Source organism: Streptomyces chattanoogensis (genome assembly GCF_001294335.1).
GTDB lineage: Bacteria > Actinomycetota > Actinomycetes > Streptomycetales > Streptomycetaceae > Streptomyces > Streptomyces chattanoogensis.
Genome location: NZ_LGKG01000163.1, coordinates 1 through 57,671, shown reverse-complemented (window position 1 = coordinate 57,671; position 57,671 = coordinate 1). Strand labels below are relative to the sequence as shown.

At 69.8% G+C, this 57,671-nt stretch carries 49 protein-coding genes and 1 pseudogene (1 of these 50 running past the window's edge); 17 read left to right on the top strand and 33 right to left on the bottom strand.

Features of this window, described 5'->3' with window-relative positions; genetic code table 11:
- From ADL29_RS29950 to ADL29_RS46730, 10 genes are all read right to left on the bottom strand, one after another.
- Positions 1-945 carry the start of a putative baseplate assembly protein gene (locus ADL29_RS29950; RefSeq protein ID WP_053926684.1) on the bottom strand. 1,047 nt of this gene lie to the left of the window's left edge, so only the first 945 of its 1,992 coding nucleotides appear in the window; the start codon lies at positions 943-945; its stop codon lies beyond the left edge, outside the window.
- Positions 945-1,361, bottom strand: a complete 417-nt coding sequence (locus ADL29_RS29945; protein WP_053926683.1) for a GPW/gp25 family protein — start codon at positions 1,359-1,361, stop codon at positions 945-947. The genes ADL29_RS29950 and ADL29_RS29945 overlap by 1 nt, the downstream gene beginning before the upstream one ends.
- 46 nt (positions 1,362-1,407) lie before the next feature.
- The gene (locus ADL29_RS29940) at positions 1,408-3,327 is read right to left on the bottom strand and encodes a VgrG-related protein (protein WP_053926682.1); all 1,920 of its coding nucleotides are present in this window, start codon (positions 3,325-3,327) and stop codon (positions 1,408-1,410) included.
- A 16-nt stretch (positions 3,328-3,343) separates the two neighbouring features.
- Positions 3,344-4,126 (bottom strand): CIS tube protein, encoded by a 783-nt coding sequence (locus ADL29_RS29935; protein ID WP_053926681.1) that lies wholly within the window; start codon positions 4,124-4,126, stop codon positions 3,344-3,346.
- A gap of 1 nt (position 4,127) precedes the next feature.
- Entirely contained in the window at positions 4,128-4,565 is a 438-nt protein-coding gene (locus ADL29_RS29930) for a phage tail protein (RefSeq protein ID WP_053926680.1), read from the bottom strand.
- A gap of 3,108 nt (positions 4,566-7,673) precedes the next feature.
- A complete protein-coding gene (locus ADL29_RS44255; RefSeq protein ID WP_085927347.1) occupies positions 7,674-7,832 on the bottom strand; it encodes a DUF6760 family protein in 159 nt (52 codons plus the stop codon).
- Positions 7,829-8,242: a hypothetical protein gene (locus tag ADL29_RS29925; protein ID WP_053926679.1), complete on the bottom strand. Its 414-nt coding sequence runs from the start codon at positions 8,240-8,242 to the stop codon at positions 7,829-7,831. Before ADL29_RS29925 ends, ADL29_RS44255 begins: the two co-directional genes overlap by 4 nt.
- Positions 8,242-8,685 carry a phage tail protein gene (locus ADL29_RS29920; RefSeq protein WP_018087540.1) on the bottom strand — a complete coding sequence of 148 codons (444 nt, stop codon included), beginning with the start codon at positions 8,683-8,685 and terminating at the stop codon, positions 8,242-8,244. Before ADL29_RS29920 ends, ADL29_RS29925 begins: the two co-directional genes overlap by 1 nt.
- Positions 8,686-8,768: 83 nt before the next feature.
- Complete coding sequence (locus ADL29_RS29915) at positions 8,769-10,346, bottom strand: phage tail sheath family protein (protein WP_053926816.1); 1,578 nt, start codon at positions 10,344-10,346, stop codon at positions 8,769-8,771.
- Positions 10,347-10,422: 76 nt separating this feature from the next.
- Positions 10,423-12,378: an eCIS core domain-containing protein gene (locus ADL29_RS46730; RefSeq protein ID WP_053926678.1), complete on the bottom strand. Its 1,956-nt coding sequence runs from the start codon at positions 12,376-12,378 to the stop codon at positions 10,423-10,425.
- Between the two features lie 615 nt (positions 12,379-12,993).
- Between ADL29_RS46730 and ADL29_RS29905 the strand changes: the two genes are divergently transcribed.
- Both ADL29_RS29905 and ADL29_RS29900 read left to right on the top strand, forming a co-directional pair.
- On the top strand, positions 12,994-15,726 hold the full coding sequence (locus tag ADL29_RS29905; RefSeq protein WP_157878609.1) for an AfsR/SARP family transcriptional regulator: 2,733 nt from the start codon (positions 12,994-12,996) through the stop codon (positions 15,724-15,726).
- 145 nt (positions 15,727-15,871) lie between these two features.
- Complete coding sequence (locus ADL29_RS29900) at positions 15,872-17,233, top strand: RICIN domain-containing protein (RefSeq protein WP_157878608.1); 1,362 nt, start codon at positions 15,872-15,874, stop codon at positions 17,231-17,233.
- Positions 17,234-17,288: 55 nt separating this feature from the next.
- Here ADL29_RS29900 and ADL29_RS29895 read toward each other — a convergent pair whose 3' ends face one another.
- From ADL29_RS29895 to ADL29_RS29885, 3 genes are all read right to left on the bottom strand, one after another.
- Complete coding sequence (locus ADL29_RS29895) at positions 17,289-19,367, bottom strand: ATP-binding protein (RefSeq protein WP_053926675.1); 2,079 nt, start codon at positions 19,365-19,367, stop codon at positions 17,289-17,291.
- A complete protein-coding gene (locus ADL29_RS29890; RefSeq protein ID WP_053926674.1) occupies positions 19,364-20,023 on the bottom strand; it encodes a Pvc16 family protein in 660 nt (219 codons plus the stop codon). Before ADL29_RS29890 ends, ADL29_RS29895 begins: the two co-directional genes overlap by 4 nt.
- Before the next feature lie 178 nt (positions 20,024-20,201).
- Complete coding sequence (locus tag ADL29_RS29885; RefSeq protein WP_211274416.1) at positions 20,202-20,882, bottom strand: helix-turn-helix transcriptional regulator; 681 nt, start codon at positions 20,880-20,882, stop codon at positions 20,202-20,204.
- 489 nt (positions 20,883-21,371) lie between these two features.
- On the opposite strand from ADL29_RS29885, the gene ADL29_RS29880 reads away from it, so the two are divergent.
- On the top strand, positions 21,372-22,898 hold the full coding sequence (locus ADL29_RS29880; protein WP_053926673.1) for an SDR family oxidoreductase: 1,527 nt from the start codon (positions 21,372-21,374) through the stop codon (positions 22,896-22,898).
- A 76-nt stretch (positions 22,899-22,974) separates the two neighbouring features.
- The gene (locus ADL29_RS29875; protein WP_053926672.1) at positions 22,975-24,348 is read left to right on the top strand and encodes a cryptochrome/photolyase family protein; all 1,374 of its coding nucleotides are present in this window, start codon (positions 22,975-22,977) and stop codon (positions 24,346-24,348) included.
- Positions 24,349-24,440: 92 nt separating this feature from the next.
- Here the strand turns inward: ADL29_RS29875 and ADL29_RS29870 are convergent, their stop codons facing one another.
- The 4 genes from ADL29_RS29870 to ADL29_RS41860 all read right to left on the bottom strand — a co-directional run bounded on the left by ADL29_RS29870 (position 24,441) and on the right by ADL29_RS41860 (position 28,202).
- On the bottom strand, positions 24,441-24,761 hold the full coding sequence (locus ADL29_RS29870; RefSeq protein WP_053926671.1) for a DUF4387 domain-containing protein: 321 nt from the start codon (positions 24,759-24,761) through the stop codon (positions 24,441-24,443).
- Positions 24,758-25,981, bottom strand: a complete 1,224-nt coding sequence (locus ADL29_RS29865) for an acyclic terpene utilization AtuA family protein (RefSeq protein WP_281181982.1) — start codon at positions 25,979-25,981, stop codon at positions 24,758-24,760. Before ADL29_RS29865 ends, ADL29_RS29870 begins: the two co-directional genes overlap by 4 nt.
- 651 nt (positions 25,982-26,632) lie before the next feature.
- A complete protein-coding gene (locus tag ADL29_RS29860; protein ID WP_245689692.1) occupies positions 26,633-27,787 on the bottom strand; it encodes an MFS transporter in 1,155 nt (384 codons plus the stop codon).
- 64 nt (positions 27,788-27,851) lie between these two features.
- Positions 27,852-28,202, bottom strand: a complete 351-nt coding sequence (locus ADL29_RS41860) for an Lrp/AsnC ligand binding domain-containing protein (RefSeq protein WP_107095119.1) — start codon at positions 28,200-28,202, stop codon at positions 27,852-27,854.
- A gap of 341 nt (positions 28,203-28,543) precedes the next feature.
- On the opposite strand from ADL29_RS41860, the gene ADL29_RS29850 reads away from it, so the two are divergent.
- Positions 28,544-29,071: a GNAT family N-acetyltransferase gene (locus ADL29_RS29850; protein WP_053926814.1), complete on the top strand. Its 528-nt coding sequence runs from the start codon at positions 28,544-28,546 to the stop codon at positions 29,069-29,071.
- A 231-nt stretch (positions 29,072-29,302) separates the two neighbouring features.
- On the opposite strand, the gene ADL29_RS41855 is transcribed toward ADL29_RS29850, so the two are convergent.
- Positions 29,303-29,611 (bottom strand): LysR family transcriptional regulator, encoded by a 309-nt coding sequence (locus ADL29_RS41855; protein ID WP_245689700.1) that lies wholly within the window; start codon positions 29,609-29,611, stop codon positions 29,303-29,305.
- Between the two features lie 369 nt (positions 29,612-29,980).
- On the opposite strand from ADL29_RS41855, the gene ADL29_RS29845 reads away from it, so the two are divergent.
- Positions 29,981-30,430, top strand: coding sequence for a nuclear transport factor 2 family protein (locus ADL29_RS29845; RefSeq protein WP_053926668.1), 450 nt, complete (start codon positions 29,981-29,983; stop codon positions 30,428-30,430).
- Between the two features lie 289 nt (positions 30,431-30,719).
- Here ADL29_RS29845 and ADL29_RS29840 read toward each other — a convergent pair whose 3' ends face one another.
- Complete coding sequence (locus tag ADL29_RS29840; RefSeq protein WP_053926667.1) at positions 30,720-31,172, bottom strand: winged helix-turn-helix transcriptional regulator; 453 nt, start codon at positions 31,170-31,172, stop codon at positions 30,720-30,722.
- Between the two features lie 104 nt (positions 31,173-31,276).
- On the opposite strand from ADL29_RS29840, the gene ADL29_RS29835 reads away from it, so the two are divergent.
- Positions 31,277-32,557, top strand: a complete 1,281-nt coding sequence (locus ADL29_RS29835) for an MFS transporter (protein WP_211274415.1) — start codon at positions 31,277-31,279, stop codon at positions 32,555-32,557.
- A gap of 439 nt (positions 32,558-32,996) precedes the next feature.
- On the opposite strand, the gene ADL29_RS29830 is transcribed toward ADL29_RS29835, so the two are convergent.
- The 5 genes from ADL29_RS29830 to ADL29_RS29810 all read right to left on the bottom strand — a co-directional run bounded on the left by ADL29_RS29830 (position 32,997) and on the right by ADL29_RS29810 (position 39,371).
- Positions 32,997-34,001, bottom strand: a complete 1,005-nt coding sequence (locus ADL29_RS29830; RefSeq protein WP_245689691.1) for a RimK family alpha-L-glutamate ligase — start codon at positions 33,999-34,001, stop codon at positions 32,997-32,999.
- Between the two features lie 168 nt (positions 34,002-34,169).
- The gene (locus ADL29_RS29825) at positions 34,170-34,586 is read right to left on the bottom strand and encodes a hypothetical protein (protein ID WP_245689690.1); all 417 of its coding nucleotides are present in this window, start codon (positions 34,584-34,586) and stop codon (positions 34,170-34,172) included.
- A gap of 248 nt (positions 34,587-34,834) precedes the next feature.
- A complete protein-coding gene (locus ADL29_RS29820) occupies positions 34,835-35,209 on the bottom strand; it encodes a VOC family protein (RefSeq protein ID WP_053926665.1) in 375 nt (124 codons plus the stop codon).
- A 473-nt stretch (positions 35,210-35,682) separates the two neighbouring features.
- Complete coding sequence (locus ADL29_RS29815; RefSeq protein ID WP_342671183.1) at positions 35,683-37,611, bottom strand: hypothetical protein; 1,929 nt, start codon at positions 37,609-37,611, stop codon at positions 35,683-35,685.
- A 170-nt stretch (positions 37,612-37,781) separates the two neighbouring features.
- Positions 37,782-39,371: a S1 RNA-binding domain-containing protein gene (locus tag ADL29_RS29810; protein WP_053926664.1), complete on the bottom strand. Its 1,590-nt coding sequence runs from the start codon at positions 39,369-39,371 to the stop codon at positions 37,782-37,784.
- 364 nt (positions 39,372-39,735) lie between these two features.
- Here ADL29_RS29810 and ADL29_RS29805 point away from each other — a divergent pair, with 364 nt between their 5' ends.
- Positions 39,736-40,830: a M20 family metallopeptidase gene (locus ADL29_RS29805; RefSeq protein WP_053926812.1), complete on the top strand. Its 1,095-nt coding sequence runs from the start codon at positions 39,736-39,738 to the stop codon at positions 40,828-40,830.
- A 743-nt stretch (positions 40,831-41,573) separates the two neighbouring features.
- On the opposite strand, the gene ADL29_RS29800 is transcribed toward ADL29_RS29805, so the two are convergent.
- On the bottom strand, positions 41,574-42,539 hold the full coding sequence (locus tag ADL29_RS29800) for a GNAT family N-acetyltransferase (RefSeq protein ID WP_053926663.1): 966 nt from the start codon (positions 42,537-42,539) through the stop codon (positions 41,574-41,576).
- Positions 42,540-42,666: 127 nt separating this feature from the next.
- A pseudogene (locus tag ADL29_RS45585) lies at positions 42,667-42,827 on the bottom strand (IS5/IS1182 family transposase); the annotation flags it as partial.
- A 107-nt stretch (positions 42,828-42,934) separates the two neighbouring features.
- On the opposite strand from ADL29_RS45585, the gene ADL29_RS29795 reads away from it, so the two are divergent.
- Together ADL29_RS29795 and ADL29_RS43750 are read left to right on the top strand one after the other, a co-directional pair.
- Entirely contained in the window at positions 42,935-43,633 is a 699-nt protein-coding gene (locus ADL29_RS29795) for an alpha/beta fold hydrolase (protein WP_053926662.1), read from the top strand.
- Positions 43,634-43,901: 268 nt separating this feature from the next.
- Positions 43,902-44,075: a hypothetical protein gene (locus ADL29_RS43750; protein WP_157878607.1), complete on the top strand. Its 174-nt coding sequence runs from the start codon at positions 43,902-43,904 to the stop codon at positions 44,073-44,075.
- On the opposite strand, the gene ADL29_RS29790 is transcribed toward ADL29_RS43750, so the two are convergent.
- Positions 44,063-44,467 (bottom strand): DUF5997 family protein, encoded by a 405-nt coding sequence (locus tag ADL29_RS29790; RefSeq protein WP_053926811.1) that lies wholly within the window; start codon positions 44,465-44,467, stop codon positions 44,063-44,065. The two genes, ADL29_RS43750 and ADL29_RS29790, sit on opposite strands and share 13 nt — an antisense overlap.
- A 58-nt stretch (positions 44,468-44,525) precedes the next feature.
- Between ADL29_RS29790 and ADL29_RS29785 the strand changes: the two genes are divergently transcribed.
- Entirely contained in the window at positions 44,526-45,329 is an 804-nt protein-coding gene (locus ADL29_RS29785) for a LysR family substrate-binding domain-containing protein (RefSeq protein ID WP_078971388.1), read from the top strand.
- Between the two features lie 185 nt (positions 45,330-45,514).
- Here the strand turns inward: ADL29_RS29785 and ADL29_RS29780 are convergent, their stop codons facing one another.
- Positions 45,515-46,405, bottom strand: a complete 891-nt coding sequence (locus tag ADL29_RS29780) for a DUF2268 domain-containing putative Zn-dependent protease (RefSeq protein ID WP_053926660.1) — start codon at positions 46,403-46,405, stop codon at positions 45,515-45,517.
- A gap of 397 nt (positions 46,406-46,802) precedes the next feature.
- On the opposite strand from ADL29_RS29780, the gene ADL29_RS29775 reads away from it, so the two are divergent.
- Both ADL29_RS29775 and ADL29_RS29770 read left to right on the top strand, forming a co-directional pair.
- Positions 46,803-47,477, top strand: a complete 675-nt coding sequence (locus ADL29_RS29775; protein ID WP_053926659.1) for a TetR/AcrR family transcriptional regulator — start codon at positions 46,803-46,805, stop codon at positions 47,475-47,477.
- A 145-nt stretch (positions 47,478-47,622) separates the two neighbouring features.
- Positions 47,623-48,828, top strand: a complete 1,206-nt coding sequence (locus tag ADL29_RS29770; protein ID WP_053926658.1) for an acyltransferase family protein — start codon at positions 47,623-47,625, stop codon at positions 48,826-48,828.
- A gap of 563 nt (positions 48,829-49,391) precedes the next feature.
- Here ADL29_RS29770 and ADL29_RS46725 read toward each other — a convergent pair.
- From ADL29_RS46725 to ADL29_RS29755, 3 genes are all read right to left on the bottom strand, one after another.
- Entirely contained in the window at positions 49,392-49,718 is a 327-nt protein-coding gene (locus ADL29_RS46725) for a transposase (RefSeq protein WP_053926657.1), read from the bottom strand.
- Between the two features lie 58 nt (positions 49,719-49,776).
- A complete protein-coding gene (locus ADL29_RS29760) occupies positions 49,777-50,274 on the bottom strand; it encodes a GNAT family N-acetyltransferase (protein ID WP_053926656.1) in 498 nt (165 codons plus the stop codon).
- A 475-nt stretch (positions 50,275-50,749) separates the two neighbouring features.
- A complete protein-coding gene (locus ADL29_RS29755) occupies positions 50,750-51,481 on the bottom strand; it encodes a dienelactone hydrolase family protein (protein WP_053926655.1) in 732 nt (243 codons plus the stop codon).
- A 460-nt stretch (positions 51,482-51,941) separates the two neighbouring features.
- Here ADL29_RS29755 and ADL29_RS29750 point away from each other — a divergent pair, with 460 nt between their 5' ends.
- Positions 51,942-52,559 carry a lipoprotein gene (locus ADL29_RS29750; protein WP_053926654.1) on the top strand — a complete coding sequence of 206 codons (618 nt, stop codon included), beginning with the start codon at positions 51,942-51,944 and terminating at the stop codon, positions 52,557-52,559.
- 240 nt (positions 52,560-52,799) lie between these two features.
- Complete coding sequence (locus ADL29_RS29745; protein ID WP_053926653.1) at positions 52,800-53,627, top strand: alpha/beta fold hydrolase; 828 nt, start codon at positions 52,800-52,802, stop codon at positions 53,625-53,627.
- A 57-nt stretch (positions 53,628-53,684) separates the two neighbouring features.
- Here ADL29_RS29745 and ADL29_RS29740 read toward each other — a convergent pair whose 3' ends face one another.
- Positions 53,685-54,494, bottom strand: coding sequence for a maleylpyruvate isomerase family mycothiol-dependent enzyme (locus ADL29_RS29740; RefSeq protein ID WP_053926652.1), 810 nt, complete (start codon positions 54,492-54,494; stop codon positions 53,685-53,687).
- Positions 54,495-54,560: 66 nt separating this feature from the next.
- Positions 54,561-56,558 carry an aldehyde dehydrogenase family protein gene (locus tag ADL29_RS29735; protein ID WP_078971386.1) on the bottom strand — a complete coding sequence of 666 codons (1,998 nt, stop codon included), beginning with the start codon at positions 56,556-56,558 and terminating at the stop codon, positions 54,561-54,563.
- Between the two features lie 274 nt (positions 56,559-56,832).
- Between ADL29_RS29735 and ADL29_RS29730 the strand changes: the two genes are divergently transcribed.
- Together ADL29_RS29730 and ADL29_RS29725 are read left to right on the top strand one after the other, a co-directional pair.
- Positions 56,833-57,300, top strand: a complete 468-nt coding sequence (locus tag ADL29_RS29730; RefSeq protein ID WP_245689689.1) for a MarR family winged helix-turn-helix transcriptional regulator — start codon at positions 56,833-56,835, stop codon at positions 57,298-57,300.
- A gap of 132 nt (positions 57,301-57,432) precedes the next feature.
- Positions 57,433-57,671: oxidoreductase (locus ADL29_RS29725; RefSeq protein ID WP_483855169.1), on the top strand; the 239-nt coding region annotated here is incomplete at its 3' end.

Below are 57,671 nucleotides of genomic sequence, written 5' to 3'. Positions count from 1 at the left end.
TGCGTGCGCCAGGCGCAGCCGCTGGCCGGGCACTCCCGCGGACTCGCCGAGCGGCTCGTCCCGCACCACCTCGGCGTGCGCCACCGTCGTCGTGCCCCCGATGGTGAACGCGGAAGCGGACCGTACGGTCGGTGAGGCGCTGTAGAACGGCTGGCCGGGCGCGGCCTCGACGACCCGGCAGCGCAGCCACGCCGCATCCGTCCTGCCGACGCGGGAGACGATGTGCCCGGCCGGGATGTGCAGCACGACCTCGCCGGGCCGGTTGAGGCCGCCGGTGGAGTCCTCCTCGACCTCGCACTCCGTCCAGCCGTCGGAGGTCCACGCCTCCCAGCGCAGCGGCGGCTGGCGCGGGTCGACGCCGACCCCGTCCACCCGGCTGTCCAGCCGCAACACGGCCGCGCAGCGCGGCACCGCCGCCGACAGGCCGAACAGAAGGGTGTCGCCCGGCTGCGGTGCGGCCGCGAAGACGGCCACATCGCGGCCGCCGAAGACATCCTGGCCGCAGTCCTCGGGGGTGGTCCCCGCCTCCTGCCGCAGTACGGCGGCCAGTTCGCAGGGCACGACGGTCAGATCGTCCTCGGTGGCGAAGGCGACCGCCTCCTCGGTCTCGGTCCGGCCGGTGGCCACCTCCGTCCCGGCGGGCAGCACGACCGGCTCGGCCTGCGGGGCGGAGAGCCAGAAGGTGACGTCGGCACGGGCGGCGGAGGGCGGGAAGAGGGTGACCCCGAGCAGGTCGAGGAAGGCCAGATGGTTCTTCTCCGGCACCCGGTTGAGCCGGTAGACGATCTGGTCGGCCATGTGCGCGACGGCCTCGATGAGGGTCACTCCCGGGTCCGAGACATTGTGGTCGGTCCACTCGGGGCAGCGCTGCTGGATATAGCGCTTGGCGTCGTCGACGAACTGCTGAAAGCGACGGTCGTCGAGATGGGGTGCGGGCAGGGCCATCAGGTTTCGCTCTCCGGGCTCTCCGTGGACGGGATGACGTAGAAGGGGAAGACCAGGCTGCGCGGGTTGTTGGTGCCGCGGACGCTGTAGCGCACGTCGATGAACAGCACGGATGGATCGTCGGGCGCCGGGGTGACCTCGACGTCCTGGACCTCGATACGCGGCTCCCAACGGTCCAGCGAGGTCCGCACCTCGTAGCGGATGCGGCCGGCCGTCGCCTCGTTGACCGGAGCGAAGACCATGTCGTGGACGGCACAGCCGAACTCCGGCCGCATCGGGCGCTCCCCGGGCGCGGTGGCCAGGACGAGCCGGATCGACTCCTCGACCTCGCGCTCGCGGCGGGCCAGCGCGATACCGCCGCCCGCGTCCGTGCGCAGCGGGAAGGTCCAGCCCGCGCCGACGAACTGTTCACTCATGTCCGGTGACCCCCTTGAGATGCATGTCCCTCACCTTCCTCAGCCCCTAGAAGGGGATGCCGTTGCGCAGGACGGCCGGTGCGTTCAGGGTGACCGTGGCCGGCGAGTTGATGGCCGCCGCGGCGCCCGCGTTGACGGCTACCGCGCCGACCGCGCTGACGGAGACCGCGCCGACCGAGTTGACGGCGACCGCACCGGCCGACTTGAGGCTGATGGCGCCGGTCGCGTTGATATCCGCCACGGCACCCGCCGCGACGCCGAACTTCGCGCCTGCCTTGATGTCGACCGCCCCGCCGGCGCTCATCGTCAGCGAACCCCCCGCGGTGAGCGACAGATTGCCGCCCGCCTTGATGCTTACGTTCCGGGTGCCTGTGATGGAGACGGAGCCGTCGCTGCGGATGGTGACCTGGGTGCGTGTCTCGTCCATGTGGACGGTGAGCTTGCCGTTGCCGGTCTGCAGCCTGATGCCGCTCTTCATCCGGGACTTGGCGTCGACGAGCTCGACGGTGTGACCGCTGCGCGAGGCGAGGGAGCGCCAGTTGACCCGGCCGCTGGTCGGGTCCACCGGCTGCAGCCCCTCCGTGCTGGGCGTCGGCTTGTCGATGCCGTTGTACAGCCCGGCGAGTACGTACGGATGCTCCAGCGAGCCCCGGTCGAAGGCGCACAGCACCTCGTCGCCGACCTCGGGCAGGATCAGCCCGCCGCCCCGCACCCCGCCCAGTTGCGCGACCCGGCACCAGTCGCTTTCGTACGTGTCCGACAGCCAGGGGAAGCGCAGCCTGACCCGGCCCAGCTTCAGCGGGTCCTTGGCATTGCTGACCAGCGCCATGACCACGCCCGGCATCGGCGGCGCCGGGTCCGCGCCGCCGGACGCGAGCCCGTACAGCGACCGGAACTGCCGTCCCGAGACGGTCAGCCAGGTGGTGAACTGCCGCCCGGACTCGAAGACATGGCGGACGCCCGTCGCGGTGTACTTCCCCTCGAAGGGGAATCCGGCGCCCTTGAGCGCGACGGGTTGGCCCGGCTTCAGCTGCGGATTGCCGGTGACCGCCACCTCGAGCTCCGCGAAGGAGCCCGCCACGTCGTCGGCGAGTGCGCGAGCGGCATGAGTGACCTGGGCCTGGGTGGTGAACGGGGTGTCCGTAGCGGACAGTTCGGCCCTCCCGAAGGGCTTGCTGAGCGCCGCGGGCGAAAGGTCGGCGACGATGTCCTTGCTCGTCGTGGCAGGGGACTGCGCGGACAGCGCACGCTTGGCCCGCATGTCCCAGCCGCGCGCGCCCGCCTTGTCGACCTGCCCGGCGGCGGTGACCGCGATCCGGCTGTGCAGCGCGTTGTGGCCGAACTCCAGGACGTACGGGCTCTGCGCGGACGGTGTGGTGTCGGCGGGCGCGGACGCGGCCGGGGCGAGCCTGCCGAACTGCAGCTTGCCCTGCGGGTCGAAGGAGAGGTGGACGTCGTTCTCCTGGGCGAGGCGGGTCAGGAAGTCCCAGTCGGTGATGTTGGGCTGGGTGGCCAGCTCGTAGACGGTGCGGGTGGCCTCCACCTTGCCGAGGGAGAGCTTGTTGAGACCGGCGAGACGGCGCACGATGTCGCTCGCGGTCATGTGGGGGTAGCCCGCGACGCGGCGGTTGCGCAGCAGCCGGTGCCCCGAGTCGTATCCCCGGACGACCAGCGATTTGCCGCTCGCGTCCGCGTCCACTTCGAGAGCGGTGACCTCGCCGGTCAGCATGGGCGTGCCGCGCTGCCCGTCCGTGAAGGGCGACAGCACCGCCTTCGCGCCGACCTTGATCTGCGGGAAGGTCCTGACGATGTCCGAACCCGTGTCGCTGAAGGTGAGCTGGAAGGCGGACGGCACATTGACGCTCGCGTCCACCCAGCCTTCGACGAGGAGGGCGGCGAGCTTGTCGGGCAGCGGCGCACCGCCGATCTCGGCGTGCAGGACGCTGGTGTACGTCTTGTCACTCATCGGATGTTCTCGCTGGTCATCGGGCGGCCTCGGGGGTTGTGGGACGGTGCGGGGGAAGGCTCGGGGGATGGCCTTCGGGAGGGTCTTCGTCTGCGGCGGGCAGCAGCAGCTCCGTGCCGGGCCGAAGCCGCATCGGATCGTCGATCTCGTTCGCCTCGGCGATCAGACGCCAGCGGGTCGCGTCCCCGTACTCCCGCCAGGCCAGCGAGGCGAGCGAATCACCCGCGACCGTGCGGTGGATACGGCGCGCGGAGAGCGCGCCGGAGGTGGGGTTCTGCCCCTTGGTGGGCATGGCCACCTCGGTGAGGGACAGCGTGCAGGTGGCGCGGATCGGCTCGCCGGTGGGGTTGAAGAGGGTGTATGTGGCGCTGACGCTCGTCACGTACGCCACGAACTGCACCGTGTTGAACGACCCCCAGGAAAACCGCACCCAAGGCGGCGACGGACGCTTGGAATGGGCGCTCTGTGCCGTCACCTCGCAGCAGGACAGCAGCAGTTCGATCTGCTTCTGCACCTTGCCGGAATTCGGGGTGCCGGAGGCGTCCAGGAACACCTCCAGCTGGAGCGTGGCGGGCCGGGTGCCGGTGAACTTGGGCGGTGCGCCCCGCATATAGGCGACCGCGGCCTGGGTGTGCCACTCCGCCTCCCGCCCGAGTTGCAATTGGGTCGGGTTGAACTGGAACTCCACCTCGCCGATGCGGCCACCGATGGAGCCGCCGAGATCGGTGGGCGGCTGGTGGATCGCGAGCGCGGCCCGTACGAGGCTCGCGCCCGCCTTCCCGCCGGTCGGCGCGGCCACCTCAGGCACCTCCCGCGTCGGTGAACCCGTGGTGCGCGATCTCCAGCGTCTCGGTCGCCACGCCTGGACTGGACGGGTCCAGACTGGGCCCCTGCCAGCGCACGGGCAGCACCTCCACCAGCCCCCACTGCGCGACGACCGAGCCGTCGGCACGGAGAGCGGCGATCTGGGCGGTGGGCCTGCTGATGCCGGTGGCCAGGGACGAGATCCAGGCGGCCACGCGGGCGGTGTCGGTGGTGAGCGGGCGGGTGAGACGGATCGTGGAGAACGTCACGCGGGTGGGCAACTGCCAGACAAAGCCGTTGTTGCCGCCCTCGTGCCGCTGTTCCACCTCCACCTCGGAGGCCAGGCCGTCGCAGCCGTTGAACAGGCCGAGGTCCTGGCCGTCGATGGTCAGCTTGAAGAAGACGGTGGAGCCGGGGTCCTGGGCCTGGGGCATGGTGGCTGGTCTTTCGGGTGCGGTGGTGGTCGGGCGGGTGCGGAGGGTGTGGGCCGGGGCGGGTGCGGGTCAGCGGCCGTGATCGCGTAGTCGGCCGATGCGCTCGCGGTCGCCCCGCAGCTCGGCACGGAGCAGCCGGGACAGGGGGGCTACCAGCCGACGGGCGAGGGCGTCCAGGGCGGCGGGGTCGGTGGGGTCAGTGGTGTTGGTGGGATCGGTGCGGTCGGTGGGGGTGGCTGGGGTGGTCGGGGTGGCCTTTGCGGGGGTTGGTGGTGTGGTGGCGGCTGTGGAGGGGCTGGGGGTGCGCTGGATCGGCCGGGGCGTTCCTGCCCGAGGGGGGCCGGGTGGTGTGGCCGACGGTGACGGTCCGGGAAGGGCGGTTGGCGCGAGGCGCTGAGAGGTCGGAGCCGGGGGCGGGGGAGGGGCCAGGGCTGGAGTCCTGGGAGTGGTGGGTGCACGCTGCACCATGGGCATGCTGCGGACGGCCGGTGCGGTCCGGACCGTACGAGACGGGGTGAGCGAGTGGCTCGGTGTCCGTGCCGGTGCCGGTTTCTGCAGGGGTACGGCTGGGACACCCCCTGGTTGGGGTGCCGGTCCCGATGTGCGAGCCGTGCCCACCACGGAGCGCAGGGGGACGGCGCGTGCGGTCTGGCCGTTCGATCGCTGCACCGCTTCGGGGCCGACGGACTCCGCCGCCCGCTGCCCGGTGGGCCGTCGCCGGGCAGCGGGGTCCAGCGCCCGCGCCGACGCGAGCGGCGTTCGGCGGGCGGCGGGCGGAGCGGGGGTGCTGGTCGTCAGCATTCGGCTGGACGGCGCATGGGCTTCCCGTGGGTGGGCTTCCCGGGGGTGGGATTCCGGTGTAACGGGTTCCGGGGCAGGGGGCTCCGGTGTACGGGGTTCCGGCGTATGGCTCTCTGATGTAGGGCTCGCCGATGGGCGTGTTGTCGTCGACGGCCCTATGGAGGCGGGGCGTTTGGTCGGCATCGCGGAACGCTGCACCGGGGCCGGCGTCGGGGCCGAGTCTGGGACTGGAGCCGTGGGCTCGGCCGGGGCCGCGGTTGGCGCCAGGGGCGAGGTCGGGATCGGGGTCGGGGCCGGTGATGGGGCCGGTGTAGGTGTAGGTGTAGGTGTAGGCGCCGGGGCAGCGGGCTGGCGACGGATCGCGGTGGGCTCGACGGGGGCGCCGATCAGTGGTTTCCGCTGGACCGCGGGGTGCGAGGGCTCTCCACGGCCCGGCGTACGGCCGTCGTCGGCCGGAGGCCGGACCGGCGGAACGTCGGCCGCAACGTCCTTGACCCGTTCACCGGTCTCCGCACTCGGGAGCAGCGGAGCGCCAAGTCCCAGGCGCTGGCCTCTTGTTCCTGCGGCCCGCCGTGCGGGCCGACGGGCGGCTTGTTGTCCCACTGCTCGCTGGACCGGCGGGCGCGTCCGGTCGCCGTTGCTCACGACCGGGCTCGGGGCCGCGTGATCGCCGGCGTCGGCTTCGGCGTCCGCGTGTGGGGGCGTGCTCTCGCGCGAGGACGTCTGCGAGACCGGTCGTGGGTTCGGGGCAGGGCCTGCGCTTGGCGCTGTGCCTGGAGTCGGCGGGGGCGAGTGGGGCGAGTCACTGCTCGGCGCCGGGCCGACACCGTGTGCCGCGTCCGCGCTCAGGGCGGCTTCCGGCGCGTTGCTCCGGTGCGGAGGGAGGGGCTGGTGTGGGTCAACGGCCCGCCGCTGTAGGGGATGTTGGGTAATGCCTGGTCGTACGGCGGCGTGGTCCGGTGCCGCCACCTCACCCGCCACCTCGCCCGCCGGTTCGGCGGCAGGGGTGTGGGGTGAGGGGGGAGAGGCAGGGGATGCCGCTTCCGGCTCCGTGGTGGGCGCTGGTGCTGTGGTGCGTTGCAGGGGTGTGCTGGCGGAGGGAGGGGCGGGGGCGGTACCGCTGCTCCCCGTACGCGACGAGGTGGTGGTCCGCAGTCGGCGCGGCGGCATCGCGACGTTGCCCGCCGAGGTGAGCGGGGACCGCGCGCCGACGGCCTTCCGTACGGGCATGGGTACGGCCACGGTTACTGGCATGGCTGAGGGGAGGACGGCAGACCTCGCCCCACTCGACGCGGAGCGAGCGGCCTCACCTTTGCCACCGGGAGCGGTCTCGCCACCGGGAGCGGTCTCGCCACCGGGAGCGGTCTCGCCACTGGGCAGCGCCGTGGCGCTGGGCACGCCCTGGGTACCGGGCACGGCGGCGCCACCCCCATCCGCCCCTCCGGCACCCTCGAGTACGGGCCCGGGGGGGCCGGAGGCGACCGGAGGCGTGCTCGGCGGCATGTCCGACGCTGCGCTCAGCGCGTCGTTCCGCGGGGTCGCGGACGACATCTCGCCACCGGAAGCCGGTTGACGAGGAGCACGCGTGGCAGTCGTCGGGGTCCGTGGCGCCCCGGCCGATGCCACCCGCTGTACGGCGGCCCCACCCTGGGTCCCTGGACGTGCCGCACCTTGGGTCGCTGCACGTGCGCCACCCCGGGCCTCGGTACGTGCCGCACCCTGGGTCTCCGTACGTGCCTCATCCCGGGTCCTCATACGTGCCCCATCCCGGGCCCTCGTACGTGCCCCACCCCCGGGCACGGCCTGAGGTCCGGAACGCACCCCGACGCCCTGCACCGCGCCTTGTCCCGCGCCCGCGCCTCGTCCCGCACCCACGCCCGGCATGCCGGCGAACCCGGGAGCCGTCCCCGCGCTCCCGGCCGCCGCCTCATCCGCCCGCCCCGCGACCGGAAGCCGCAGAGCCGGTAGGGCGAGGTCGGAGGGGTGGCCCGCGACGGGCACCAGCGCATCGCGCAGCACACCAGCGGGTGCCGAGGCGCGTACGTCATGCCCCAACTCCCCTCCGAAGGAGGGGTTGCGATGAGCGCTCAGCGACGCGGCGAAGCCGGCCTCCGCGACCGTGCGGGGCGCCCCCAGGACCCGCTGGATGGGGGGCACGGCGGACCAACCGCCACCGTCACCGCCATCCGTGCGCCCGGCAGAAGCATCCGCAGCCGTCCCGGCCTCAGGCCCCTGCGCACCCTGAGTACCCGGCGCACGCTGCGCACCCCGCGACCCCCGCCGCCACCTGAACAACCCCATCCTCCGTCACTGCTTCCCTTCAGCCCGCTCCACCAGGGCGGCGATCTGTGACACGTACGCGCGCCGGTCGGCATGTTCGAGGTCGAGGATGTCGTCGATGCCCCAGTGGAAGTGGTAGGCGAGATAGGCGACTTCCTCCTCGATGCGCCCGGTCGCGTACGTCACGATTCCCCCAGGCGGCTCCCGGCCAGCTCCACTTCGAAGGACTCCTCGCAATGTGGACAGGACACCGCGGCCCGCGTATGCCCCTCCGCATTGATCTGCCGGTAGAAGTCCTGCAGAAAGGCCAGGTCGGAGGCGAACATGTTCTCCACCGTCCCGTCGTGCACGGAGGCGAGCGTCCCGAGCCGGGTGATGACCCGGCCCAGCAGCACGACCGACAGATACGCCGGGTTCTCGCGCACGCGCACATCGCGCAGCGGGATCAGTTCGTCCCGTGCCGTCGCGAGCCGCATCGCGCCGTTGCGGTGGACGGTCCCGGACTCGTCCACGAATCCGCGGGGCAACTCGAACTCGAATTCCGTACGCAAGGCCTCGCGTTGCTGTTGTGCCCCCGCCGGGCCGTCGCGCCGCATTACTCGATGACCAGCTCTTCGAAGACGATGGTGACCTGCTCGGTAAGCGCGGCGGCGTCGCCCGCCTTGACCCCGCTGGTCTCCACCTTGCTGCACCAGGCATTGCGCATGTTGTAACGCTTCACGGGGTTGTTCTGGTAGTCCATCATCATGATCGTGGCGTTCTTACGGGCCGAACCCATATCGCCCGCAATGGACTTGTTGATCCACTCGCTGAACGCACCGCTCTGCGTCATACCACGCGTCACCGTACATTCGCCGGCCTTCTTCGTGCCGGGCATCTTCTTCACGACGGGCTTTCCGTCCGCCGAGACCTGCTGGTACTCGATGACGTCCTGCTCCATGGTCAGACCACTGACCTCCTGCAGATACTCGACCATCACGCCGTCGATCTGCAGGCCGAAATTGTGTGAGGTGAGGGCATCACCGGGCTGAAGGGACAAGGTGGTTCACTCCTGTTGGGGAAAGGGATTTCGTGATGGGTGAGCGGGCGGATAAGGGGCGCGATAGCGCCCGGCTACGACTGCTACTCCTCCAACTCCCCACCGCCGCCGGAGAACTGGGCCAGCCGGAAGACCACGAACTCGGCGGGCTTGACGGGAGCGATGCCGATCTCGCACACGACCCGCCCCAGGTCGACCGACTCGACCGGGTTGGTCTCCGCGTCACATTTCACATAGAACGCGTCCTCGGGCCGCTGCCCGAACAAGGCGCCCGAGCGCCACTCGTTCACCAGGAACGCCGAGATATTGCGCCGGATACGGGCCCACAGCGCCTCGTCGTTCGGCTCGAACACCACCCACTGGGTGCCGATGAGAATCGACTCCTCCAGGTAGTTGAAATAGCGCCGTACGTTCAGGTAGCGCCAGGCCGGATCGGAAGCCATGGTCCGCGCGCCCCACACCCGGATTCCGCGTCCGGGGAAGGCCCGGATGCAGTTCACACCGATGGGGTTGAGCAGATCCTGCTCACCGCGGGTGATCTGCAGCTCCAGGTCGACCGCGCCGCGGACGATTTCATTGGCCGGGGCCTTGTGGACGCCACGCTCGGAGTCGTTGCGGGCCCACACGCCGGCCATGTGGCCGGACGGCGGGATGGTGCGGGTCTGGCCCGTGGCCGGGTCGAACGCCTTGATCCACGGGTAGTAGAGCGCGGCGTAGCGGGAGTCGTAGCCCGCAACCTCCTGGCGCCACTTGCGGATGTCGCGCGCGTTGAGGCCCGGTGGCGGGTCCAGGACCGCCATCCGGTCGCCCATCAGCTCGCAGTGCGCGACCAGGCCCAGCTGGACGGCCTTGACCTGCTCCAGGTCGACCAGACCCTGCTGGTAGGCGGCCATCAGGTCGGGCACCGCGACCATATTGACCTCGTCGAGCGCTTCCAGGCCGCCGAAGCCGGTGCGGTCGGCGGAGTCGCCGATGAACTGGCCGGAGGCGAGCCGCCGGCCCGCGCCGTTCCCCGCGGGGGGCGCGGGCGCCGGGGTGGGCGGGGCCAATGTGACGCTCTGTGCGTCCGGCTTGGCCACCTGCCCGGCCGGGGCGGCCTCTTCGACGGCAATCGCCTTCGACCGCTGCTTCACCTGTGCGACGACATAATTCCGCGAGCTCTTCTTCGCGCTGACGTCGAACGTCTCGACGACCCTGTCGCCGTCCTTGACGAGCAGCTTGAACCGGTCGGCGCTGCCCTCGCCCTCGACGTCCTGCACCTCGACGGTGAGCGCCCCGCCCTGGTCGGAAGCAGCCGCGATCGCCGAGACCTTGAAGGCCCCGAGCGTGGTCGGCTCCCCGGCCGTCAGCGCCCTGGGCGCCTCCGCGGCCACGGCGGCCTGCGTTTCTCCGTCGCCGGATCCGCCGACCCGCACGACATACGCGGCCGTTCCGCCGTTGTTGAAAAACCCGTAAACAGAGTGCGCGAGGTAATACCCGTCCGTGAATTCGCCGAAGGCGGCCACGTACTGGGACCAGTTCGTCACCAGCGTCGGCTCATTGAGCGGGCCGGTGGGCGCCAGGCCGACGAAGGCTGCCACCGACGTCCCGACCCCTTCAATGGGCCGCGATCCGCTGGCGACTTCCTCGACGTAGACGCCGGGGGACAGATAGGTGGGCACGGTCATTACTCCTCAGGAGGATCGGTTCTTTTCCAAGGCGTCGGATGCGCCTGGCAGGTGCATGCTGTGGCGCCGCTCACGGGTGATGGAGCACATACAGCTTGTAGAGCAGTTCCAGCTGCCCGCCCATGGATTTCTGCGGGTTGAGAGCGTTGATGTGGAAGGTGTCCTGATGGCTTTGGCCGTCTTTCTCCCATTGCAGGACATAGTCGAGGGAGGAGCAGACGTGATAGGTGTTCGTGAGCATGTGGGCCGTCGCCGTGAGCCGCACCTGGGGGATTCCGGCGTCCAGGACCATCTTCTTGACCAGGTTCTCCAGCACGAGGTGATGGCCGTTCGCGGCGGCCAGCCCGGCGGCGAGATTGTCCGGGTGATTGGGCTGTTTGCCGTCGTGTCCACCGAAGGTGAAGGCCAGGAGATGCAACCACTGCCATTCGCCGTCGCGCATACCGCTGGCAACAGCCGCGTTCCTGGCGGAAGTTCCGCTCATCGCCGCGTTCTGATCGGGCTTCCAGCCGCTTCGCTCGCCGCCGCCCCACTTTTCGAGCAGTGCCTTGTCGACCGTAATGGGCCCGGTGCTCTTCGTGGCGGTCGTGAACCGTTCCAGCGATCCGCGCGCGGGTTTGCTCTCGAGATCCAGCACCGAGGGAGGAAGCACCAGTTCTTCCATCTCCGGCATGTCCTTCGCGTACGTAATGACGCGGTGGTGGGTGCCGCCGGGCGAGTCGAAGGCGTAGGTGGTTCCCTTCTTGAGTTCCGTGCCGTCGGCCAGGAACACACCGCCGGGCGTGGCGTCGCCGGAAGCCGGTTTGATTTCCGGGGACGCGTAATGGCGAGAGGTGCGCAGTTCCTCGGAGACGCCGGTCTGTTGGGCGTCGCCCAGGGCGGGTTTGTGCAGCAGCCACTGCTTGTCGCTCCGCTTGACCATCAGGCCGCCGCCGTCGGCGAATCCGGGCTTGCTGCTCAGGAATTCGTAGACGGCCTCCACCTCGGCCCGTACCTGTGCCCAGTCCGCGACCGCCCAGGTGTACTCGCCGCTGTCCTGCGGCTGCGGGTCGTCGTAATAGAGATCGCGGATGGTGCTCCAGTCGGTCTCCGACAGCTTGCGCCCTCGGAGTCCGTCCCGCCGGGCGCTGGTGAGGGTCGCCTTGAGGTACTGCCGGAGGTCGCCGAGCGCATTCGGCTGGCCGCGCCGGAACTTTTCCAGCAGCGCCTTCTTGAGCGTGGCAACCTGGGCCTTGTCCACCGTGGCCGGCGCGCTCGTGTCCATGTCCACGTCCATGTCCACGTCCATGTCCATGTGCGAGTCCATGTCCATGTGCGCGGCGCCGGGTTCCTCGTCCACGTCCATCGGGGCGGGCCCGGAGCTCCGCTGCACGGTGTGGCCGGTGCCGGGGCTCGCGGCGGCGGCGCTGCGCGGCGCGGGCTCGCCGTGGGAGGCGGGACCGGACAGTGCCCGGCTCGCATGCGCCTCCGCCTCCCGCTCGAAGCGGTCGGACGGATCGCTCACCTTCGTCCCGTCGCCGAGGTCCGTCCCCGCGACCGGGCCGCTCCGCTGCTGGATGACGTGGGTGAGCTCATGGGCCAGCATGTGGCGGCCCGCGGCGGAGGAGGCGTCGTATCGGCCGCGCTGGAAGACGATGTGCGAACCGGACGTATACGCATGGGCGTTGACCGAGGTGGCCGACTCGTGGGCGGCGGCGTCCGTGTGGACGCGCACGTCGGAGAAGTCGGCGCCGAGCCGGGACTCCATGTCCGCGCGGACCGGCTCGTCCAGGGGCCGGCCGGGGGTGCGCAGTACGTCCTGGACGGCCGAGCGCTGTACGGACGCAGGCGCGGTGTGGCCGCAGGCCGGGCCGTGCCGGTGCTGCTCCTGGGCGGCCATGGCCGCCGAAAACGCTGCGTTGCCCACGGCCCGTTGGAGAGCCGCGGCTGCCTCCGGGGTGAGGTGCTCCGCCTCGCCGGACGCTGCCTGGCGGATCGCGTCGGAAGCGGGGGCGGACGCCGTACGGACGGCGCGCGCCGCCCTCAAGCGATCACTCCCCGAGCCGGGCTGCCGATCCTCTGCCCGCATGCCGTTCCTCCCCCGTTGCCACTGCTGACCACTGCCGCTGTTACTGCGCCCTACGCTCTCGACCCTGCCCCGTGGACGGGCTCGGCTGTAGAGACGAACGGGCGCCGTCGGGGGCAGAGAGCGCTGCCCGTTAGGTCACCTGGGGGTGCCGCGCGCGCCGCGTAGGTCGGGTTCTGGGCGTGGATGACCGCGTCGAGGGACTGGTGCGTCGGGCAGGGCTGACGGGGGCGGAGGGGCTCGTTGGTCTCTGCTCTGCCGGGGGCCCCGCTGCCGATTTTCGGCCGCAACGGGGGGCACATCCAGAGGCGGAAGGGGGGCCGAAGGGGCAGGGCGGTTGCCCTGCCGAACACCGGCGACACCGGCGAGCACTGGAGAGAGGCCCTGGTGGCCGGAGAAGGCGGGGGAGCACATAGTGGGCCGATATCGGACGTTCTCGGATAGGTCCGGGGGAATCGGTGTCCGTGCGCTGAGTTACGTTTGGTACAAGCGGCACATTCGTGCTGGTCCAAAGGGGTGGGGTCGCAGGACGAGACAGGCACGGGAGCGGGGAGCGAGCGGACAGTGCGCGGCGACGTGGACGATACGGAGAGCGCGGCGGAGGCGAGCAGCCCGGACCGGGAGGACCGGCTGCGGTTCCAGGTGCTCGGCCCGGTGCGGGCCTGGACAGGAGACCGCCCGCTGCATCTCGGCCCGCCGCAGCAGCGCGCCATGCTGGCGGTGCTGCTTCTGCACGCGGGCCGGCCCGTATCCGTACCGCAGTTGGTGGACGCGCTGTGGGGCGAGCGGCCGCCGCGGCGGGCGGTGGGCACCCTGCGGACGTATGTCTCGCGACTGCGCGGCCTGTTGGAGCCGGACCGAAAGCCCCGGCGGCCCGCGCGCCTGCTGGTGTCGTCGGGAGGCGGCTACGCACTGCGGGCGCCCGTCGAGGCGCTGGATGCGGCCCGGTTCGAGGAGCGGCTGGTCACTGCGCGCCGGTTACGGGAGGAGGGCGACACCGCGGGCGCGTACGAGCAGCTGAGGACTGCGCTGGCGCTGCCGGAGGGAGTCGCGCTGGCCGGGCTTCCCGGACCCTACGCACAGCGGCAGCGTGACCGCCTCACCGAACTGTGGGTCACCGCTCAGGAGGAGCTCTTCGACTGTGTGGCGCAGTTGGGACGGCATGCCGATTCGGCGGCCCACTCGATCGCCGCACTGCGCGCCTTCGCCGCCGAGCATCCGTTGCGCGAACGAGCCCAGGCCCTGCTGATGCTCGCGCTGCACCGCGAGGGCCGCCGGGCGGAGGCCCTCGCGGTCTACGCGGCCACCCGCCGCACCCTCGCCGCCGAGCTCGGCGCCGAGCCGGGCGACGAACTCCGCGCGCTGTACCAAGAGTTGCGCGAGGGGGCGCTGAGCCATGGGTCTGGGCCAGGCCGTAGGCCTGGGCGGCCCGGTTCCGGCCCGGCCGGTGACCGGGCCCGTCCCGGCCATGGCCGCACGGATGACAGCCGTAGCGGCCTGCCCCGCCCCACTGGGGGCGCCTCGCGTACCGGCCCACCAGTGCCCGTACCGGCTCAGCTCCCGCCCGACATGGCCGATTTCGCGGGGCGTGCGCAGGCCGTCGCACATCTGGCGGAGGCGCTGAGCGGGGCGGCGAGCGGACGGGCACCGGTGGTGGCCACGCTCAGCGGGCTGGGCGGGGTCGGCAAGACGGCGCTGGCCGTGCATGTCGCGCACACCGTACGGACCCACTTCCCCGACGGGCAGCTGTCTGTGGATCTGCAGGGCACCGACCTGACCCCCGCCGACACCAGCGCCGTTCTGACGCGCTTCCTGCGCTCCCTCGGCGTCGCGGAGACCGCCGTTCCGGAGGGGCTGGAGCAGCAGGCCGCCCTGTACCGCTCGCTGCTCGCCGGCCGAAGGGTGCTGGTAGTCCTCGACAATGCCCGCGACAGTGCACAGGTGCGGCCCCTGCTGCCCGGGGCACCGGGGTGCGCAGTGCTGGTCACCAGCCGCGCGCGGACGCTCGCGCTACCCGGTGCCCACCGTGTCGAGGTGGAGGTGATGGACGAAGCAGAGGCGCTGGGGATGCTCGGCGCGATCGTGGGAGCGGAGCGGGTGGCCGCCGAGCCCGATGCCGCGCGCGTACTGGTCGCCGCCTGCGGCGGGCTGCCGCTCGCCGTGCGTATCGCCGCCGCCCGCCTGGCGTCCCGGCCGGGCCGGGCCATGGCCGACCTCGTGGCCCGGCTGAGCGACGAGGGGCAGCGGCTGGACGAGCTGCGGGTGGGCGACCTGGGAGTGGAGGCGACCTTCCGGACCGCATACGAGGCGCTCGGTCCCGGCCTCGCCCACGCCTTCCGGGCCTTCGCCCTGTGCGGCATGCCGACGTTCTGCCGGGGCGCCGCGGCCGCGCTGCTGGACACCACCGACGACGAGGCGGAGGCGGCGGTCGAGACACTGGTCGATGCCGGGCTCGTGGAACTGCACGGCGACGGCCGCTACCGCTACCACGATCTGGTCGGGCTCTTCGCGCGTCGGCTGGGCGAGCGGCACGACAGCCCATGGGAGCGGGCGGCGGCGCAGCACCGCTTCCTCGACCATGTGCTGGCCACCGTCCTGACCGCGGTGCGACTGGTCAGGCCGCAACGCGTCCTGCCCCGGCTGATGCGCCGCCCGGACTCCCCAGGCAGTACGCTCGCCGATGCCGACGCCGCGCACGAGTGGCTGCACCTCGCGCACACGCGGCTGTACGCGACCGTGGAGCGGGTCCTGGACACGGCGCCCGGTCTGCTGGGCCCGGCCGTGGACCTCCTCACCGCGTGGTCGCATGCGCTCAGCGGCACCGCGCGCCACCACGACCTCGAACCACTCGTTCGCCGCGCCGCGGACAGCGCCCGGGGGCACGGCGACGACATGACCGCGGCGCGCGCCCTGCGCCTGCTCGGGGCCCCGCACCACGGCACCGAGACGCAAGGACGGGTAGAGCGCGCGCTACGGAAGAGCGTGCGGGTGGCGGAGGCAGCCCGGAAGGTCATCACCGAAGTGCTGCCTGAGACGCGTGAGGTGGGACGCAAGGGCCCGCCCTCGCCGGTCCGGCACCAGGCCGGCTGTGCGCTGCTGCGGGACGGACACCGGCGGCAGACGCAGCGGCGGTTCCGCCTTGCGCGGCGCCCGTGCTGGGACGCGCTGAGCAGGCCCCCGCCACCGAACGGAAGGTGGACGACACCCTCTCTCGGGGAACCACCCCAGAGGTGGTCAGAGGGGCCGCTGCTCGCGCTGGTCGGCGGGAGCGTGAAGGAGCCGGGGCGGCCGGGACGTCAGCCGCGGTAGTCTCGGGGAGCCGTAAGGAGCCTCAAGGGTGCGCACGGAGCCGTAAGGGACGGGGCGTAGGGAGCCGTACGGACATCTGGTTCTGCCCCCGGCTTTGCCCTTACGGACGCTGACCCGGGCCCGGCACCACCGGTTGACTGCCCGGGTGAGCATGTGGACTTCACTGGAACCGGCCGCGATCACCGTCGACCCCGGTTCCGTAGCGAGCGTAAGGCTGCGGGTACGCAACACGGGTGACACCGTCGAGGAGTACCGGCTGCGGCCGGTCGGCGACGCAGCGGACTGGACACGGGTGGAGCCGGCGGTGCTGCGGCTGTATCCCGGGGCCGAGGGCACGGCGCAGGTTGTTTTCGCGCCCCCGCGTACGCCGGACGCCGTGGCCGGTCCGACTCCCTTCGGGATACGCGTCGAGCCGGCCGAGCATCCCGAGATCCGCGATGTCGTCGAGGGGCAGGTCTCGGTAGGGCCGTTCGCCGAACTCCGCTGTGAACTCGTTCCTTTAGCCGTACGCGGCCGATGGCGCGCCAAAGCGGCGGTCGCCGTCGACAACCTCGGCAACCAGCCACTGACGGTCTCCCTCTCCGGCCGCGAGAACGGCGACGCCCTCACCGTCGAGCCCGAGCCGACCTCGGTCCAGGTCGCGCCGGGCCGCGCCGCCTTCGTACAGCTCACCGTCCGCCCCGGAGCGGTCAGCTGGATCGGCGGCACCAACAAACACCCCTTCACCGTCTCCGTGCTGCGCGCCGGAGTTGCGGAGCCGAACGAACTGCGCGGCACCTACATCCAGCCGTCCGTGCTGCCGCGCTGGGCGATGGTGGTGTGCTCGCTGCTGGTCGCGGCGGCGCTGGCCTTCGTGGCGCTGTGGTTCACAGCCGCGCCCAAGGTGTCGACGAGCGCGCGGGAGAAGGCCGGCCAGGCCCACAAGCTCCCGGACAAGGGCGAGAAGCCGCCCGCACCGCCGCCGCCGTCCAAGCCTCCGGAGGAGAAGCCCTCGGAGAAGCCCTCGGAGAAGCCCTCGGAGGAGCCCGACGGAGGTGGCGACAAGGAGGAGGGCCCGAAGGCGCAGACCATCCGGTCCCACGCCAATGGTGGCTGGTACCTCCAGGCCAACGGGGGCAGTCAGGCGGACGGTACGCAGATCGGCCAGAGCGCCCAGTGGACGGATGACCAGTTCGGCCGCAACCAGTGGTGGACCATCCACCACTACCCCGAGGACAACACGGTTGCCCTGGAGTCGGGCAGCGCCCCGGGCAGCGTTGTCCAGCTGAAGGAGAACACCAACGAGGTCGAGCTCTGGAAGGCCGACCCCGAACAACTCAAGTCGGGTCAGCTGCCGCCTCAGCAGAAGTGGCGGCTGGTGGACGCGGGCGACGGCCGCACTCGCATCGTCAACATGCGCAACCAGGAATGCCTGACCGACACACAGAACGACAAGGGCGCGCTGTCCTGGAAGTGCTCCGACGGGCCCAACGACGTGCAGGACTGGAAGATCGCCGAAGGGCCGTGAAGCCGACCGGGGCCGGTCGACGAAAGCCGACCGGCCCCGGGCCACACCAGGAGGTTCACTCCCACAACGGTGACGCGTCCGGCACCAGCCGCCCCATCTTGCGGTACTCGCGGCGCGCCCCGGCCCGTACATCCGCCGCCGTCACCGGCCCGCCACGCCCCGCCGCGAGATACCCCGCGGTCACCGCGGCCGACCGGATCGCCCCGCCGGACAGCTCGAACTCCTTCGCGCAGACGTCGAGTTCCAGGTCATCCGTGCAGGGCGTGTCCGCAAGGCAGGAATGCCACAGTGCGGTCCGCTGCCCGGCGTTCGGGAAGGGGAAGTCGACCACCAGATCCAGCCGCCGGGTGAACGCATCATCGATGTTGGCCCGCAGATTGGTGGTCAGTACGGCGATCCCGTCGAACGCCTCCAGCCGCTGCAGCAGATACGCGCTCTCCAGGTTCGCGTACCGGTCGTGCGAGCTCTTGACCTCCGAGCGTCTGCCGAAGACGGCGTCGGCCTCGTCGAAGAGCAGCACGGCGTCCGTGCGGTCGGCCTCGGAGAAGATCCGCTCCAGATTCTTCTCCGTCTCCCCGATGTATTTGTCCACCACCGCCGACAGCTCCACCACATAGAGATCCAGACCCAGTTCCCCGGCCACGACCTCGGCCGAGAGGGTCTTTCCGGTACCGGATTCCCCGGCGAACAGGGCCACCACGCCCCTGCCGCGCCCACCGCCGGTACGCAGCCGCCACTCGCCCAGCACCTTCTCCCGATGCCGAGCCCGCTGCACCAGTTCGTGCAGCAGCGCCAGTGGTCCGGGCGGCAGGACGAGCCCGTCGAAGCCGACGGCGGGCCGTACGCGCCGGGCGTGCCGGTCCAGCAGCGGCGCGGACTGCCGGCGCGCGCTGTGCTGGACATGGGCGGCGGTCAGCGGCGTCCCGTCGAAGGCGGCGAGGGCGGCGGCCGCACGGGCCGCCCGTCGGATCTGAGCGGCTCCCAGCCGGTACGGCGCCACGGCTGCGCCGAGGTCGAAGCCGTCGGCCAAGGCGCCGAGTTCGGCGCTCCAGACCTCAACCGCCGCCGTCCCGACGTCCGGCGCATCCAGCGCGAACAGCCGCGAATCCGGGGCCCAGCCAGGGTCGTACGGCTCGCTTCCGAAGAAGACCACCGGCACGTCCCCGCCCGCCAGCGACCTGACGAGGCCGTCGGGCCGCTCCGGCAGCGGCCCCACGACGACCGCGGCCCGCCGCAGCCGTGCCTCCCGCAGCAGCGCACCCGTGAGCCCCGCGGCGTCACCACCGTGGCCGTCCGGCCGATACCGCAGCACGGACAGGCCGGCGCTCCGCAGCCCGTCGGTCACCGCTTCGGCGACGGTACCGGGCCGGCGCTCCCGCAGATGTACGGCTATCGGCCGCTCACTCGCGAGCACGGCGAGCCGCCCGGCAAACGCCCGGACCTCGGCACCGGCATCGCTCCCCGTACGGTCGGCGGCCCGCTCTCCCGCCGAAAGCAACTCCACCTCACTCCCGCTGAGTCCGGGATCCAGGCCATCGTCCCCCAGCAGATGGGCCACCACCCGCTCCGGCACCCGCAGCGCACGTCCCGGCAGCGGCCGGTCCTCGTCCTCGAGGACGAGCAGCCCACCGGACAGCAGCGGCGCGGCGGGGTGGAATCGGGCGCGGGCAGCGGGGGAGTAGGGGCCGGTACCCGCGAGGTCCAGAGCCAGCGCGACCGTGGCACGGCGCCGCCCGACATCGTCGTTGAGGTAGCCGTACAGCGGCTCGAAGCCCCGGTCCACATCGGGCGCGAGCGCGGCCAGGAGGATATGCATGTCCAAGGCCGACAGCCCGAACCGCCCGGCGAGCGCGGCTGGTCTATCCCATCTGTCCGATGGATCTGATCTGTCCGATGGGTCCGATGCCTCGTCATCCGCCTCGCCCGTATACGCCTCGCCCACGCCCTGGGCCGGCGATTGCGCGGCCAGCCGTCTGGCTGTCTCCGGAGTCACATACAGCCCGCGCAGCGGGTCCGAAGCCGTCGGATCGTCGGCGCTGCGCCGCTCGACGAGCCCGGCCACCCGCTCGCGCAGCCCCGCCAGTCGGTTGAGCAGTGCGCCGCTCGCGCTCTCGTTCACCGCCGTGCCAGTCACCGTTCCGCCTCGCCGGCCGTTGCGGACGGCGAGCCACCCGGAACGGACCGGTGCATCCGCGGTCGGGAGTCGCCGGGGATGCCGTCGAGTTCGCGGACGACCGTGACCGCACCCTCCGTGACCGGAGGTGCCACCTCGTAGGAGGGCGAGACCGGGAACGGCACGGTGATGACCACGTCCAGGGACGGTTTGAGTTCGCCGCCGAGCGCTGACCAGATGTCGGCGATCGAGCGAGACTCGGCGGGCGGCACCGCAACCGTGAGCGGGATGCTCACCTCCAGCGCGCGGAGCGCGTCCGGCAACGCGGCGGCCGGCAGGATCTCGTGCGAGAGCAGGCAACCCAGCGCGGCCGACAGCAGTCGGTGTTCGTCCTCCGGGCGTGTCGTCCACGCCGTGACCAGGTAGGACAGCCGGAACCAACGCGGCGGCTGATGTCTGCGCACGACCACACCACCGGCGTCCCGCTCCGCGATCGCCCCGCGCTCGCGGCGGGCGACCTCCTCGCGTATGTCGTAGAGATACGCATTGAGCGCGGGTGCGGTGTGCCGCGCAGCCCAGTCGCGGGTCGGCGCCTCGAACGCGACGTCCCCGGTGCCGTCCGGCAGAACCCCGCCGCGCAGCACACACCGCATCGCCTCATCGACCTCGTGAATCACGCCCGTTCCCCCGCCCGCTGACCCGCCGCCCGCAGCGCCTCCGCCGACTCCGTCACTGCTTCCCCATCTGCCGTCGCACCCGTCTCCGGGACTGCTCCCGCACTCGTATCCCGGACTGCTCCCGCACCCGTATCCATGACCGCTGTCGCTCCCGCGTCCGTGCCTGCTTCCGTCCCCATCAGAGGTATCCCTCTCGCAGCGCGTACGCGACGGCGTGCGCGCGGTTGTGCAGTTGCAGCCGCGTCATCAGGGCGTGCAGGACGTTCTTGACAGTGCGTTCGGAGTAGGCGAGCTTCTCGGAGATCTGCCGGGTGTCCAGCCCCTCGGCGACCAGCCGCAGCACATCGACCTCGCGCGGCGCCATTCCGAGCGTCGGTACGAAGGCGACGGAGGCGGAGGTCACTGCCGACCGCCGCAGCCGCCCCACCTGTGTGAGCAGCCTGCTGATCAGGTCCGGCGGCAGGTCGCCCTCGTCGCGCGCCGCGCTCTGCACTGCCCGCAACAGGCGCTGCGGGGTGGCCTGATGACGCCAGAGTATGGCCCGTACGCCGTACTCGACGACCGCCATCAACTCCGGCTCGCGCAGATCTCGGGCGATCAGCACCACGCGCTGCTCACCACCCCGTACGAGCCGTCTCAGCTCGGCCGTGGCGATCTCGTCGAACCGGTCGATGAGCATGACCGCCACGGCGCCGACCGCCTCCCCACCGCCTTCCTTCTCTCTCCCGCGCTCCGCTTGTTCCGCCCGTTCCCTGGCCGCCGCCCCGCTCAGGTCCTGGACGATCTCGACGGTGGGCTGGTGCTGTAAGTGACTGACGACTCCGGCCCGACTGAGCGGGTCGGAGGCGTGCACCGTCACCGTGTTCCTCTTCTCGTCCCCGTTTATCGACTGCCGAAGAGTCCGTGAAGGCAATCAACAAACGCTTACCGGGCGATCAACGCCGGGCTGGTCGAGAGCGTCTCGGGGGCGTGCGTCCCCCTATCGTGCGTGGTGATCGCCAGTGTGGAAGTGGGCATCGGGTGACCGGCGCCACCCTGCACGCGACCGCCGCCGGGTGCCTGTGTACCCGCGCATCGGCTTCCCGCCGAACTCACCGATTCACTTCCACTCACTTCCCCTCACTTCCACCGTCCGACGAGCTGATCCGGCTGAGGGCGAGGCCGGTGTGCTCCACGGGGAGTACCAGGGCTTGCCCAGAAGGCCCACAGCGAACGGCCTGGGCGACGTGCCGTGCGAAATGGGCGCCGTCGCCGCATATCCATCCGATCATCAAGAGCGGATCCCCCCGGGTCTTCAAGAGCGGATCCCCGGGGCGAGGGTCCGGTCCGGTGACAGACGGAGGCGGCTATGGACGGGAACGCTGCGCGAGGCCTGAGCTGCCTGGTGACCGGCGCCACGGGCTACATCGGCGGGCGCCTGGTCCCGGAGCTGCTGGCCGAGGGGCACCGGGTGCGCTGCCTGGCCCGTTCCCCCGGCACACTGCGCGACCACCCCTGGGCGGGAAGCGCCGAGGTTGTCCGGGGCGATGTCGGCGATGCCGGGTCGGTCCGCGCGGCCATGCGCGGGATCGACGTCGCCTACTACCTGGTGCACGCGATGGGCACCGGGCGCGGCTTCGAGGAGAGGGACCGGCGGGCCGCCCGGATTTTTGGTGAGCAGGCGCGCGCCGCGGGCGTCCGGCGCATCGTGTTCCTGGGCGCGCTCACGCCGGCGGGGGTGCCCGAGGAACGGCTCTCACCGCACCTGCGGTCGCGCGCCGAGGTCGCCCGGCTTCTGCTGGCCTCGGGGGTGCCCACGACGGTGCTGCGCGCCGCGGTCATCATCGGTTCCGGTTCGGCCTCCTTCGAGATGCTCCGGTACCTGACCGAGCGCCTTCCGGTGATGGTGACCCCCAGCTGGGTGCACACCCGCATCCAGCCGATCGCCGTACGCGACGTGCTGCGGACTCTCGTGGGGAGCGCGCACATGCCGCCTGAGGTGAACCGTGCCTTCGACATCGGCGGTCCGGACGTCCTGACGTACCGGGAGATGATGCGCCGGTACGCGGCGATCGCCGGGCTCCCGCCCCGGGCGATCATTCCGGTGCCGGTGCTGACGCCCCGGCTCTCCAGCTACTGGGTGGGGCTGGTCACCCCCGTACCGTGGGCCATCGCCCGCCCGCTGGTCGAGTCGCTGCGGTACGAAGTGGTCTGCCGCGAAGACGACATCACGACCTGGGTGCCCTCCCCGCCGGGAGCCCCGCTGGATTTCTCCACCGCGGTCTCCTTGGCACTGGAGCGGATCCGGGAAGCCCAGGTCGCCACCAGGTGGTCCTCGGCGTCGGTGCCCGGTGCCCCCAGCGACCCGCTGCCCACCGACCCGGACTGGGCCGGCGGCAGCCTCTACACCGACCGGCGGGAACTGCCCGTCGAGGCATCCCGGGAGGCGTTGTGGCGGGTGATCGAGAGCATCGGCGGTGAGAACGGGTGGTACTCCTTCCCGCTCGCCTGGGCGGTGCGCGGCTGGCTCGACCGCCTGGCGGGCGGGGTGGGACTGCGCCGCGGCCGCCGCGTCCCCGATCGGCTCAGGGTGGGCGACTCACTCGACTTCTGGCGTGTGGAGGAGATCGAGCCGGGCCGTCTGCTGCGGCTGCGCGCCGAGATGCGGCTGCCTGGAGTGGCCTGGCTGGAGATGTCTGCGGAGTCGGACGGGAGCAACCGCAGCCGCTACCGTCAGCGGGCGCTGTTCCATCCGCGCGGACTGCTGGGACACGCCTACTGGTGGAGTGTCTCACCGTTTCACGCGGTGGTCTTCGGCGGCATGGCACGCAATGTGGCACGGGCCGCCGCCAAGGGCGGTCCGACCGGCAAGAGACCGCCCACGGGGCCGAGTTGACCACCCCGGCCGCCGGACAGGACGGCGGCACCACACGGCGCACCACCTCAGCCCGTCCCCGTCCAGGAGTGGCGCAATGAACGTCTCGGTCGTCCTGTTCACCTCCGACCTGCGGCTGCACGACCATCCGCCGCTGCGCGCGGCACTCCGCACCTCGGATGCGTTGGTCCCGCTGTTCGTACGCGACGACCGCATCGACGCCACGGGCTTCGCCGTGCCCAACCGGCTGGCGTTTCTGGTGGACTGCCTGGCGGACCTCGACGCGGGCCTGCGCGAACGCGGTGGGCACCTCGTCGTCCGGCACGGTGATGTCGTCGACCAGGTGTGCGCGGTGGTCGCCGAGGCGGACGCGGGGGAGGTGCACATGGCCGCCGGCGTCACGGGCTATGCCTGCCGGCGCGAGGAGCGGCTGCGGAAGGCCCTGGAATCGCAGGGACGTCGCCTGCGCGTCCACGACACCGTGATCACCGTGGTCGCCCCGGGCGCCGTCACCCCACAGGCCTCGGACCACTTCGCCGTCTTCACGCCGTACTTCCGCCACTGGGCCCGGCAACGGCTGCGCGATGTGCTCGGCGCGCCCCGGGCGGTACGTGTCCCCCAAGGCATGGCATCGGACGAACTCCCCAGCCGCCGCACGGTGTCCGGTGTGTCACAGAAACTGGCCACCGGCGGGGAGAAAGCGGGCCGCAAGCGGCTCACGGCGTGGCTGCGCAGTGGGCTCGCGGACTACGAGGACCGCCACGACGACCTGGCCGGTGACGCCACCTCCCGCCTCTCGGCGCACCTGCACTTCGGCTCCCTCTCGCCGCTCGAAGTCGTCCACCGGGCACGCCGGGCCGGCGGCCCGGGAAGCCAGGCATTCGTGCGGCAACTTGCCTGGCGGGACTTCCACCACCAGGTGGCCGCCGCCCGGCCCGACGCCGCCACCGCCGACTACCGCACCCGGCACGACCACTGGCGGTCCGAGGAGTCGGCCGCGGACGAGATCGCGGCGTGGAAGGAGGGACGCACCGGCTACCCCGTCGTCGACGCCGCGATGCGTCAGCTGCTGACGGAGGGCTGGATGCACAACCGCGGGCGCCTGCTGACCGCGAGCTTCCTCACCAAGACGCTCTACGTCGACTGGCGTGTCGGAGCCCGCCACTTCCTGCAGCTGCTGGTCGACGGGGACATCGTCAACAACCAGCTCAACTGGCAGTGGGTGGCCGGAACGGGCACGGACACGCGTCCCCACCGCGTCCTCAACCCGGTGACACAGGCCAAGCGGTACGACCCGGACGGGATCTACGTCCGCCGCTGGGTGCCGGAACTCGCCGGCCTCGAAGGCCGCGCCGTTCACGAACCGTGGAAGCTCAAACCCCCCACACGCGCCGGGTACGACTACCCGGACCCCATCGTGGACCTGTCCGACGGCCTCGCCCGCTTCCGACGAGCCCGCGGCCGCGACTGAGGGGGCCCAGGGGGGAGGTGGCTGTGGGGTGCGCATTTCCCCTGTACAGGTGGGGTGTTGAGGGCTGAGGGCCTGCGGCTGCGGTCCGCCCTCTACGGGGTGGGCAGGCGCACCGTCAGCAACGGCCCGTGCTGCTGCGCCCCGTAGACGTCGCGTTCGCCGACGTTCCCGGAGACCAGGGGGCGGCGGAGATTGATCTTCACGGCCCTCGCCGGATCGTAGAAGATCGGCTCGCTGACGTCGTCGACGGGCATCCGGTAGAGCTCGGCCACCATGTCCCGGTTGATGGCCCGCTGCCGCTTGACCAGGTCGTACTGGTCCTGGGCGGTGAAGATGATGTCGATGGTGATCTCGTACGGTCCGGCGTTCTTGCTGCGGATGACGTCGGCGAGTTCGGTCAACGGGGCGGTCACGACAGGTCTCCCGTGCGGGCGCGGCGATCGGCGTACCCGGGCTGCTCCGGGTAGTCGAGATAGCTGATCGGGAACAAGGCGAGCGGGTCGTCGTTCTCCATCAGGTGGTAGACGCTCCACTCGTAGACCGCACCGGCGTGGAAGTCGGACGGCGAGTAGGGGAAGGCCAGGTTGCCGGCGGTGGACAGGCGCCCGGGGTAGCCGAAGTGCAGCATCGTGGAGCGGGCGAAGCCGCAGAGCGTGTCGGCGAGGTCCTGGCTGTCGGCGACCGCCTCGATGACGATGCCGACCTCGTGGCCGGCCGCCTGGGGTGCGGGCTCGAGGGCGCCCATGCAGCCGTCGGCACCATAGACGCGGACGAGCAGCTCATAGCTGTCGGCCGGGATGTCGGGGAAGTTGTCCGCCACTCGGTCCCGTACGCCCTGGACGATGGAGCCGATCTCACGGATGAAGACCGGGTCCCGTGCACCGGCCACCGACACGGTGCGGTATCCGCGCAGCCGGGCGCCTTCGAGCTTGACGGCGAAGGGCTGAGCGACGTGGCGGGAGCCGGAGACTCGGACGCTGCGCCCGTCGTCCTCCGGTGTGAAGACGCAGCCGCTGAGGTCCAGGTATCCGCCGGGACCAGGCAGGCGGGAGGGGTCGCTCTTCTCGTAGAGGGTGTGCGCGGCCACGGACGTAGGGGTGCATCGGCGAGCCGGATCCAGGGGTTCGAGGACGAAGTGGTCCCGGCGCAGCGTGCCGAGCATGCAGTCGCTCCCGCTGCCGGGCAACGCGGCGATGGCGGCGCACTCCAGGATCTTGCTCATGTGCAGCGCCAGTCCCTCGTCGAAGCCGTGCAGCAGCGGCAGCGCGGCGAAGACCGCCGGGTCGTAGGCACGCCCGGCGAGGACCACATCGGCGCCGTTGCGCAGAGCGGCGACGAGGGGCGCCGTGCCCATCTGTGCGACCAGATGCACGCTGGCCCGGACATCCTCGGCGGTGAGCTCCGGGCCGCGCGGCACCGCGCTGATCCGGCCGGCCTGCAAGGCCCGCAGGACGGTGTCGTGGTCGATGTCGGCGGGGATCACCGCGACGCGCAGGCGGAGGGCGCGTTCGGTGGCGATCTCGTCGACGATGTCGCGCAACCACGTCAGATGCGGCGCCGCGCCGGCGCCGCCCGCGGACCCGATGACCACAGGGATCCCGAGCCTCCGCCCGGCGGCGATCATCCGTTCCAGGTCGCGCTTGACGGCCGTCCGGTCCGTGAAGGATTCCCCCGCACCGAGGTAGTACGGGCCGGGGTCGCTGGAACCCGCGTCGGCGGCGATGACACCTGGTCCATCGTGCCCTCCCGAAGGTGGTGGTGGGAGGATACGGTGCGCCGCGTATGAGGTGCCGTTGGCCCCTCGATCGGAGTCCGGACCGGCGGGATCCGCCTGGTGCCTGCTGATGGGCCGGCTGGGGTGCCCGGCGCCTACCGCCCGGTGACCGCCCGCACCACGGCCTCGGCCGGGCGGTGGTTCTCCGGGCCCGCTCCGAAACCCGACGGGAAGCCGAAGCGGCGGCGCGTGTACGCATCGGCCACGCCGCTGCCCGGGTCCGCGGAGCGGAGCGAGCCCGTCGCGCCGCCGTGCCCGAAGACGTCCGGGCGAGGTAGGGGTAGCGGCCGCTCAGCTCCTCGAAGCCCAGGACGTCTTCGTTGCCCGTGACCTGGTCCGTACCGCGGTTGTGGACCCGCGCGAACTCGGTGACCGTCTCCGGCTTCAGCAGCGGCGCCCGGCCACTGCCTGGACCGCCCGGGCGCCGCGCCCCCGACATTCCCGGTTTCTTCCGGGCGGGTGTATGTTCCACCGTCCGCAGGGCGATAGCGTCGGCGCATGCTGATCCGGTTACGGCACCCGTGGCGCGCCAGGTTGATGGTGGCTTGCGCTGTCCTTGCCCTCGTCGCGGGCGGGGTGACCCTGCTGCTGTGGGACGCGGCCCCTGCCCCTGCCTCGTACAAGCCTCTGTCCGGCCTGGCCCGGCAGCAGGGTCTTGTGCAGTACGTCACCTATGCATCTGAGGCGGAGCGTGACACTCCTCCGGGACCGGCCACGATCGCCGGATCCGTCATGCTCGCGGGGGCCTTGGGCCTGGGCGTCGGAGGCTGCCTGATCGGCCGCCGACGCGCGGTCGTCATCTGACCGGCCCCGGGCCCTGGGTGGGATCACGGGGGATGTCTGACGTTGCGCCCAACGTACGGCGAGTGGGGCAGCCAGGCCGGTCACCGCGAACAGCGCCCCCACGACGTACCAGCCAGGGCGGCCCCAGGTGATGCATGCAGAGATCAGCAGGGCCGGCCCCAAGGCTTCGGCAAGCCCGGCACCCAGGCCGAAAACGCCGAGGTACTGGCCGGTGGCGTGCTTCGGAGCGAGACCGAAGGAGACCTCGAACCCCGCAGCCGAGTGCCACAGTTCGCCGATCGTATGGATGAGCACTGCAGTCAGTAGCAGCGCGCCGGCGGCCCATGCCGGTATTCCTGCGGACAGTGAGACCAGTGCGCAGGACAGAAGGAAGGCCATGCCCGAGCGGCGGTAGGCACCGGCGCCGGCTACGGGGGAGTTGACGTTGCGGCCGGCCCGTACCTGAAGCGCGATCACGAGGACGGTGTTGAGGAGCATGGTGCCCGAGATGAGCCATGGTGGGGCAGTGGTGGCCTCCACGATCCAGAGCGGTATGGCCACGGTGAGCACTTTGAACTGGATGGCCATGATGCCGTCCAGCACGGTGAGGACGAGGTAGGGCCGATCCCGCAGGGCGATCCAGCGGGGGCCGCCGACAGTCGGCCCGGGTTCGACCGGGGGAAGCAGTACGAGGATGGCTGCGGAGGCAGCGAAGGCGAGGGCATTGCCGATGATCAGAAGCTGGTAGGCGGTGAGGGTGCCGACCTGCACGATCCAGCCCGCCAGCAGGGCGCCGAGGGAGATGCCGACATTGGTGACGGCCCTGAGACAGCCGCGGAATTCCTGCGGCCGATCCCCTTGGCCAATTACCTTGAATGGCAAGAGGGTTGTGGATCGATCCGTGCTGACCGGCCCGCCTCGAACCCCCCTTTTGCGCGCCGCCTCTTTATCCGGTGCCTCCTGGTCGACCGGACGGCTGTCGGTCAACGTGCCTGGGCAGCAGGCCGATGCGCCCGATCTGCGACGGGAGGATGCGTGTGGTCCGGCTGCTGTCAGTGGGGGGGAGGCTGGTTGCGGTGCGTTTTAGGGTGCGGATCACCGGTGCGGTCTCCAGGGGCCTGACGGCGTCGAGCGCGGCCACGCGTTCGGTGAGGTACCGGCAAAGGTCCTCGGGATTACGGCAGTTGACGGCAGTGACGAGATTGCTGGGGCCCGTGGTGATGGCGGCGAAGGAGACCTCGGCATGGGCGGCCATCTCTCGGGCCACGTGGGCGAGTTCTGAGGGCTGGACGGACATCCACAGGCGTGCCTCGGTGGGTAAGCCCAGTGGCCGGAGAGATATCGAGGGTGTAGGTGACAGCCCCGGCTTGGCGCAGGGTGTCCAGGCGGCGTTTGGCGGTGGAGTCCGACGCGCCCGTGGCGGCGGCGAGTTCGGCATACGGCGGTGTGCCGCCGTTCTCGCGCACTCGTACGTGAGCGAAAGCGCCCTCCGCCCCGGGGCCAACAGCGTTCCGTCAGTCCGTTTGGACAGCACGTGGTGATCAACGAGGCCCTGAATGTTCATGGGTTTCGCCGGCACCGTAGTGTCGGTTGGGCCCCGGTAGCGGGAGCGGTCGGACAGGAGGCAGCGTGGACGCCATGGAGATCGGGGTTGTCGAGACCGACAGGCTGAGCCTTGTGCCGCTCGCTGTCGAGCACGCAGACGAGATGGCCGAGGTGCTCTGCGACCCGGCTCTGCATGTCTTCATCGGCGGTGCACCGTACTCCGCACAGGCTTTGCGGTCACGGTACGAACGCCTGGTGGCCGGCTCACCCGACCCTTCCCAGATGTGGTGGAACTGGGTGATCCGGCTCCGTGAGGAGAACTGCCTGGCCGGTACGGTGCAGGCAACGCTCACCGCTGCTGAGCGAGGGCGTGCGGCCGAGGTTGCCTGGGTGGTCGGGACGGCGTGGCAAAGGCGTGGGATCGCCGCCGAGGCGGCACGAGGACTGGTTGCCTGGCTGCAGGAGCAAGACGTGCAAGCGATCTGTGCCCACATCCATCCGGATCATCACGCATCCGCTGCCGTTGCCGCCGCTGCCGGCCTGGCTCCCACCGGTCACTGGCATGAAGGCGAGATCAGGTGGGAGCTTCCACCGACGCAGTCACCCGTCGGCAGACTCTGACCGTTCGGGTGGAAGGCCGGACCAGCCCCAAGGGAGCCCAGAGCAGGTACGACCTCAGCGTTCTTGTCTGCTCTGTATGGGCGCCAGTACCGAGCGGGTGCTTCGGGCGGCGACTATCTGGGGCCGGGCTGCGTGGCAGGGGCATGGACTGCTCTCGGTCAACGTCCAAAGGCCGGACGGGTGGTAGCTGTGGCGGTCGGGGGGATGTGCCTCGACGCCAGGGCGAGGAAGTCAGGGCACCGAAGCAGCGGGTGAAGCCTCAAGGCGTCTCGGGGACCGCGAGTTTCGCGTGGTCGGTGTCGGGGAGCCAGTCATGCTGTGGTGGGTAGTCCGGCACCGAGCTTCTGCACCACCTGGCCAACCACGCGCATCGGCGCGTACTGATGGCCCCAGGCATCGATCTGCACGACCCGCCCGGCGCCGGACACCGCCGCGACCGCCAACCACTCCCTCCAGTCGCGTGATGCGCTTGGACAGCGCCTGCTGACTGGCCTTCAGCTCCTCGGCGGCCCGCCCGAAGTGCAGTGTTCTGGCGGTCATGGCGAACGCGCGGACCAGAGCCAGGACGAGATCCATGCCGCTGACCTTGTGCGACAACCCCGCGTTGTCGGACGGGCGGCTTCGTTGTTGGCCGCTCGACCACCCCACCCGGTCTGATGGTCCCGACGCCGCACCGAGGGGCAACCCGCAGACGACCAGGGAGATGACCACGATGAAAGCCTTCCTTCCTACGGGGAGAGCCCGCCGAGCCCGTCGCGCTCGCCGACGTCCCCGAGCCGACACCGCAACCACCCTCACCGACCTGCGCGAGCACCGCATCCGAGGCGAGGCCGTCCTCACCCTGTCCTGAACCACACCGAACGACCGCCGAACACCGGAGAACCGGAACACACCCGAAGGAGTACGACCATGACCACCATCGTGACCACCAGCGACCCCAGGGCCGTCGTCATCCGCTACATCGAGGCCGTCCGCGACGGCGACGCCGACGCCATCCACGACAGCTTCGCCGAGGACGCCACCTGGCACTACCCGGGCGATCTGCCCATCTCCAAGGTGTGGCACGGCCGCGACACGATCATCAACGACTTCCTCGGCAGCATGGGACCGATCCTCGTCCCCGGCACTCTGGAGATCGAACTCGTCAGCACGACCGCCGAGGGCGACCGCGTGGTCGCCGAATGGACCTCCAAGGCCAAGACGGTTCACGGCGCCGCATACGACAACCGCTGCATCGGCATCTACACCGTCCGCGACGGCAAGATCGCCTCCGTCATCGAATACGCCGACACCCGCCACGTGGCAGCCACCCTCTTCCCGGACCACGACGCTGCCCAGCCTGCCGATACGGTCTGTTGACAGCGTTGACAGCGTTGACAGCGTTGGCACGGTGCCTGCGGTGGCCGCTGTGCGGGATCCGGATGGCGGTCACTTGGGGGAGTGGGTGGTGGTAGCGGCGGCTTGCCCTGCCCGAGAGGTTCGAAGCCGATCGCGAACCAGGCAAAGCCGCCCCTGCAACGGGGAGTGACGTAGCGGACTTTCACACCGGCACAGTGGAAGAGCTGGTCGCCATCGCGCACTTCAACGGTGAGTTCGCCGGGCAGATCGTCGGCGCAGCGGTGTGTCGGCGCCGGGTCTCCGGCTCAGTTCACTGGGTGGAGATCTTGTGGACGGTGGTGTCGTCGGGGTTCAGCCGTCGCCCGTCCGCGGACCGCACTTCCAGTGCGCGGAGGCGATGTCCCTGTCGGCGGTCGACCAACTGTGAGTGTGGTTCGCCGGGGGCGAAGAAGTGCTCTTCGCCCCACTGCCGCAGTGCCACGATGACGGGGAAGAGCGCCTTGCCCTTCGGAGTCAGGACGTACTCGCGGTAGGCGCTGCCGTCCGACGCGGGGACGGATTCGAGGATACCGCCGGCGACCAGGGTGCGCAGTCGTGCGGTGAGGATGTTCTTCGCCACGCCGAGGCTGCGCTGGAACTCTCCGAAGCGCCGGCTTCCGTCGAAGGCGTCCCGCACGATCAGCAGGGACCACCAGTCGCCGATCGCGTCCACCGACCGGGCGACGGGGCATTCGCTGTCGTCGAAGCGCGTCCTGGTCACCATGGAGTCCCTCACTCTCACGACGGTTGCAACATGCTACCAAAAGGGCTACCGTCGCCGCCGTCGCTATTGGTAGCAAAATGAAACCAGATTGCGGAGGAGCGTCTATGCCCGGCAACGGTGAGGCCGTGACACCACGGACCGAGGACCCAAGCACGCAGGCCCGAAGCGGGGAACGTTCCGCGTTCGTCCTGTCCCGTGGCGTCGTCATGCTGTTCGCCGTCGCCTGCGGGGCGGCGGTGGCCAACGTCTACTTCTCCCAGCCGCTCCTGGTGACCATCGGCCACGACCTCGCCATGAGCCCGGCGCTTGTCGGCAGCGTGGTCACCCTCACGCATGTCGGATACGGGCTGGGACTGTTCTTCCTCGTGCCGCTGGGCGACGTGGCCGACCGCAGACGGCTCATCGTGGCCCAGTTACTGCTCCTGGTGGTGGCGCTGGCCGTGGTGGCCGCCGCCCACACGACGGCGATCCTGCTCGCGGGCATGGCCGCGACGGGGCTTCTCGCGGTCGTCACACAGACGCTGGTGGCCTTCGCGGCCTCACTGGCCCCTCCCGCCGCGCGCGGACGGGTCGTCGGTCTGGTCACCAGCGGCGTGGTCATCGGAATCCTGCTCGCCCGCACCGCATCCGGCCTTATCGCCGATCTCGCGGGCTGGCGCTCCGTCTACCTCGCCTCGGCGTCGCTCACCGCTCTGCTCGCCCTGGTCCTGCACCGAGTGCTGCCGCGCCACAGTGACGCTCCGCCGCCAACCCTGCGCTACGGACAGCTCCTGCGCTCCACGATCACCCTGTTCGCACGGGAACGACTGCTGCGGCTCCGGGCCCTGTTCGGTCTGCTGATCTTCGCCGCCTTCAGCACCCTGTGGAGCAGCGTCGCGCTGCCGCTCAGCGAGGCCCCGTACTTCCTGCCCCACAGTGCAATCGGGGCGCTGGGGCTGATCGGCGTCGCCGGCGCGCTGGCCGCGACCGTGGCGGGCCGCCTGAACGACCGCGGACTCTCCCGGCGGACCACCGGCATCGCCCTGGCGCTGCTCGCCGCCTCGTGGCTGCCCCTGGCCTTCACCCGCAGTTCGCTCTGGGCCCTGGCCGTCGGGGTGATCCTTCTCGACTTCGCGGTGCAGGCGGTCCATGTCACCAACCAGACCCTGATCTACGCGCTGCACCCGGACGCGGGCAGCCGGCTGATCGGCGGATACATGGTCTTCTACTCGCTCGGCAGCGCCACCGGCGCCATCGCCGCGACCTCCCTCTACACGGTGGCCGGCTGGGGCGCCGTATGCGCACTGGGTGCCGCGTTCAGCTGCCTCGGGCTCGTACTTTGGGCGTTCACCCGACACAACACCCCGGGCCCCGCCGCCAAGGTGAGCTCTCGCAGCGACGCCTGAGCGTTCTCGCTGAACGCCGAGTGACGGGTGCGCTGCAGGGCAGCCGCAGGTCAGAGGAGTGTGCGGCTCCTTCAAGACCGCCCCGCTACCGCTGATCTGCGTGGCGATATTCCCCAACGGGCGTGTCCTTGGTCCCCTTTGTCCAGCACGTCCCGGTGGCGAGAGGGCCCGCACCCTGAACGGGGCCGCCTCTGTCGCTCATGCGAGCCCACTCAACCGCTCACGGGCCAGTCATCGATGGGGGCAACGCCAGCCGGTCGGCGAGCGCGTGGAGCCGGCCGTAGTCGTGGTCGAGCTCGGCTGTACGCAGCGCTTCGACAGTGGCCTTGGTCAGCAGGAACTGGACGTGCCTGGGCCTGCCTGGATTGAGTGGATCGGGGTCGAGACAGATGGTTCGCTGGGGATTGCGGAACTCACCCACAAGGCGGGGCAGGTGCTGTCAGCTGAGGGCTTGCCCTTCTGCGAAGCGGCCTCGGTGCGGCCCTGTGGTTGGCGGTGGTCCCTCGCGGCGGCGGGCCGAGAGGGTGCGGGCGATGCAGGCTGTGATGGCGGGGGCGATCGCGGTCATCTCCGGGCGCCAGCCCGGGACGGCATTCACCTCGCAGAGGGTGAAGGCATCCCCGGAGGCGAACAACAGGTCCACCCCGGCGATGTCCAGGCCCAGGGAGCGGGCCGCGCGCACCGCGAGTTCTTCTGCCTGCGGAAAGCGGCCCGCGCAGAGCGTGGCGGAGCCGCCCTTGGCGATGTTGGCGGCGAGGGCGCCGTTGTGGGAGGTGTGCAGTACGGCGTCCACCGGTTCGTCGTCGACCACGACCACGCGCAGGGTACGGCCGTGCGAAGGAGCCACGTGTTCCTGGAAGAGAAACGGCGTCTCCTGTGCGAGGCTGCCGGCCACCTCGCTGAGCAGGTGCGGGTCGGGGGCCAGGAAGACCTGCCCGCCCTTGGCGCCGCTGACGGACTTCACCACGCACGGCGTGCCCAGTTGGGGGCTGCGCACGACGCCTTCCAAGGGGGCGGTGGCGTAGGAGATGGTGTCGGGCACCGGCAGCCCGGCCAGGGCGAGTTCTTGCAGCTGCCAGACCTTGTTACGGGACTTGAGCTGGGCGTCGACGGTGTTGATGAGGGTGCTGCCCATGTGCTCGAGGTGCCGTAACAACGTCACCTCGCGGTCGTTGTGCATGGGTCCGGCCACCTGGCGCACGCACACCACCTCAGGCGCGGGCAGGTCCGCGCCCCCCAGGGTGCGCAACACCAACCGGCCGTCCTGGACGCCGAAGAGCAGCTCGTCGGTGTGCCAGACCGCGAAGCGGGAGCCGTACGTCTCGGTAAGGACTGCTGCCAGTTCGCGAGTGGACCGGCGTAGCACAGTCGGCCGTTGCCGCACCAGCATCCATACATCCGCGGGTGCCGGAACAGTCGGCAGCGCAGGGTGTGGTGTGACCACTCTGGCTCCTCACCTCTTTGCCGCCCACTGCCTGCGGGCCGTCGACGGGGCCAGTCTCGCACTTCCGTAATCGCAGTGTCACGGCGGGTAGAACGTGGCGTCGTCCTAATGGGCAGGATGACACCGCAGCGCCGACGACAAACGGCCGTTTCGGCATGAGGCAGGAGCTCAGACGCCGTTCCAGATGGCGCCGGGGCTGAGACGGGACCGGACGAAGGGCCCTGTTGCGAGCACGAGCAGGGTGAAGGCAGTGAGCCGTTGGAGGCCCGGCTGTGCGAAGAAGTCGCTGTGCTGGATGCCGTAGGCCGCATACCAGTTGGCCATCAGGTCAGTCGCCATGACGGCGGCCGTGAGGTCCACGCCCGCTCTCCTCCCGCTGACCAGGAGCAGAGCAGCCAGCGAATCGAATACCGCCAGTGAGGACCAGTACAGGTTCAGCCAGTCCGGAGCCCAGCTGTACGGATGCAGGCCGCTGCGGATGAGGTCGGCGAGGTGTGAAGCGGCGCCCACGAAGACCAGCACGACGATGTACACGGTCACCAGCGCCACCACCCACCGTGGGGCCCGAGGTATCCATCGGATCACACGATCGATTCTCTCAGCGTTGGAGGCCGGGCTGGGGGTGCGGTTCAGCGTGTGAGGCGGCGGGAGGACTCGATGCCCATGCGGACGATGCGTGGCGTAATGTGCCGCGAACGCAGGCGCCATCGCGGATGGTTGTAGCCGTACCTCTTGTGGGCATGCAGCACGGTGCCCTGGGGAAAGTGGAGTTCGGCCGGTTGACCGCCTGGTCGGGCGCCGTGATTCGGGCACCCGACCAGGTCCTGCCTCAGTTACAGATAGGGGCGGGTGATCAGCTCAATTGCGTGACCGGCGGGGTCTTTGAAGTACACGCCTCGACCGCCGTGCTCGTTGTTGATCTCGCCTGGACGGCGCATCTGCGGATCGGCCCAGTGCTCGATGTCGCGATCACACAGCCGCCGATACGCGCGATCGAACAGCTCGTCGTCGAGCAGGAAGGCGTAGTGCTGCATCTGGATCTCCACCGGCGGTTCGGCGAACTGCAGTAGCACGCCGTCGGTGAGCTGGATGTTGGTGAACGGGCCCCAGGACGGTGCTTCTGAGAGTTCCAGCAACTCTTGGAAGAACCGGGCCGACTCGATGCGGTCCTTGGCGGCGATGATGGTGTGGTTGAAGGTGGCTGGCATGCGGCTGACCTCGTTTTTGTTGTTCGACACGGAAAACGGACTCGCGGTGCGCGAGTGCCGGGAGGTCCGCGTGCCGAACTGAGGGGGTGCGTTCTTTGCACCCGCCGTGCGATCAGCCCTCCACCGGGAGGCCAATCTGTGTGTGGCGTAGCGCCGGTCCGGTGTTCACGTTGGCTGATTTTACTTGATCAGGGTGGTTGCCACAACGGGAAAGCGATCGGCTGTGGGTGGCTCGTCAGGCAACAGGTTCGGCGGCGCGAATTCATCGACGTAACTCACCCGCCCGTGGGCGGGCGCAGTGTCGTACAGGGTCAGGTGGTGACGCATCGCGGTGGTGAACTCCGGTGCAGTGGACGCCTTTCACGTCGTGGTGGCCTTCCAGGAGACCTTGCCCTCGCGCAGTATCCGCCGCAGGATCTCCCGGCTCGTGGCTGTGGTTGCCTTCCGCTTGACCAGGTGCTCGGCGAACTTGCTCAGGCTGCACGTGGGCAGCGCGGCAACCCTCCAGTCGGGGGCCGGGGGGCGGGGGGCGGGGGACGTCCGGGCCAGGGGAAGCCGAGGGCCTCGGCGTACTCGCGGCTGCCGCCTCTGACCTCCGCGTAGCCCTTCGGGTCTGCGGTGGCGAGGCGCTGCAGCGCGGTGGCTGCCTGGTCCTCGGGCGGCGTGCCGTTGTCCGGGAGGCTCCAGATGAATTGCAGCCAGGGGCCGTTCTCGTATCTCTGCCCGGCGGCGAGCCCGGGCCAGAAGGTGAAGGACAGTACGGTCGTGTCCGGGTCATTGAAGTCCGTGCCGACCCAGCCCAGGCGGGCGTCCCACTGGGTCAGGAGGTCCGGCCGGTCGCGAAGACCTGCGGCGATCAGTCGCGCGGTGATCCGGGCCGGCCACGCCCAGGAGTGGTCGTTCTCGGCCCGTGCGATCTCGGCGTCGTATGCGGCAGCGTCGAAGCGGTACTCGGGAAGGGCGGGCGGCGGCTGCCGGGACGGCAGGGTTGCCGGACGGTTCCAATTGCGCCACACGACGTACCGGCCTTCGCGGCAGATGGTGACGCGGAGCGCGCCGCAGCAGCCCTCGGTGCAGTAGGCCTCGGCGAGCTGCACTTCCCGAGGTTCGGCCGTGGCCCGCAAACGGCCGCCGTCGAGCAGATACTCGGGGGAGTTGGCCGGGCCCCGGCCGAATGCTTCGGGCACCAGGGGGCGGCCATCGATCAGAAGCCGGGTCTCGACGGTGTCCGGGTCTGCCGGATCGCGGACGGTGACCTCTACGCGGAGTCGTGGAGGCGTAGTTCGGGGGGCGAAGGCCTGACGTGCCGCGCCCCGGATCCAGCGGACCCGGCGGCGTTCGATGCGGTCGGTGGAGTCGGTGGAGTCGGTGGGATCAGCGGGATCGGTGGGATCAGTGTGGGCGGCGGCCGCCACCGCAGCCCAGGCAGGTGCAGTCAGCAGGGACTCCAGAGCGTCCAGCAACGCCTCACGCTGACCGGCCCGCCAGTCAAGGAGGACGCTGGGGCCGCTGTGGAGGTCAAGGGCGAGGGAGAGCAAGGTGGCGTAGTGGTCGAGCGTCGGAGGCAGTTGGGAGGCCCGGGCGACCAGGGCTTCATACGCGGTGACGGCCTGCTGATAGTCGACGATTTCGGCCTGGTAGTCGCGCAGACTCGTCATCCGGGACAACAGACGTCCCGCCTGGGCCAGGACGCGGGTGTCGACCGGATCCCCGCGGAGGATGTCGGCGAGCCGGGCGGCTTCGGAGATCCTGCGGGCGGTCTCGGTCCCCACCGTACGGGGCTCGACGGGAACTGCTGCCAGCCATGTGCGAATGGCCTCGTCGTCGTGCGCGGTGAGGGCGTCGACCAGGTGGTGAAGTTCTGGGGCTTCGGCGTGATGGCTCAGCCACGCCAGGGCAGCGCTGGGGCAATCGAGGGCGGTGAGCGCTCGGATGGCCGGGCGGGCGAAGCCGCGCAGCAGGGCGAGGACGGTGAGACAGGGCACATCCTCCGGCTCGCCGAGGCGGCCGAGGAGACCGATGCCGACGCTCACTGCCCCTGTACTGGTGCCTGTGCGCGCCAGGCAACGGCCGAGCGCACGGGCCGCCGCTTCGTCCTCCAGGGGTACTTCTGCGATCACGGGATGAATGTGACGGTCGTATGCGCCCAGTTCGTCGAGACGCAGATGGATTTCGTCGGCGGCGCGAACGGTGTCCGGCTCGCTCAACAGGGGGAGGAGAATTTCTCTCACGGCAGCCCGGGCCTCGGCCCAGCCGGGGTTGCGACGCCGCTGTGGCAGGTCGGGCATGGGATAGCCGCCCTTGGGCAGACGGCCGTCGGGCTCCGCGCGATGCAGGCGCAGGACGTGTTCGTACAGGGAGGTCCGAGGGGCGGGCGCGCGGCCCGCTACCAGGGCGCTCACCGGGCGGACTGGGACTCGATTCCGTAGGTCATGCGGGGAATCCTGCCGGACCCGTACAGACATCCGCCAGCGAATTTCGAAAGTCAGGCCAGGTCGGGGTCAGGCCAGCCAGGTCGGGGCGCTTGGATCACCTGACAGTCACCCAGAGCGTTGAGGCCACTCCCACCACATCAGGTCGGTTCGGGACCTGCTTCGTTGGTGCGACCGCCGAGGGAGAGCCTGATGCGCCGGCTCTCCAGATCCACGTCGAGGAGGGTGACGAGTACTTCGTCCCCGGCCACGACCGTCCTCTCGGAACCCGCCGGTCCGAGGTCGGCGGATTCGGTGAGGTGGACGGGATTCTCGATGTGGACACGGTTCTCGACGTGGACTGGGTTCTCGATGTGGACCAGGCCCTCGACGCCCGGTGCCAGGCGGACGAACACGCCGAACGGAACCGAATTGGCGACGGTGCCGGTGACGACATCGCCGGCCCGGTGAGTGTCGACAAAGCGCCGCCAGGGGTCGGGTTGGAGAGCCTTTACGGACAGGCTTACGCACTCCCGCTGCCAGTCGACGTGGAGGACCTCGGCGCGGATCCGCCGACCGATCGGGGCGACGTCGTCCACGGACTCGAAGTGTTCCCAGGACATCTCGGGTACGCGCAGGAATCCGAGGCCGTGCCCCCACTCGTGGTCCAGGTTCACATGCACCCCGACGTCGTCCAGCCCGCTGGCGACGGTGCCGGTGACAACGTCCCCGTCCCGCAGCGAGCCGAGAAACGTCCGTCGCTCGTCGGCCGGGGTGCGGTTGGTGCGCCAGCGCGCCCGTACAACACCATCGGCGTCCGGCAGAACGCCGGCGAGCAGGGGGCGGCGTTCAGCCGGTTCCATGGGGACCAGTGCCGCCCGACACCCCGGTCCGGCCTTGATCTGGGGGTGGGCGGCGTCGGTCCGGCCCATCCACGGCTCCGCGACGCGCACCTGACGGAAGTTGCCGTCCGGAGCCTGCTCGACGAGCAGTGCGAGGCGTTCTGAGCGGAGGACGGCATCGCGGACCGCCTCGATGTCTTCGGTGAGGTCCGGCCACACCGTCAGCCGGGCCCGCGGGGCAAGCGCTCTGCGGGCGGCGGAGATCTGGGAGGAGGAGGTCAGACGGTGCCAGCGGTAGGCGTTGGCGACGTACCGCTCCTCCAGCAGCGCCCCGCCGCGCTCGGCGACCAGGCAGTGGAGTTGGGTCCAGAAGGCGCCGTCGGCGGCTGGCTGGTCGTCGGTTTCGTCGAGGCCGGTGTCGTACGGGGAGCGCTCGACCGATTCGACGAACAGCCCCAGGCGACGGGCCCGCGCCGCGGCCTCGGCGAACGGGCGGGTGCCGCCGACGTAGATGTCGTCCCGTTCCCCGACGTGAAGGAAGAACCCGCTCTCGGCGTGCAGCCGGCACCAAGCGCCCTCGCGCAGCAGCATGGCCCGCAGCAGCCCCAGACCGGTGCCGAGCGGGACGTGTGCGCCGTCGTGGTAGCCGGAGAGATCGGGTGGGAAGAGTCCGGCCAGTCCGTGCCGCCTCCATGCCAGGCGGTTGGAGAAGGAGAAGAACCCCTCCGGCATCGGATTGTCGATCACCAGATGGTCGGCGCCGTCGTCCAGCGCGAATCCGGCCGCCGCAGCGACACATGCCGCGGACACCTGCTCCCGGGTGCCGTACGGGACAGCCGTGCCACCGCAGCGCGCGACGTCGCGCCGGGTGGGGGCGTACGAGGTGATCCGGTATACGAAGGTCGCCATGTCAGCGTCCCCGGCAGCTCGAAGACGCCTGTGGGGCCGGTCGTTGGCGGACGAGCGGGGTGATCATGCGCCCAGCCTACGAAGTGCCGGGCGCATCCGACAGGGCTTGGGGGGGGCGACTGGGACGGCGGGTCGTGTGGGGTGGGCGGGGAGACCTGAGCCTCGAAGGCTGGATGTACCAGGCCTGTGTCTGTACTGCCTGCATTCCTGTGTGACCGGCCCGCCGTGCCTGTCCGCGCGACCTCCTGGACCCTGGGCAACCGACTTGGACCCTGAGCAACCGACGATGCCCCTGCAGACAGGCACACCCCATTTCTCACAGCGAACCCAAGTGACCTTGAAGTAACCTTGTCACGTGACGACGATGCACAAGACCGTCGATGCGAGCGTCGACGCGATGCTTGAGGACCTCAGGACACTCGTCGAAGTCGAGTCTCCATCGCGCGATCTCGACGCCTTGCTGGCATCGGCCAAAGCTGTCGCCGCTGTCATCGAGAGCCGCCTTGGCGGGCAGGCCGTCCTCGTGGAGAGTGAAGCCGGGCCGCATGTCCACTGGTCAGCAGGCGGCGACCCCACGGTACTGATCCTCGGTCACCATGACACGGTGTTTCCGCTCGGCACCCTTGAACGCCGCCCGTTCACGGTCAAGGACGGGCAGGCAACCGGCCCAGGGGTCTTTGACATGCTTGGCGGTTTGGTGCAGGCCATTCATGGCCTGGCGACGCTCGATGACCGGTCGGGAGTCGAGATCCTGGTCACCGCCGACGAAGAGGTCGGCTCCCGCTCCTCTCGAGCTCTCATCGAAGAACGAGCCCTTGCCTGCGGCGCTGTCCTCGTGCTCGAGGGCGCCGCTGACGGCGGAGGCCTGAAGACCGGCCGTAAGGGCTGCGGCACGTTCCAAGTCTCCGTAACGGGCCGGGCGTCGCACGCCGGCCTTGAGCCTGCAGCCGGGGTCAATGCCCTGATCGAAGCATCCCACCAGGTACTGGACATCGCGGCGCTTGGCCGACCCGACCTCGGCACGACGGTCACCCCGACCGTCGCGTCCGCAGGAACCCTGGACAACGTCGTTCCCGCAGAGGCGACCGTCATCGTCGACGTCCGCGTCGAGTCGGCCGACGAGAAGGAGCGCATCGAGTCTGCGTTCGCGGCGCTGGCTCCACATCTCGCTGAGGCGGAGATCGCGGTTCAGGGAGCCGTCGGCCGGCCCCCGATGCCTGAGTCGGCGTCGGCTGAACTCTTTGCGGTGGCCCAGCAGCTGCTTCCTGACCTCGAAGGCAAGGCAGTCGGCGGCGGAAGCGACGGCAACTTCACGGCGGCTCTGGGGGTGCCGACGCTCGACGGCCTTGGAGCGGTCGGGGGCGGTGCCCACGCCGACCACGAGTACCTGGTGATCGGAGCCATGGTCGAGCGGGCGAACCTCGTTGCTGGACTGGTGAACGCGATGAGGAACGCGTAGGGGGACGAGGGCAGCCGAGGGGAGTCGGAGCAGCACATTCCGAGGTTCGACTACGCAGACAGCCGGCAGCTGGAGGCGGAGAGCCTGAACAGGTTCCCGGCACGGAACAGCTGCGAGGGCGTACTGGGCGAGTGCCTTCCTGACGGCATGGTGACCGTTGCGGCGATTCCCGTGGTCCAGCGGTGGTGAGGTGCTGACAGGCGCGCAGGCCGCGGCACAGATCTTCACGGCACCGGCCTGGGCATCACTCGGGGACGTTCGAGCAGACCACCGCGCTCCAGCGCGACAGCCGAAGGCGTCCTCACCCTGAGTTGCGCGCTGATCCGCTGCCCCGCCCGTCAGAACTGCTCAGGGAAAGGTCTCACCCTCATGCACTTGCCATTCCCAGACACTGGGCGCACCCTCCACAAGCCTTCCGACTCGCACCTTCTCGTCAAGCGACGTCACGCCAGGCAGGCGAGCATAGTCATCCGGGAGCACGTCCAGCAGACTCCTGACACGTTCTCCCGTACGGAGTGCGATCAGCAACTCGCACCGCAGGTGACGGGGGACAGCCGGGCGGTGGGGCAGGCAGTGCCACAGAGCCGGCCACAGGTAGTGGGGCTCGTCGGCGGCTGCATTCGCCGCTGTCCAAGGCATCGGCAGGCGCTGGCCGAGGCCGAGGTCAAGTGCTCGCTCCTCCAGTTCCAGCAGCGATGTCGTAGCAACGGCCTTGAGTTCACGAGGCAGCGGTCGGTCCGAGTTCATCGATCCATGCTCCCCTCACTCACGACCCGCTCCGGTGCACCGGCCCTCGGCCTCTCGCTCGCCGGGAGGCGTGCTTCGAGCGCGCTGACCTCGGACGGAAGATCGGTGGTGAGCCAGCGCATCATCGAGGCCTTGACCGCCCGGCCGAGTCCGAGTCCGCGGAACTCGGGCAGCACAGCGGTGTCCTCCTGGTAGCAGTGGCTTTGCTGCCGCGGGACGAGGGCGATCTCGGTGAAGGCCGCCACCGCCTCGCTGCGCTCCTCAACGGCTGCGACGTACCGATGTGTTTCGCCGGTCTCGCGCATCCTGGCCTCGTACTGCCGTACCCGTTCCGCGGTCCAGTCGGGGTGTTGATAGCTTGCCTCACCCGTGGGTGAGTCGGCGATGGCGTTGCGCGCTCGGGCGAAACTCTGCACGAGGTTGTCCGGGGCTGAGTCCACCCACTGCTCGATCCGGAACCCGGGCGCCGGCGGCACCTGCCACCGCGCCGGGTCCGCGCTCTTGATGTCCAGGTGGTGCGAGGCGCGCTGCACGACCGTGCGGAAGCCCAGGGCATGCGTCCACTTCTCACCGTCCGCGCCTGCCTTGGCCTGACCGGCGATCACCCGGCAGCCACGCGCGTGGATCTCCGGCAGCATCGCCTGGAGCAGTCGCGTCCCGACGCCGCGTCTGCGGTTTCGGGTTGACACACGCACCGCGATGATGGCCCGCGCGCTGTTCTCGTCCGGCGGGAAAACGGCGCTCGCCGTGCCGATCAGCCGCCCGTTGTCGCGCGCGACCCACAACCGCTGAAACCCGAGGTACGAGGTGGGCCTGCACAGCTGGTGCACGTAGGAGTCGTACGGCGGCACCGGGTTGCTCGGGTAGTCCGCGGCGGTTGACGTGACGGAAAGGTCGTACCAGGCGCGGAGTTCATCCGCCGACGCGCGTTCCGCTGCGAACGGCCCTGTTTCCAAGCTCATGACGATGCTCCTTGCTCATGACGATGCTCCTTTCCCAGGGGCGTGTTCGACGCCAGCCCGGGCTTGCGGTGGGAGGTGTTGGGTTCCTCGCTCCAGGGCGGGAGTTCGGCTTGGCGCCGCGCTCGCGGAGGACCCGGTCCTCCGGCGGCAGACTCCACGGCCAGCCCTTGCGCACCGGGTCCGCACTCTCACGCCGCAGCACGGGGAGCGCCTTGCCGAACTGACGCATGCTCAGCCCCGAAAGGTGCCTGTCCAGTACGGCTCCAATGCCGTGGGCACACCAGACACCGCAAGATCATCTCACCGGTGACCAGCAGTTACGCGACAAGTCCGAGGACGTGTATCGAACGAGTTTTCAGGGCCGTTGGGTCGGACTGCCCCGCTACTGTGCAGTCATGGCGAATTTCGTACTGGTTGCAGGTGCGCGGCTCGGGGCGTGGGCGTGGGACGAGGTGGTGCCGTATCTCCGTGCGGCTGGCCACGGCGCTCACCCGTTGACGTTGTCCGGTCTTGCCGAGAAGCGCGGTGTGCCGGCTGGGCAGCAGACCCACGTCCAGGACATCGTGGACGAGGTCGAACGCCTGGATTTGCGCGATGTCGTCCTGGTAGGTCACAGCTACTCAGGCATCCCGGTCGGTCAGGCTGCGGAGCGGATCGGCGACCGGCTGGCCCGCATCGTCTTCGTCGACGCCAGTGTTCCGGCCGATGGTGAGTCGTTCGTCTCCGCCTGGCCGGACGGCGGGGCGATGGTGAAGGCATCGATCGCCGAGAACGGAGGTTTTTGGCCGCTTGTACCCGCAGCCCACTACGACGGCCAGGGTCTCACCGATGAGCAGGTCGCACGGATCGTGGGTGGCTCGACGCCGCACCCAGGCGCCACGCTCACCGAGCCCGCCGTGTTGTCACGGTCGCTTGGCGAACTTCCGGCGACGTATCTCCTGTGCCTGCTCGCCGGCGGCGAGCCCGGAGATGACGTGGCCAAGCTGCTGACCAGCAAGCACTGGCGGCTGGGTGAGATGGGCACGGGCCACTGGCCGATGTTCTCCCAGCCACGTGAACTGGCGCAGATCTTCCTCGACGCAGCCGGGGAGTGACTGCAGGTCCACGCTTGCGGGGTGCCTTTGGGCGTGTATCCCGTGCGCTGGTCGCAGCCGCTCGTTGATGGCTGGGGCGAGGACGGATCACATGGGAGAAGCATGCGCATGACATTCACACGCTTCGCCTGGGCCACCCCGCAACGTTGCTGTTGGTGATCATCGACCGGCCGGTTGTTGAGCACCAACTGTAAGAGAGAACGCAGAGCGTCAGGAGCTGTAAACGCTCGGTCGCCGCCTATGGTGCGGAGGCGTTTCACCAGCAACCGTGACAGCCAGCGGTAAGGGCGACACCGCGCCGCCGCTGCGCGCCCCGATCGGGATGGCGGGACGGCAGGACGTCTACGGCGCGGGCGAGGCGATTCAGGCTGCCTCCGGCGTCTCCCGGGCGTACCAGGCAGTGCCGAAGGACGGAGATCAGGAACGCGGTCAGCCGGACTGATCGTCTCGCGCCGCGTTCTTCTCCTTGTGCTTCTCCTTGACGCGCACCGCTTCCTTCCGGACCTCGGCCTGGGTGGCGCGCTCCCGCTGCAGCCACTCGGGAGAGTCCTTCTTCAGCGCATCGATCTGCTCCGTGGTGAGCGGGTCTGTGATGCCACCACGGGCGAGGCCGGAGATGGAGATGCCCAGCTTCGCTGCGACCACCGGCCGGGGGTGCGGGCCGTTGCGTCGCAGTTCCTGAAGCCACTCGGGCGGATTTGTCTGCAGCGCATTGAGCTCGGCGCGCGAGACGACACCCTCTTGGAACTCGGCGGGGGTGGCCTGAAGGTACACACCCAGCTTCTTCGCCGCGGTCGCGGGCTTCATGGTCTGGGTGGTCTGGTGCGACGTCATGGTGTCAAGGGTACCGAGCGTGTGCACCGGATCCGACCACGACCGGTAGCCTGGCGGCGTGACTGGCTCGGAAGTATCCCCCTCGTTCCGGCTCGCGTATGTCCCGGGAGTGACACCCACGAAGTGGGTGCGGATCTGGAACGAGCGGCTGCCCGACGTCCCGCTGACCCTGGTCCAGGTGTCCGCCGCCGAAGCATGCGACGTGCTGCGGAGCGGCGGCGCCGATGCGGGATTCCTGCGGCTGCCGGTCGACGGTACGGACCTCAGCGCGATCCCTCTCTACACCGAGACCACCGTGGTCGTGATCCCGAAGGACCACGTCGTGACGGCGGTCGACGAGGTGTCCGCCGCGGATCTCGCCGACGACATCGTGCTGCACCCGCTCGACGACACCCTCGAATGGGAACGTCGGCCGGGACTGCCCGCGCTCGAGCGCCCTGCCACGACCGAAGACGCCATCGAGCTGGTCGCGGCGGGAGTGGGACTGCTCGTCGTCCCGCAGTCGCTCGCCCGCCTGTACCACCGCAAGGACCTCACCTACCGGACGGTTGCGGACGCCCCGGAGTCGCGCGTCGCGCTGTCGTGGCCGCAGGACGCCACGACGGATCTGGTGGAGGACTTCATCGGGATCGTCCGCGGGCGCACCGTCAACAGCTCCCGAGGACGCCGCCCGGCCCCAGCCCCGGCACAGTCGAAGCCCAAGCGCTCCGATACGGGCGACACGCGGCGGAAGTCCAGCAGCACAGCGGGCAAGTCGGCAGGCAAGTCGGTCGGCAAGAGCCCACGGAGCGGTTCCGGCGGTTCCGGCGGTTCCGGCGGTGCCAAGGGCGGCCGTCGCGGCAAGCCGCGTCGCCGGTCGTAGGACCGGGCCGGCGTCGCGCATCCGGGCGGCTGCCCCGCCCGGGAGGGCCAGGCGGAACGTCACGACTCGCCCCAGCCGGCCCGGCGCCGTGACTGCCAGCAGCAGACGACGGATCGACCTTGCTCGTGCTCTCGGCAGGCGCCAGGCACCACCCCCTGCTGGGCGCGGTGCCGTGCCCGGAGCGGTCACGCGTTGGTCGGCACGCCCGCGTTGACGAGGATCTCGCGCGCCGACAGGGCGGTGCTCTGGGCGGCAGTCAGGCCGGACGCCGCCAGGTGGGCGTCCACGATGCGCAGCCCCACCCCGTATCCGGCGAAGTCCGGCAGTCCCACGGGCTGTTGCCCCATGCGCTGCGCGGTGGCATCGCCCAGCACATACGCGGTCAGGTTCTGCATCCCGGCCACGTCGATGTCGGCACTGATCTTCTCGTAGGCACTGTCCAGTTGGGCGTCGGTCAGCGCCTTCGACCACGGGCCCATGGCCTGCTCGCCGGCCACCTCCCGAACGAACGCCTCGGCCAGTCCCTCGGCGACGACGTGTTCGCCCACCGTGACGGCCATCGGATCCCAGACCACATTCGCGTAGCGCACGTTGTGGTGGAGCTCGTGCGCGGCGCCGTACGCGATCTTCTTCAGGCTCGTTTCGGTGGGCCAGATCGTCAGGTGGATCGCGCCCGGGAAGCCGCCCATGCCGAAGTAGCCGGCACTGCGGACGGTCAGGTGGTCGTCGTCGGGGTTACCGAGCACCACGACGACGTGCACGGTCTCGGCGTGCTTGATGCCGGGCACCGCAGCGCTGATCCGCTCCCACGCTGCGGCGAGGGAGTCCTCGATCTGGTTCCACACGCCTGCGTCGCGCATCTGACGCAGGGCGGGCAGGTATCGCGAGTCCTCACGGTCGATTCGGAAGCCACTGCCCAGGCGGTGGTGCATGTGGACCAGGTCGATATCCCCCACGGTGGCCATCACGTTCTGGAGCGGGCTGAGCATTTCTCGTAGGGCGTCGGGCCGCTCGTCCAGCGGTCGCTGCAGGAGATCGAGCATGGCGGACGCCGTGTCATGAACAACAATCTTCATGAGTCGGGACGGTAGAACCTTCCGTTGCGGAAGGCGCAAGCCGTGTCGGCGAGGTCGGCGAGGTCGGCGAAGTCGGCGATTGCGGAGTGCAGCGAGGTCGCCCCGTCTGGTGGCGACTGCGACGCGCGGAGGTGTCTGCCCCGTCAAGTCCTGGCTGACGCTTTGTTGGGTCTGTGTGGTGTGCGGTGGCCGCTTCTCAGGTGACGGCTGACGTCCGTGCTTCCAGGTCGCCAGGTCGCCAGGTCGCCAGGTCTCCAGGCCAAGCCGGTGGCACCAGTGATGCGCCTGGAACGGTAGGCCCGGTCCTGCCGGTGATGACGCCCATGTTGACGCCTCGACGATCGACTCAATCGGACTCGCCTGGACAGCAGTTGGCCGAGCGCCTAAAATTTTGGCCATGCGGTCAAAAATTGATCCCGGCGGCCAGTCCGACGCCGGGAAGGGCAAGTCGGAGTCGCAGGAGCCGGAACGCTCGTTCATCGAGAAGGCGCGCCGCGCCCAGATCATCGACGCCGCCGTCGAGACCATCGCAGCACGGGGGTTTGCGAAGGCCTCATTGGCACAGATCGCCGAACGGGCGGGGATCAGCAAGGGGGTGATCTCGTACCACTTCGCAGGTAAGAGTGAGTTGATCGAGCGGCTCGTCGAGCAGGTCTACGAGGGGATCGGCGCCTTTGTCGGCGCCCGGCTGGACGGGCAGTCCGGTGGGGCCGTGTGGCTGCGCGTCTATATCGAGTCGGTCGCCGAGTACATGCTCGGCCACCAGACCCAACTCGCCGCGCTCGGCGAGATCTTCAGTCACTTCCGTACTGCTGACGGAGCGCCGCGCTATGGCATCGCGTCGAGCGAGCCGATCTACGTCGCGCTGGAGAAGGTCTTCCTGGAGGGCCAGCAGAGCGGCGAGTTCCGTGCGTTCGATGTCCGCGTCATGGCCGTCAGCCTCCAGGCCGGGATCGACAACATGTTCGCGTACTGGAGCGCTCATCCCGAGCACGACCTGACTGCGTACGCCCGCGAGCTCGCCGGCATCTTCGAGCACGCCACGCGCGCGGACAGCCGCGCCCGTGACTGAACGGCACTGCCCCCTGAACGCGCTGACCTGTGCTGAACCGCACTGACCTGACTTGACCTGCTTGAACTCAACTCAGCTCAACTCAACTCAGCTCAACTCAACTCAGCTCAACTCAACTCAACTCATTGAACGGGGAGACCATTCCATGACAGACGATCTGGAACGCACGGCCGTGATGGCCGGGCCCGAGCCGTCCGCCGACAGGCCGAAGCGCCCCCGGCTGCTCTACATCGACAATCTGCGTATCGCGCTGACGGCGCTCGTGGTGCTGCACCACACCGCGGTCACCTACGGCAACATCCCGGCCTGGTACTACACCGAGCCGGCCAAGGACGGCTCCGGGCTGCTCCTGGATGTCTTCGTCATGTTCAACCAGGCGTTCTTCATGGGATTCTTCTTCATGATCGCCGGGTATTTCACGCCGGCCTCCTACGACCGCAAGGGCGCACGTCCGTTCTTCCGGGACCGTCTCAAGCGGCTTGGCATTCCCCTGCTCGCCTTCCTCCTGCTGATACGTCCTCTGACGGGCTTCGGCGGGTACGCCGACCTGCGGGACGCCTTCGCCGAGCGCGGTAAAGCGCTGCCCTACTGGCTCTACTACGTGCTGAGTTGGGATGCGGGCCCGCTGTGGTTCGTCGAAGTGCTGCTCGTGTTCGCCGTGCTCTACGCCCTCGTCCGCCGCCGTGGCGCACGCCGCCTGCTCGGTTCCGCCGGGGAGCCCGGCCGCGAGACGGTACGGGCCCCGCGGCCGTTGCGCCCGCTCGCCGTCGTCGTCTTCACCGTCGCGCTTGCCCTGGCCACCTACCTCTGGCGCTTCGTCGTGCCGAACGACACCTACGTCCCCTTCCTCGGCCTGCCCACCCCCAGCTATATGCCGCAGTACGCGAGTTTCTTCGTCCTCGGAGTGCTCGCCTACCGTCGTGGCTGGCCGCAGACCCTTTCCCGCGCCGCGGGCCGTGTGGGCTTCGCCGTCGCCACCGCTGCGACGCTCGCGTACCTCCCCTTCGTCGCCACTGTGAAGACGGGAGCGCTCGACGGGCACGGCACCTGGCAGTCGCTGGTTTCGTCCGCGTGGGAGTCGACGTTCGCCGTGGGCATGGTCCTTGGCCTGACCGTCTTCTTCCGCGAACGCCTCAACCGGCAGGGAACCACCGCCGGATTCCTGTCCCGCCACGCCTTCGCCGTCTACGTCATCCACGCGCCCGTGCTGGTTGGGCTCGGTTTCGCATTCCGCTGGCTGCATGCCCCGGCAGCCGCCAAGTTCGCACTTGTCGCAGCCCTCGCCTTGCCGCTGTGCTGGGCCGTGGCCTATGCCGTTCGTTCCCTTCCTCGCGCGGATCGTGTGCTGTGACGGTGTAGGGGGAGACGGGCGAGCGACTGAGGCTTGGCGGCCTGATACGAATGACCGGGGGAGGGGGGAGCCGCGCGCTGCCGGCGGTGCCGGCGGTTCTCCGGAGTCGGCTGGTGGACGATGCGGACGAGAGCTTCTTGCGCTCGCGCCACCAGCCCGGCAGCGGCCCGCCTCGCCCGTCCTGGACTTCGGGCGGGCACAGGTCCACTAGAGCACGACCTCTGGATGAGACGTAAGCGGCGAACAGGCCGATCGGGCAGTTCTCCGTGCGGAAATCGGCAGGTCAACGGTGGCCTGCGTACGCGGCGGGCTGTCAGCTGTTCTTCCGCTCCGCCGGAGCTGGTGACCTGAGTCAGAAGTTCTCTGACAGCTCGTCGGTTTTCGGCGAGCTGCTCAGCGCTTCCGAGGTCAGGACCCTGGCCCGACGAAATCGGTCCTTCCGCAAGTCCTGGACGGCTCACGAGAACTGCCAGACATCTCTGACTCAGGTCAATATGCCTACCCGCGAGCACCGCCGCTGGTGCGCGGGCGTCCGACCGGGCGCGGCACCCGCAGGGCGTCCATCAACAGCGGGAGGTGCGGGGCGTCGCCTGACTGACCCGGGGAGACGAGCAGGACCAGGCGCCGACGGCGTGGATCGGCTCGAGCTCATCCTCGGCATCCGCTCGGGACACCGACGCGGTGAACGCCCTCCTCTGCCAAGTCCCGTGGACAGCCCAGTTGTGCAGCCGGGCGTAGACGCCGTTCGAGGACCCGTACTCCGGAGGAGGGCGCCGCCGCTGCGCGCCGGTTTGGTACGTCCATGCGATCGCGCCACGGCTGCTGCGGCGCGGCGTCCGGTCAGGGAGGAACGGCTCGATCCACGCCCACTGGGCATCCGTCAACGGCACATCCACACAACGATCAGACAATCCTTAACGGCACGATTCAGGCATCGACTCGGGCGTGTCACGAGGCGCGCGGCAGCGCGAGCCAGTCCTGCCAGGTAATGCCGCGGCCCAGATAACGGGGCTGCTGGAAGGGCCAGTCGGCGGCGATCCACTGCGGCACCAGCGCGTCGAGCGCCCGTTCTGCCTCGCCTCCGACGAGGTCGTCCACCACCCACCAGGAGACCTCTCCGTCGGAGCCGGTGCGTTCGGGCGGGTCGATGTAGACGCAGCCGAGGATCGCCGTCTCCTCCTCGTCCAGCAGTGCGTAGTTGAACGACTGGTGCGCGGCTATCTCCTTCTCGTGCCGCAGCAAGTCGATGCGGTCCTCTTCATAGGTCATCGTCTCCTTGGGCCAAGCCCAGGCCGGGCCGAAGATCTCCCACAAGCGCTCCCGAGAGCCCATCACGGCGGGGTAGTCGAGCGCGGTGTCCGCCTCCCGGATCGGCCGTAGGTGAAGCGTGGTGTTGGGCACGGGCACATTGACGGGGTGGACGAAGTCGTCAGGCAGCCAACTCATAGGAGCCGAGGCTACAACCAGTCGGCGCGGGTTGATCCAGTGATCCAACAGACAGGGTTGAGCAGACCACGAACGCAATCCCGCATCCGCCACCGCCATGCCCTAAACGAAACCGACCAGCTCAGGCAGCCATTTCGATGATTCGTGTCATGGCGGATCGCAGGTCGGCGCGTCACCGGCAGGTCCGTGGTGAGGACGAGGGAGAGGGAGAGGGGGCGTGCTTGGTTGTCCCTCCCTGGCCGGGTGCACCTTCGTGCTCAGCTCGTCACGGGAACGTCCGAGTGCGTGATCGCTGGGTGTTCGGGCTGGCCGGCCGCCCGCCTTTGCTCGCTCCGGCGAACGCCCCCGACGGTGGCGGGAACAAGTACCTCAAGAATCCTCAGTACTCCTCATTAATCCTCATTCTCGCTGGTCAGAGGAGCTTTCTGCGTACGTGATCACCGGTCGGACAACCGCTCCTAGAAAAGGCGCGAGGCTAGAGGTGCGATTCCAAGGCGGCGTAGACTTTCCGCCAGGCATCCGCGCCGGCCTGCGGATCGTAGTCCTCGGGGCGGTCTGCGCAGGCGAAACCGTGCCGGGCTCCCGGGTACGTCACCAGCTCGTGCGGCACTTTGGCCTCGGTGAGCTGCTGCTCGGCCTGCTCCCACTCCTCGGCCAGGATGATGTGGTCCAGCTCGCCGCGGAACCCCAGCAGGAAGGCGCCGCCCGCGGCGATCCGCTCGCTGGTCTCCAACGGGGGCACCGGGCCAACCAGCGGGAAGCCGCTGTTCAGCAGCCACCCCGGGTAGAAGACGGCCGCCAACTCGAAGCGCAGCGCGGTCGCCGCCCGCACCGCGATGTGTCCGCCCATGCTCAGCCCGAGGAAGGCCACGCCCCGCTCCCCGGCTTCCGCGCGCGCCTCCGACAGTGCCGCCGACGCATCAGCCACCAACTCGTCCCGGTCCAGCGCGCGCATCAGTACCAGGCCGTCCTCGCGCTCTTCGGCCGAGTACCCGAGCTCGGTGCGACGAGCGTTGCGCCAGTAGTAGTCGGGGGCCAGTGCAACGTACCCGGCCGTCGCCAACTCTGCGCAGGTGTCGCGGACGTAGGCGTTCACTCCGTACAGCTCGGAGCAGACCACCACCGCGCCCCGCACCTCACCCTCCGGGCGGTGCACATACGCCTCGATGCCGCCCGCTTCGCCGAGTATCTCCCACTGACCAGTCATCAGGCAGGCCCCCGCTCCTCGATGGCTCAATGTCAGCTGAATCATAGGCTCGGGAAGCGGCTTGCACGCTCGACATGGGCATACGAGTAGGGCCGATGACGCCGAGACGATCGCGTGGCGGGCCTTCCCTCGGGTGGTCCCAAGGCGTGCATGACGACTACCCCCGAGGTTGGGTAGCTGACCAGGCCATTGCAGGGCCCTCGTACGTGCCTCGCCGTGGCAGAGGCCCGGTGGCTCCTGGCGAAGACGACACCAAGCAGCAGCCCGACGCTGCCATCACCAAAGAACCAGGACGCGAGCGGGCGACGGTTTCCGGGCTGTCGGTCGGGGTGGGACGGGCACTCCCGTCCCTGCGATATCGGAAGAGACCGGAAGAGAGATGTGGTTCGAGATCGAACTTGTCGTATAAGCTGCGGCGAATTTTCTGAACTTCAATACTCAACAGTGGGGGATTTCCGGAATGCGCAAGGTGTCGCAGGCCGCGGTGGCTGCGGTCGTCGCGGTGAGCGTGCTCAGTGGCTGTTCGTTCGGTGGGGGCGACGGCGGGGGCGGGGGCAAGAAGCACAAGGCGCCCGAGAAGAAGCTCGGCGACAAGGGCACGGCGTGCGAACTGCCCGTGCACTTCATCCTCGCGACGTCCTGGAAGGCGGAGGCCATCACGCAGGCGACGGTGGACCAGATGGGCCCGCTCGGACATCAGGGGCCGCTCACGCCCGCCTGCGAGCTCGACGCCAAGCCCGCCGGGCACATCGGCTTCCTCACCGTGTGGTCCGGTACCAAGGGCGCGGCCGCGCCCGGCGGCACATCCCGCGCCCTGATGAAGAAGTTCGTCGCCGCCGAGAACTTCGAGAGCAACGTCAAGTTCCGCGAGGCCAAGGCCGGTGGCCTGCCCGTTACTGAGGCCAGCTACACCGTCACCGACCTGGCCGCCGGTGTAGTCAGGCCGGAACGCGCGTTGGCCGTGATGACCAAGCACGGTGGCGTGGTCATCCATCTTGGAGGGTTCGACGCAGACGAGCACAAGGCGATGCTGCCGGCGTTCGAGCTGGCCAAGAAGAGCCTCGGCCTGACCGCCTGACCGCCTGACCGCCTGACCGCCTGACCGCCCGACCCCTGAGCGACGAGCGACGAGCGATGCTGCCGTGGCCCCTGGGCTCGCCCTGAGAGCGAGCCCAGGCCCACGAGGGAGAGCGGTCCGGCGGATCTTGCCTGGGGTGCCCGCGCTGCTCATTACGTCGGGAGTAATCGACGGCGTGATCTCCGGTGGACGAGAGTTGCCACGTTGCCGTAACACCTCTCGTCCAGGAAGGACTCGCTCATGCCGTACTTCGAAGGTTCCGACAGGACAAGCCTGTTCTACACCGACTGGGGACAGGGCAAGCCAGTGGTGTTCGTGGCCGGGGCCTGGCTCAGCAGCAGCTCATGGGAGTTCCAGATGCTGCCGCTGTCCGAACGGGGCCTGCGCTGCATCGCCTTCGACAAGCGAGGGCACGGCCGCTCGGACTGGGTCGGCCACGGCTTCGACTACGACACCCTCGCCGACGATCTCGCGGCGCTGCTCGGTCACCTCGACCTCCGCGAGGTGACCCTGGTGGCGCACTCGATGGGTGGTGGGGAGGTGATCCGTTACCTGTCCCGCCACGGCTACGACCGGGTGAGCCGGGTGGTGCTGATCTCGGTCACCGCACCACTGATGGTCTGGGCGCCGGACAACCCGGAGGGGATCGACCGGAACGTCTTCGACGCCCTGCTGGCGGAGCGGACCCGAGACCGCCCGAGGTGGATGGCCCAGAATGCACAGGCGTTCTTCGCGACGCACCTGGGCAACAAGATTTCCACCGAGCTCATGGAGTGGACCGTGCAGAGGTGCCTCGACTGCTCGGCCAAGGCGGCCGTCGAGGTGATCAAGACGGGGTGCTGCACCGATCTGCGCGAGGAGGTCGCCGCGCTCCAGGTTCCGACTTTGATCATCCACGGCGACGCCGATGCCTCAGCCCTCATCGATCTCACCGGGCGTCGGCTGGAAAAGCTGGTGCCGGACAACACCTACAAGGAGTACCCCGGAGCGGGGCACGGCATCTTCATGACCCACGCCGATGCAGTCAACCAGGATCTGCTCGACTTCATCGGCGACACCGCATCCTGAAGATGCCGCCCGTCCCCACCAGGACACCGGCAATCACCAGTGCGGGGCAAGGGCTTGTCAGAAGGCGGAGTTGGCGAACCAGCGCAACAGCAGATCCTGGTCGCCCTCGTGCTCGACGGTGTCGCTGGTGTGCTGCCGGCGGCCGTAGAGGAGCAGCAGGAGGTCGGCTGCGGGTGCCTGGACAGTAGCGTCTGTGGTGATATCTGTGGTGATGTTCCCAGTGGTGTTCGCGGTGGTGTCTGCTGTTGCGTGGGCCGGGGTGATCCCGAAGCCGTCGGGGCGCAGGGTGACGAGCCAGGCGGCGTTGGCATCGGTGGTGCGGAAGAGGATGGTTTGGCCGGTCCCGCGCAGGTTGGCCACCTTGGGCGCGAAGAAGGTGGCGAAAGGCAGGTTGACGAGGAACTCGTCGATCCCGTCGACGGCGAGTGTGCGGTCGATCGCGGGCCGGAGCCCGAGGGTCAGCTCGGCGTCGGCGCGGTGCACCAGGGTCTCGAAAAGCATGCGGCGCGCCCAGAAGCGGGCATGGTGGTCGGCGCCCCACGCCCACATCGGCAGGTCCGGGTCGGTGGTTGCGAACGCGTCCGCGGCCACGGCCGCGCTCTCGTCCAGCCAGCCGGGGTAGGCGTCGGTCCGCGTCGGGAGCCGAAGGTCGACTTCGCGGCTCTGCGGGGGGCTTTGGATGCGTGCGTGCAACAGGGTCGAGAACCAGCGCTGGACGCTGCCGGTGTGCTTGACCAGGTCGGCCAGCGTCCAGTCGGGGCAGGTGGGCACAGGGGTTGCCAGGTCGGCCCCGTTGAGCACGGAGGTGAACTTGGCGGTCTCGGTCGCCACGGCTGCGCGGTGGTCGACGGGGTGCCAGGTGGTCATGGCATCGTTCCTTCGGCGGGTTCGGCGGGTTCGGCGGGTTCGGCGGGTGGGCCGGCAGGCGGGTGGTCAGTTCAGCGGCTTGTCGAGGACGGCCTTGGTGTGGCTGAACGTGTCGATGGAGTACTCACCGTGGTAGCGGCCCATGCCGCTCTCCCCGACGCCGCCGAACGGGAGGTCGGGCACGGCCAGGTGGGAGACGGAGAGGCCGAAGACGAGGGCACCGGAGGAGGTTTCCTCCGTCAGACGCTGCTTGGTCCGCTCCGAGTCGGTGAAGGCATACAGCGCGAGCGGCTTGTCGCGGTTGTTGATGAAGGCGATCGCGTCATCGAGGTCGGGCACGGTGATGATCGGCAGGATCGGGCCGAAGATCTCCGCCTGCATCACCGGGGCGTCCGGGGAGACATCGGCGAGGACGGTGGGGGAGAGGTAGTGACTGGCGCGGTCGTGGTCGCCGCCGGTGACGACGCGTCCGGCGCCGAGCAGGGCGGTGAGCCGGTCGAAGTGGCGCTCGTTGACGATCCGTCCGTACTCGGGGTCGGCCGCCGGATCGTCGCCGTACGCCTCGCGGACCGCGACGGCCAGCTGCGCCTCGAGCTCCGCGGCGGTGTCGCCGATGGCGAGGATGTAGTCGGGGGCGACGCAGGTCTGGCCGGCGTTTTGGAACTTGCCACGGACGATCCGCTGCGCGGTGGCGGTCAGATCGGCACCCGGCTCGACCACGACCGGGCTCTTGCCGCCGAGTTCGAGGGTGACGGGGGTGAGGTGCTTGGCCGCGGCCGCCATGACGATCCGGCCGACCGTGCCGTTGCCCGTGTAGAAGATGTGGTCGAAACGCTGCTCCAACAATGCCGTGGTCTCGGCGACGGCACCCTCGACGACGGCCACGGCGTCCCGGCCGAGGTAGCGGGGCAGCAGGCGGGCCAGCGCGGCCGAGGTGGCCGGGGCCAGTTCGCTGGGCTTGACCACGGCCGTGTTGCCGGCCGCCAGGGCACCCACCAGCGGGGCGAGGGCCAGCTGGAGCGGGTAGTTCCACGGAGCGATGATCAGTACGACGCCGAGCGGGTCACGGACCACCCGGGCATCGGCGGGGAGGAAGGCCTGGGGAACCGCGGCCGGCTTCGGCCGCAGCCATTCCTCCAGATGCTGCACGGTGTGGTCGAGCTCGTGGAGTGTGAAGCCGATTTCGGTCCGGTAGGCCTCGGTGGGCCCCTTGCCGAGGTCGGCGTGCAGGGCGGCCAGGAGGTCGTCGGCCTGCTCGGTGAGCAGCGCGCGCAGGGCGCCGAGCCGGTCGAGGCGCCAGGCGAGCGGCTTGGTGCGGCCGGTGTCGAAGGCGCTGCGCAGCCGGGAGACCACCGTGGCGGGGTCGGTGGAGAGGGCGTCGACGAGGGTGTGGGCCAGGGCCGCGGAGGAGCCCGGGTTCTGGCCGGTGTACAGGTTGCGGTCGGTCACGGTGTGCGGAGTGAAGGGGGCGGCCTCGACGAAGTCGGCGCCGAGCTCGACCAGGCGGTCCTGGACCAGCCACGGGGCCTTGTCGGCGAGACCGACCGCGGCTTCCTCCGCGTTGGTGAAGGAGGTCATCCGGTAGCCGGCGAACGGCCAGCTGCCGTCCTCGCGGCGGGCGGCGAGGAGCGCGGCGGGGGCGTGGCAGACCACACCGAGCGGCTTGCCCGAGTCGAGCGTACGGGTGAGGATCCGGCCGGAGGCCTCGCTGACCGCGAGGTCCTCCATCGGCCCGTGGCCGCCGGGGTAGAAGACCAGGTCGTAGACGTCCGGGTCGACGTCCTCCAGCTTGGCCGGGGCATCGAGTCCCTCGCGGATCCTGTCGAGGTACGCGCCGATGGCGGCGGCGGGCTCCGCACCGCCGTTGGCCGCCGCGCTCAGGCTGCCCTGGTCGACGGGGGCGGGGACACCGCCGGGGGTGGCGATGGTGATCTCGTAGCCCGCCTCGCGGAAGATCCGGTGCGGCTCGGCGAGTTCCTCGGCCCAGTAGCCGGTCGGGTGCGGGGTGCCGTCGGCGAGGGTCCAGTGGTCGGCGCCGGTGACGACGAAGAGCGCGGAAGGCATGGTGGTGCTCCTGAACGACGTGTTGCGATGTGTGGTGGCGTGGTACGGGGCGGATCCGGGGCCGGTCGGGCCTCGGCGCGGACAGCCGTGGCCGCCAGAGCTCGAACCCCTGGATGCGTGAACCCCTACATGCGTGAACCTCTACATGCGTGAACCCCTACATGTTTCGATCCCTGCATGATTGAGTGCCTGCATGGTGGAACTCTTCAAGTAATGAGATGACGGTAGACCTCAATATTTGAGTACGTCAAGCAGTCTCGCCTAGGCTGAGGCCATGACCCGCTCCAAGCCGCCCGCATCGCCATCGGATCCACCGCCATCGGATCCCACGCCCACGCCCATGCAGCTGATGGATCAGCTCGCGCAGGCCGCGGCGCTCTACTACCGGAATTTCGCGGCCGTGGCCGCGGAACGTGATCTCACCTTGATGCAGGGGAAAATGCTCGGCCTGCTGCGGCGGCCGATGCCGATGAGGAGCCTCGCCGACCTGCTGGCCTGCGACGCCTCGAACGTCACCGGCATCGTCGACCGCTTGGCCGCGCGCGGTCTGGTGCGCCGTGAGGCCGACCCCTCTGACCGGCGGGTCAAGCGGGTGATCCTGACCGAGGAGGGTGAGGAGACGGTTCGGCAGATCCGCTCCGAGCTGATGTCCAACCTCACGGGACTGGAAGGCCTCGGGGAAGAGGATCGGCGCTCCTTCCAGCGCTTGCTGGGTCAGGTACTTCCGGCTGTCTCCGTCTGACGGCCTCTGGGTGTGTGTCGGGCGTCACGGCGCGGTCCGCCGGACGGGAGGAATGCGACGGCCGACCGGATGGTTGAGTGGCATGTATCAATGCATGTGCACATACCGTCCGGTACTGCGAGGAGCGCTCCCATGACCGTCACCACTTCTCCCGCCTCCCGTGCGGCCGAGCTGTTGTCCCGGCCCGTTGCGTTGAACGGCCTGACCGTCCCGAACCGGATTGTGATGGCGCCGATGACGCGGATGTTCTCGCCGGGTGGTGTGCCTGGTGGGGATGTGCGGTCGTATTACGCGCGTCGGGCGGCTGCGGGTGTGGGGCTGATCGTCACCGAGGGGACCTATGTGGGTCATGAGTCGGCGGGGCAGAGTGA

Coding starts and splice junctions, on each gene's coding strand:
- ADL29_RS29945 (WP_053926683.1), bottom strand. CDS start 1,361: ATGAGTGAACAGTTCGTCGGCGCGGGCTGGACCTTCCCGCTGCGCACG.
- ADL29_RS29940 (WP_053926682.1), bottom strand. CDS start 3,327: ATGAGTGACAAGACGTACACCAGCGTCCTGCACGCCGAGATCGGCGGT.
- ADL29_RS29930 (WP_053926680.1), bottom strand. CDS start 4,565: ATGCCCCAGGCCCAGGACCCCGGCTCCACCGTCTTCTTCAAGCTGACC.
- ADL29_RS29925 (WP_053926679.1), bottom strand. CDS start 8,242: ATGCGGCGCGACGGCCCGGCGGGGGCACAACAGCAACGCGAGGCCTTG.
- ADL29_RS29880 (WP_053926673.1), top strand. CDS start 21,372: ATGGACGGGAACGCTGCGCGAGGCCTGAGCTGCCTGGTGACCGGCGCC.
- ADL29_RS29875 (WP_053926672.1), top strand. CDS start 22,975: ATGAACGTCTCGGTCGTCCTGTTCACCTCCGACCTGCGGCTGCACGAC.
- ADL29_RS41860 (WP_107095119.1), bottom strand. CDS start 28,202: ATGTCCGTCCAGCCCTCAGAACTCGCCCACGTGGCCCGAGAGATGGCC.
- ADL29_RS29850 (WP_053926814.1), top strand. CDS start 28,544: ATGGAGATCGGGGTTGTCGAGACCGACAGGCTGAGCCTTGTGCCGCTC.
- ADL29_RS41855 (WP_245689700.1), bottom strand. CDS start 29,611: ATGACCGCCAGAACACTGCACTTCGGGCGGGCCGCCGAGGAGCTGAAG.
- ADL29_RS29845 (WP_053926668.1), top strand. CDS start 29,981: ATGACCACCATCGTGACCACCAGCGACCCCAGGGCCGTCGTCATCCGC.
- ADL29_RS29840 (WP_053926667.1), bottom strand. CDS start 31,172: ATGGTGACCAGGACGCGCTTCGACGACAGCGAATGCCCCGTCGCCCGG.
- ADL29_RS29835 (WP_211274415.1), top strand. CDS start 31,277: ATGCCCGGCAACGGTGAGGCCGTGACACCACGGACCGAGGACCCAAGC.
- ADL29_RS29820 (WP_053926665.1), bottom strand. CDS start 35,209: ATGCCAGCCACCTTCAACCACACCATCATCGCCGCCAAGGACCGCATC.
- ADL29_RS29810 (WP_053926664.1), bottom strand. CDS start 39,371: ATGGCGACCTTCGTATACCGGATCACCTCGTACGCCCCCACCCGGCGC.
- ADL29_RS29805 (WP_053926812.1), top strand. CDS start 39,736: ATGCACAAGACCGTCGATGCGAGCGTCGACGCGATGCTTGAGGACCTC.
- ADL29_RS29800 (WP_053926663.1), bottom strand. CDS start 42,539: ATGAGCTTGGAAACAGGGCCGTTCGCAGCGGAACGCGCGTCGGCGGAT.
- ADL29_RS29795 (WP_053926662.1), top strand. CDS start 42,935: ATGGCGAATTTCGTACTGGTTGCAGGTGCGCGGCTCGGGGCGTGGGCG.
- ADL29_RS29790 (WP_053926811.1), bottom strand. CDS start 44,467: ATGACGTCGCACCAGACCACCCAGACCATGAAGCCCGCGACCGCGGCG.
- ADL29_RS29780 (WP_053926660.1), bottom strand. CDS start 46,405: ATGAAGATTGTTGTTCATGACACGGCGTCCGCCATGCTCGATCTCCTG.
- ADL29_RS29775 (WP_053926659.1), top strand. CDS start 46,803: ATGCGGTCAAAAATTGATCCCGGCGGCCAGTCCGACGCCGGGAAGGGC.
- ADL29_RS29770 (WP_053926658.1), top strand. CDS start 47,623: ATGACAGACGATCTGGAACGCACGGCCGTGATGGCCGGGCCCGAGCCG.
- ADL29_RS29760 (WP_053926656.1), bottom strand. CDS start 50,274: ATGAGTTGGCTGCCTGACGACTTCGTCCACCCCGTCAATGTGCCCGTG.
- ADL29_RS29755 (WP_053926655.1), bottom strand. CDS start 51,481: ATGACTGGTCAGTGGGAGATACTCGGCGAAGCGGGCGGCATCGAGGCG.
- ADL29_RS29750 (WP_053926654.1), top strand. CDS start 51,942: ATGCGCAAGGTGTCGCAGGCCGCGGTGGCTGCGGTCGTCGCGGTGAGC.
- ADL29_RS29745 (WP_053926653.1), top strand. CDS start 52,800: ATGCCGTACTTCGAAGGTTCCGACAGGACAAGCCTGTTCTACACCGAC.
- ADL29_RS29740 (WP_053926652.1), bottom strand. CDS start 54,494: ATGACCACCTGGCACCCCGTCGACCACCGCGCAGCCGTGGCGACCGAG.
- ADL29_RS29735 (WP_078971386.1), bottom strand. CDS start 56,558: ATGCCTTCCGCGCTCTTCGTCGTCACCGGCGCCGACCACTGGACCCTC.
- ADL29_RS29730 (WP_245689689.1), top strand. CDS start 56,833: ATGACCCGCTCCAAGCCGCCCGCATCGCCATCGGATCCACCGCCATCG.